Here is a 55,757-nt window from a genome sequence, read left to right on the forward strand (position 1 = left end):
TCGACCAACTCGGTCTGGAGCACCCGCAGGAGACGTGGACCTGGTCCGACTACGCGACCCTGGCCAACCAGATCCGGCTCAAGTCCGGCAAGAAGATCTACGGCGCGGAAGACCCCAGTGGGGACACGGCGTCGTTGCAGATCTTCCTGCGTGGCAAGGGCGAGGACCTGTACAAGGACGGCGCGCTCGCGTTCACCGACGCCTCGCTGACCGAGTGGTTCGAGTACTGGGCGGCGCTGCGAGCGACCGGCGGCACGATCCCGGCCGACATCGCGGCTCAGTCCAAGTACGGCGACTGGCCGACCAGCCCGTTGGTCAAGAAGCAGGCGGCGCTCGCGCACATCCAGACGCCCAACCTCAAGGGCGGTTTCCAGGACCTGACCAAGAACACCATCGACATCACCCTGCCGCCGCGGCACACGAAGGGCGGCAAGTGCGGGACTTTCCCGGCACCGAGCAGCTTCCTGTCGCTGAACGCCAAGAGCCAGCGACAGGACGACGCCGCCGCGTTCATCAACTGGTTCGCGAACGGCGCGGATGCCGCGAAGACGTTACGACTGATCAGTGGGCCGCCCGCCTCGGCCGCCGGCCGGGACGTGCTGTTGAAGGGCAGCGACCTGTCGGCGAGCGAGAAGCAGGTGCTGGCCTACACCGATCTGGCCTTGAAGAACTCCTCCGCCCCGCCGCAGGCCTCACCGGCCGCCTCGACCGCGGTCGGCGACCTGTTGCTCAAGGTCAGCCAGGACATCGCCTTCAACAAGATCTCGATCAAGCAGGCCGTGCCGAAGTTCATGGCCGACGCCGGCAAGACCCTCGACGGCAAGTGATTGGAGCCCTATGAATGAGCAGAACCCCGTCACCACCGGCCGCACCGCCACCTGGGCGATGGAGCAGCTCGTGCGCGCCCTGGCCGAGAAGGGCATCGCCGCCGGGAACCCACCGGTCCGGCTGGCCACCCCCGACGAGGTCCCCGCCGCGGACCTCCCAGCTGTGCCCGAGTCGTACGCCATACTCCGAGCCGCCGACGAGATCGTTGTCGTCAGCAACGACGAGATCGGCGTCCGCTGCGGCGTACTCGAACTCGCGGACCGAGTCGCCGCGGGTCAAGATCTCGCCGGTACGACGCCGTTCGCCGAGCAGCCCGCCGTACCCGTCCGGGGTGTGGTGCGCTCGTTCTCCAGCGTCGACGAGGACACATCCTGGTTCCACGACAAGCAGTTCTGGACCGAGTACCTGACCTGGCTGGCCGCATCCCGGTTCAACCGGTTCCACCTGGCGCTCGGCATGCAGTACAACTACGGCGCCGACCGTCGCGGCGCGACCGACAACTACCTGTGCTTCGCCTATCCGTTCCTGTTCGAGGTGGACGGCTACGACGTACAGGCCGAAGGGGTTGGCGCGGACGAGCAGAAGCGCAACCTGGACACTCTGCGCTTCATCGCTGCCGAGAGCAAACGTCGCGGGCTGAAGTTCCAGCTCGGGCTGTGGAACCACGCGTACGACTACGGCCGCGACTCGGTGCACCGGTACCCGATCACCGGGATCGGTCCGGACACTCATGCGGAGTACTGCAAGGCCGGTATCGCCAAGCTGCTCACAGAATGCCCCGACATCGACGGGCTGACGTTCCGGGTGCACTACGAGGGCGGCATCCCCGACCATCAGCACGAGATCTTCTGGCGGGCGGTGTTCGAGGGAGCGAACTCGGTCGGCCGACCACTGGAGATCGACATGCACGCCAAGGGCGTCGACCAGGCCCTGCTCGACGCCGTCGACCTGCCGAACCTGTCCCCGGTGCTGTCGGCGAAGTACTGGGCCGAGCACGTCGGGCTGCCGTACCACCAGGCCTCGATCCGGGCCAAGGAGACGGCCAAACCGATCCCGGCCGGCCACGAGATGAAGGGCATCACCGAGTTCTCCCGCCGCTTCACCCGCTACGGGTACGGCGACTTCCTGCGCGAGGACCGCTCCGTCGACCTGATGTTCCGGGTCTGGCCGGGAACCCAGAAGCTGCTGGCCTGGGGCGATCCCGCGATCGCGGCCGGGTACGGGCGGTTGTCGACGTTCGGTGGATCCCGTGGCGTCGATGTGTGTGAACCCCTGTACTTCAAGGGCCGCCACGGCAGCGGCGAGGTCGGTATGCGCGACCCGTACGTCCGCGAGGACCTCAAGCTGCCCGGCAACAGGGAGTGGACCAAGTACCGCTACGGCTACCTGTTGTGGGGCCGGCTGCTCTACAACCCGGATGCCGAACCCGAGACGTGGCGCCGCCACCTGCGGTCGACGTACGGCGAGGCGGCCGCGCACGTGGAGAACGCGCTGAGCCCGCTCAGCCGGATCCTCCCGCTGGTGACCGTGGTCCACGGCGTCGGCGGATCGAACAACGGCTACTGGCCCGAGGTCTACCTCAACCTCCCGATCTCGTCGCGGGTCGAGTCGCCTCACTACAAAGGGGACACCGATCCCCCAGCGAACTGGGGTGGCGTCAGCCCGTTCGACCCGACGACGTTCTACGGCATCGACGAGTACGTCGCGGCGCTGGCCGGCCGCAAGCTCTCGGCGAAGTACACGCCGCTGGAGGTGGCGTCGTGGATCGAGCGACTGGTCGCCGACGGACAGGAGGCCCTGGTCCGCGCCCAGGCGACCGCGGACCAGTCAGACCCGCAAGTCCGCCGGATGTTGATCGACCTGGAGATCCTGGTCCGGCTTGGCCGATTCTTCGCCGGCAAGTTCCGGGCCGCGGTCGACTACTCGATCTACCGGACCACCGAGGACGTCAGCTCGCTGGAGTCCGCGCTACGTCACTACCGGCCCGCACGGAACGCGTACGTCGAGATCCCCGCGATCGTCGACGGCGTCTACCAGCAGGACCTGCGGTTCGGAATCGAGGCGTCGGAACACGGTCACTGGGCAGACCGGGTCCCGGAGATCGACGTCGACCTGGCGGCGTTGGCCGCGGAACTCCAGGAGGCGTCGGGCACAGAACCGGCCGCGGCGTTGCTGGCGGCACCCGTCCGGCCGAGCACGCCCGGAGTGGAGCACACGGGGCCGGACGGCTTCGAGCGAGGCAAACCGGTCACGCTGTCGCTGGACGTCGTGGATCCGGACGTGATCGGCGCGACACTGCACTACCGGCACGTGGACCAGTCGAAGCCGTGGCAGCAGGTCCCGATGGAGCTGTCCGGGCAGACCCTGTCCGCCGCGATCGACGGTGACTACACGGCGTCGACGTACCCGCTGATGTACTTCTTCAGCGTGCGGCACCGGGCCGGTGGGCAGGCGCTCTACCCCGGTCTGGCGGCCGACCTGTCCAACCAGCCGTACGTCGTCCTGGGCTCGACGACCGTCAGCGGATGATCGCTGCGATCACGACGATCGCGACGAGCGCTGCCAGCACGACAGAGGTGATGAGTCGACGGCTCCGGGGGTCCACTCGCTCAGGCTAGTGGACCCCCGTCCGGGTCCTTCACACCAGTGGGTAGTTGCCGCCACGCCGGGGTGACCAACCTCACCGCGCGGCCGCAGGTGCCGGAGTGGTTCAGTGCAGGGTGACGAGCGGTTCGGGGCGGTGTACGCCGCGGGGGCGGTAGCCGAGGGCGTCGGAGAGGCCTAGGTAGTCGGACAGGAGCCAGATGATGGCCAGCCACATCTCGGTGCCTTGGAGGCCGGGGATCGCGCGGTCGTCGGTGCCGTCCGGCGCGAACGCGAATCCGGCGCCGTCAACCCAGCGGGGCAGGATCGCGCGCAGTTGCTCCTCGGCCCAGCGGCGACCTTCCTGCTCGCCGTACGTCGTCTGCTTGCGGGCCAGCCACAGCGGATGGATGACGTCCAGAATGTTGCAGGAGTTGTAGTTGTCACCGGTGAACATCCGCCGGTCGTTGCTGTGGGCAAGAACAGTGGCGACCGCCTGCTCCGGGTACGGCAGCGGAAGGCCGAACTGAGCATAAGTGCCGCGAGTGAGGCGGTAGAACCCGTTCACGACCTGCAGCCAGCCGTCGTCGGGATGCGGTTCGCTCCAGGCGCCGGTCTTCGGGTCTGCCCGGGTGAGCAGCCAACCCATCAAGGGCTCCAGCGGGCCGGATTCCTTGTGGTCATGGAGGTTTCGGGCGAGCGCCGTACCGAGGGCGTCGATGGCGGCACCGGCGGACCAGCCTCTCCTCGCCCAGGGCAAGTTGTCGAGCTCGTCGAGGGTGAAGTCGGTGGTGATCGGGTGCTCGAAGCTGCTGCCGAGGACCTGAAGCGCGTAGCCGACACAGAGGATGTGGTAGCTCGCCGGCCCTTCCAGGACAGCCAGTTTCGCGTCGGACGGCTTGTCCAGACCGTCGTCGGACAGGTCTCCCGGTGATACCAGTCCGGTGGCCGGATCCTGGCGGGCGCGCAGCCGGCGGACGAGGTCCTCGGCGGTGTGGCCGGCCGGAGTACGGCGTACCAGCAGGTCAGCGATCTCGATCGCGTCGCACCACGGCCGGATCTCGGGCTCACGGTCGAGACCGGGCCGGTCGACGAACCGGTCGCCGTCCCAGCATCGCTCCAGTACGTCGTCCACCTGCGAACAGGCCTTGGCGGCGAAGGCGGTCAATTGGGTGCTGAGGTCACCTGGCACGGGGGCTCCCGTTCGCGAGCGGAGGATGCGGGCCGGGTTGCCGGCCGCGACGGAGTTGGCGGGGATGTTCTTGGTGACGACCGCGCCGGCGCCGATGATGGTGTGCGGGCCGACCGTGACGCCGTCGAGGATCGTGACATTGGAGCCGATCCAGACGTCGTCGCCGATCGTGATGCCGAGGGCGGTGTGGGGTTGCTTGAAGATCGGCTGACCAGGAGCGGTGCCGTGGTTGAACGCGAGCAGCGACGTGTGCGCGCCGATCCGGACGCCGTCGCCGATCGTCACCTTGCCCCGAACGGCGGAGAACGGGTTGATCGTGGAGTCGGAGCCGAGCGTGATCTGCCCGGTCACGTAGGCATGCGCTGCGATGTACGAGCGCTCGCCCATCCGGAGCTCGTCGCAGTACACGGCGGCCGACTCCGCGACGTACACATCGGCGGCCAGCTCGACCGACCCGCCGAGCCGCGCCTGCCGTTCGGCCTGGCGATCGCGTTCGGCGTCGGAGGCCGTCCGCTTGTACTCCCAGGGCAGGAAATCGAGTCGCAACGGCTCAGTCGGCAGCATGGGAAAACGCTATCCAAAACACGGCGACCCCGCCAGTCCCGAAAAGCCGCTGCTAACCTCCCGTCTGTGCGGGGACCGACATGAACACTTTTCCGTCTGTGCGAGGTACCGGGCGATGACGAACGGATCCGTTCCGGACGGTGAGGCCGGCGACGGCCCGGCGAGCAGCACGCGCCGCAACCAGCGAGTCACGATCAGCGATCTCGCCCGCCGGTTGCACATCTCCAAGGCGTCGGTGTCCTACGCGCTGAACGGCCGGGCCGGCGTCAGCGAGGAGACCCGGCAGCGGGTGCTCAACCTGGCCGAGGAGCTCGGCTTCCACCCGAACTCGGCCGCGGTCGCGCTCTCGGCCAGCCGGACCCGGACGATCGGGATCGTGATCGCCCGCGACCCGGCGCTGATCTCGACCGAAGCGTTCTACATGCGCACGCTGGTCGGCATCGAGCAGTACCTGAACGAGGTCGACTCGTCGCTGCTGCTCCGGCTGACGGGCGAGCACGGCGAGGATCTCGACGTACTGCGGCGTTGGTCGCGGCAAGGTCGGGTCGACGGGTTCATCCTGTTCGACGAGCACGACGACGACCCGCGGATCCCGCTGCTGAAGGAGGCCGGGGTGCCCTGCGTGGTGGTGAGTTCGAACGCGCCGGACGACTCGGTCGGGCGGTTGATCAGCTCGCCGGAGGAGACCGTCACGCTGCTGCTCGACCACCTGGTCGAGCTTGGGCACCGCGACATCGCGCACATCAGCGGGCCGTTCACGTTCATCCACGAGCAGTTGCGGGTGCAGATCCTGCAGGAGCAGGCCGCGCTGCGTGGGATCGCCGTACGGCATGTCGAAGGCAGCTACCGGTACGACGACGGCGCCGAGCTCACCCGTCAACTGCTGGCCGATCCGAATCCGCCGACCGCGATCGTGCTCGGCAACGACCTGATGGCGGTCGCCGCGCTGCGGGTCGCGATGGACCTGGGTACGGCGGTGCCGGGCGAGGTCTCGATCGTCGCGTGGGACGACTCGCCGCTGTGCGAACTCGCCCGGCCCGGCATCACCGCGGTCGACCAGAAGACGATGGAACGCGGCCGGGCCGCCGCCGACCTCCTCCTCCGCATCGTCACCGGCGACGGAGAGCTGCACGAGGAGGCCCCCGCCGGCGAACTCCGCCCCCGCGCCTCCTCTGGCCCGGCAGCCTGAAAAGAAACCCGCTCCGGGCGCAGTTTGAAGACTGTGTGAAATCGGGTGGTTTCGGAGGGTGTTGGATTGCGTTTGCCGGGGTCACGGTAGAGGTTGGATGAGTCACGAGGTCGTAACGAAGACCCGTGAACTGAACCGGTTAGGGTTTCGAAACTTAACCGGTTAGGCCACTATGGGGCCGATCCGCTTCCGCAGGTCTGCGGAGGCTCGACGGGACGAGGGAGTCCGACGTGAGACTGCGTTCGCTTGTAGCCGCGGTGGCGGCGACCGCCATGGGAATCAGCCTCGCCGCCTGTGGTGGCGGCGACAAGAACGATTCCTCCGGCGGTGGTTCGGGTGGTGACCAGACGCTGACCTACTGGGCCAGCAACCAGGGCACCAGCCTGGACAACGACAAGGAGGTGCTGACCCCGGTCCTGCAGAAGTTCACCCAGGACACCGGGATCAAGGTGAACCTCGAGGTGATCGGCTGGAACGACCTGCAGACCAGGATCCAGACCGCGATCACCTCCGGGCAGGCGCCGGACGTGGTCAACATCGGTAACACCTGGGCGGCCTCGCTGCAGGCGACCGACGCGTTCCTGCCGTTCGACGGCGACGCGATGGGCGCGATCGGCGGGAAGGACAAGTTCGTGGCGACGGCCCTGGCGACCGGCGGCAAGGAAGGCACCGACCCGACCTCGGTTCCGCTCTACGGTCTGGCCTACGGCCTGTACTACAACAAGGCGATGTTCACCGCCGCCGGCCTGCAGCCGCCGAAGACCTGGGAAGAGATGGTCACGGACGCGCAGAAGCTGACCGTCCCGGCCAAGAAGCAGTGGGGCATGGCGATCGCCGCCGGCAGCTACACCGAGAACGTGCACTTCGCGTTCATCAACGCCGCGCAGAACAAGGCCGAGTGGTTCGACAAGGACGGCAAGCCGACCTTCACCGGTGACGGCAACGTGCAGGGCGTACTGCGGTACCTCGACCTGATGCAGAAGGACAAGGTCGCGAACCCGTCCAACGCGCAGTACGACAACGGCACCAAGTCGGTGAACGACTTCGCCACCAAGAAGGTCGCGATGGTCATCAACCAGAACAACGCCGACTCCTCGATCGTTGCCAACGGCATGAAGGCCGGCGAGTACGGCGTCGTGCCGTTCCCGGCGCCGGCCGGTGCCGAGCAGGTGGCCAGCCACGTCGCCGGTATCAACCTGTCGGTCTTCAAGAACACCAAGCACAAGGACGCGGCGCTGAAGTTCGTCAAGTACATGACGGACGCGACCACCCAGACCACGCTGGGCAAGCCGTTCTCCTCGCTGCCGGTGCTGAAGGACGCGAAGCCGGTGTTCACCACCGACGCGACCGAGGCGGCGACGTTCTCCGACATCTACAACACCAAGTCCAAGCCGCTGCCGCTGGTGCCGGCCGAGGACCAGTTCGAGAGCACCGTCGGCAAGGCGATGAACTCGATGTTCGCCAAGATCGCCACCGGCGGCACGGTCACGGCCGACGATGTGAAGGCGGCCCTGAAGACCGCCCAGGATCAGGTGGCCGCAGGTAGCTGACCCCGCGCTCAGTGGCCCGGACGACCTGTCCGGGCCACTGTCCGCGTCAGCCCCACCACCGATCCGACAGACAGGAGGCGACCAGTCGATGTCCGTCGCCACACAGGAAGCGACGCCGGCCGCCGCGAAGCCTGCGAAGAAGAAGACCAGGCGCGGCCCCGAACACCGGCCCGGCCTGAACCGGTGGCTGCCGTATCTGCTGCTGGCGCCGGCCGTGCTGGCCGAACTGCTGATCCACATCATCCCGATGGTGGTCGGCATCTGGATGAGCTTCATCAAGCTGACCAAGTTCTTCATCGCGAACTGGTCCGCCGCTCCGAGCGCCGGGCTCAACAACTACAAGGTCGCGCTGGACTTCAACAACGCGGTCGGTGAGGGCCTGCTGAAGTCGTTCGGCGTCACGGTCGTCTTCTCGCTGGTCACGGTCGCGCTGTCGTGGGTGCTCGGGATGGCCGCGGCGGTCGCGCTGCAGCCGCCGTTCCGCGGTCGCGGCATCATCCGGACCTTCTTCCTGGTGCCGTACGCGTTGCCGGCGTACGCCGGGATTCTGACCTGGAACTTCATGCTCCAGCGCGACACCGGTGCCGTGAACCACGTGCTGAACCAGCTGCATCTCAGCGACGGCCGGACGTTCTGGCTGATCGGCAGCAATGCGCTGGTCTCGCTGATCACGGTCGCGACGTGGAAGCTGTGGACGTTCGCGTTCCTCACGCTGATGGCCGGCCTGCAGAGCATCCCGGGCGATCTGTACGAGGCCGCGTCGGTGGACGGCGCCGGCAACATCCGGCAGTGGCGCAACATCACGCTCCCGTCGTTGCGGCCGGTCAACCTGGTGCTCGTACTCGTCCTGTTCCTGTGGACGTTCAGCGACTTCAACACGCCGTACGTGCTCTTCGGTACGGCGCAACCGCCGGCCGGTGACCTGATCACGTTCCACATCTACAACGCGTCGTTCCTGACCTGGAACTTCGGCACCGGGGCGGCGATGTCCGTGCTGCTGCTGATCTTCCTGATGATCGTCACCGGCGCGTATCTGCTCGTCACCGGAAGGAGGTCGCGTCGTGCGTGAGACCCAGGGGTTCAAGATCTACCGCGGTGTCGTGCTGATCGTTCTCGGCCTGTTCGTTTTCATCCCGCTGTACGTGATGATCACGTCGTCGCTGAAACCGCTGAAGGACGTGCAGGGCGCGTTCTCCTGGTGGCCGTCGAACCTGACGCTGGCGCCGTTCGTGGACATGTGGAAGACGGTGCCGCTGGCCCGGTACTTCGTGAACTCGACGATCGTGTCGGTGTCGGCGACGGTGTTCTCGGTCGCGATCGCGATCCTGGCCGCGTTCGCGGTGTCGCGGTTCCGGTTCCGCGGGCGGACCGCGTTCACGACGACGGTGTTGTCGACACAGATGTTCCCGGGCGTGCTGTTCCTGCTGCCGTTGTTCCTGATCTTCGTCAACATCAACAACTCGTTCGGCCTGCAACTGGTCGGGACGCGACTCGGGTTGATCATCACCTACCTGACGTTCAGCCTGCCGTTCTCGATCTGGATGCTGGCCGGGTACTTCGACAGCATCCCGCGCGAGCTGGACGAGGCGGCCCTGGTCGACGGCTGTGGTCCGATGGGCGCTCTGTGGCGCGTCGTACTCCCGGCAGCCCGGCCTGGCGTGATCGCAGTCGCGATCTACTCGTTCATGACTGCCTGGGGCGAGGTCCTGTTCGCCTCGGTGATGACAACCGAAGCCAACCGGACCCTGTCCGTCGGCCTACGCCAGTACTCCACCCAAACCAACATCTACTGGAACCAGATCATGGCCGCAGCCCTGGTCGTCAGCGTCCCCGTAGTAATCGGCTTCCTCCTGGCCCAACGCCACTTCGTAGCCGGCGTAACCGCAGGCGCCGTGAAGTAGTCAGACGAAGAGTTTTTCGCCCCAGTGCTCGCCGGGGGTTACTCCCGGCGGGCAGGCGAAGATGCCGGAGCCTACGTGGTGGATGTATTCGTTCATGGTGTCGCTCTTGGCGAGTTGGGTCTGGATCGGGATGAACTGCTTGCGCGGGTCTCGCTGGTAGGCGAGGAAGAACAGGCCGGCGTCCAGGCGGCCGAGGCCGTCCGAGCCGTCGACGAAGTTGTAGCCGCGGCGCAGCAGTTCGGCGCCCTTGTTGAAGTCGGGGTGCGCGAGCCGGACGTGTGAGTCGGCCGGGATCTTCGGGCGGCCGTCGCTCTGCTTGGCGGCGAAGTCGATCGTGTCGAACTCGTCGGCCTTGCCGAGCGGGGCGCCGGTGCCCTTGCCGCGGCCGATGATGCCTTCCTGCTCGCCGAGCGACGTACGGTCCCAGATCTCGATGTTCATCCGGATCCGCCGCGACACCAGGTACGAGCCGCCGACCATCCAGTCCGGGCCGTCCTCGGGCTGCACCCACACCTGCTGCTCGAGCTTGTCGGTGTCCTCGAGCTTGAGGTTGCGCGTCCCGTCCTTGAAGCCGAACAGGTTCCGCGGCGTCGTCTGCGCCCGCGACGTCGACGACGTACGGCCGAACCCGAGCTGCGAATACCGTACGGCGACCCGCCCGAACCCGATCCTGGCCAGGTTGCGAATCGCGTGTACTGCGACCTGCGGATCATCAGAACACGCCTGTACGGCGATGTCGCCGCCGGACCGCGTCGGGTCGAGGTCGTCGCCGATGAAGTGCGGCAGATCGACCAAAGCCTTCGGACGGTGAGCCGCGAGACCGAACCGTTTGTCGAACAACGACGGCCCGAACCCGACGGTCAGCGTCAACCGCGCCGGCGGCAGACCGACCGCCTCGCCGGTGTCTTCCGGCGGAGCCTCGTCCGGCCCGTTCACCGCGCCGTACTGACCGATGTCGCGTCCCGCCGTGAGCAATGCGGACGCGGCCGTCCACTCCTTCAGCAGCGCGATCAGGTCGTCCCGGCTGGTCGTGGTCACGTCGAACGCGGCGAAGTGCAACCGGTCCTGGACCGGAGTGATGATCCCGGCCTGCCGCGGACCGTGGAACTCGACCGGACCGTTGTTGTCCGCGGCCTGCGACGGCTCACTGGCCAGCGCCGAGTGAGCGGCGTACCCGGCGACACCGGTCGCGACTGCCGCTCCGGCCGCGCCGAACAGGCCGCGGCGAGAGATTCCTTTGCGTTCGGTCATTTCTTCGCAATCACTCCTGCGACCTTGCTGACCGGCTCGGCCAGCCCGTCGACCACGATGCTGAGCTGCTTCTCCGCGGCCGCGTTCAGGTTGTACAGCTGGAAGCCGTCACCCTGGCGGTACTTGCCGACCGCGGCGAAGACCGCCTTGAAGTTGGTGTCGAGCGTGCTGACCAGCGCCGCGTCGCGCTTCTGCAGCGCCGGGCGGAGCGCCTGCACCGCAGCCTGCGAACCCTCGACGTTGGCCTGGAAGTCCCACAGGTCGGTGTGCGAGTAGCGGTCCTCCTCGCCACCGATCTTGCCGGTCGCGACCTCGTCGAGCAGTTCCTTGGCGCCGTTGGCCAGCTGCAGCGGGGTCAGCTTCACGGTCTTGCTCTTCACCACCAGCGTCTTCACGTCGGTCAGCAGCTGGTCGGCGTACTTCTCCATGCCCTTGGTGGTGTTCCCGACCCAGAGCCCCTGCTCGATCCGGTGGAAACCGGTCCACTGGGCGCCCGGCTCGACGTCGTTCACGCGGGCGTCGATCTTCGGGTCGAGGTCGCCGAACGACTCCGCGACCGGCTCCATCCGCTCGTAGTACGTGCGGGCGACCGGGAACAGCGCCTTCGCCTTGGCGAGGTCGCCGCCCTTGACCGCGGTGACGAACTCGGTCGTCTTCTGCTCCAGCGCGACCGCCTGCGAGTTGATGTACCGCCCGTAGCTCTCGGTGGCCTGCTTCAGCAGGGTGTCCTCGTCGACCTGCGCGGGCGCGTCACCGGTAACGGTGAGGTCGCCGCGGATCCCGTCGCCGACCATGCCCGGCTTGCAGACCGCCTGGTACTTACCGGTCGGCAGCTCGACGATCAGGTCCCGCTTCAGGCCCGGTCCGATGTTCTCGACCTCGCCCATCACCCGGTCCCCGTCGGCGTACACGTAGAACTCGGTGATCTTGCTGCCGCCGTTCGACACCGAGAACGTGCTGGTGCCGGATTTCACGTCGCGGCGGCTCAGGTCACAGCCCGAGTCGGACGCCTGCACCGACACCGGGCCGGTGCCGTCGTCCTTCGCGGCGGGCGCGTCCTTCGCGCACGCGGTCAGCGCACCGAGACTGATGACGACGCCGAGGACGGCGGCCCGACGGGGCAATGAGCTGGACATGGTTCTCCTGAGCGGGGATGTGAGGTGGTGGATCAGGCCGCTTCGCCGGCGGTCTTGGCAACCGGTACGGCGGGCGGGCTGGAGCTCTTCACCGGACGGAAGTAGAGCACCATCACCGGGACGAGATAGACGACCCACGCGCTCGCCTCGAGCACGGTCGGGGTCGGGTTGAAGTTGAAGATGCCCTTGAGCAGTACGCCGTACCAGCTGTCCGGCGGGATCACGTGCGAGATGTCGAAGGCGACATGCTGCAGCCCGGGCAGGATGCCGGCCTCCTGCAGATCGTGGAAGCCGTAGGCGAAGATGCCGGCCGCGACCAGGATCAGCACCGCGCCGGTCCACTTGAAGAACACGGCCAGGTTGATCTTGACCGCGCCTTTGTAGATCGCGACCCCCAGCAGCACCGACGTCCCCAGGCCGAGCAGGACGCCGACGAGCGGTACGGCGGTGGTCGCGGTGGCGGCCGACGCGTACACGATGAACGCGGTCTCGATGCTCTCCCGGAACACCGCCAGGAACGCGAGGATCACGACCGCGCGGGAGCCGACCGCGAGGGCCTGGCCCATCCGCTCCCGCAGCTCTTTGGCGATGCTGCGGGACGCCTTCCGCATCCAGAAGATCATCCAGGTGACGAAGCCGACCGCGAGGATCGACATCACCCCGCCGACGGTCTCCTGGGTGGTGAACGACTTCGCGGTCAGCGCGGTGACGAACTGCAACAGGCCCCAGGCGACGGCCGCCACGGCGAGGGCCGAGACGACTCCGATCCAGACCAGTTTCAGCCGATCGCGATGCCCTGACTTGACCAGGAACGTGGCGAGGATGCTGACAACCAGCGAGGCCTCGAGTCCTTCACGGAGTCCGATCAGATAATTCGCGAGCATGGCGGAAGACTTCCCAGCATTAGGTACGGCTAACCTTGCTGAGGTTAGCCTAAGAACGCCCACTCGCCTACTGTGTCGTACGCCGCACTTTGTCCCGGACCCTCACCGAGCCGGGATTCGATCAGTTGCAGGCTGCCTGCGGTCCAGACCGGACCCTCGTAGGTATCGAAGATCCGCACCCACCGGGTGACGTCGATCGGCCGGCGCAGTCGCGCCAGCGTCAGGTGCGGCGTGAACTTGCGGCCGTCCACGGTAACGCCGGCCCGACTGGCTGCCGCACGGGTGGTCTGCGACAGGTGTTTGAGCGACTCGGTGTCGTCGCCGATCCGGGCGTACAACACCCGTGCTTCCGGTACGCCGGGGAACGCGCCGGCTCCGATCAACTGCACCTCGAACGGCTTCTGCCGCTTCGCGATCAGCTCGAGCCGCTCCTCGAGCTCCTCGGTCTTCCAGTCCGGCACCTCGCCGAGGAAGGCCAGCGTGATGTGCCAGTGCTGCTCGGCCGCCCACCGGATGTCCTCGTCCGGATGCTCCCGCCGCGGCTCGACGAACGCGCGCAGATCCTCCACAACTTCGCTGGGTGGCACCACGGCCACGAACAATCGCATCCCAAAATGCTATCGGTGGTGGAAACTGCTTTCTGTGGAACTCACGTTGCCGTCGCCCTGTGTGGTGATCCTGGTCGGTCCCGGAGCGTCGGGGAAGTCGACCTGGGCGGCCGAGCGGTTCGCGCCGGAGCTGATCGTTTCGAGCGATCGGCTGCGGGCGCTGGTCGGGGCCGGGGAGGACGACATCGCGGCGAGTGCTGATGCGTTCGCGTTGCTCGAAGAGGTGGTGCGGCAGCGGATCGGGCGAAAGCTGACGACGGTGATCGACACGCTCGGGCTCGATCGGGAACGGCGGCTGCGGTGGCTGGGACTGGCACGCGAGGCCGGAATGCCTTGTGTAGCAGTGGCTTTCGACACTCCGGCCGAGGAGTGCCGCCGACGGAACCGTTCCCGCTCGAAACGCATCCCCGCCGATGCGCTCACGTCGCAGCTGCGGTCGTGGTCGACGGTGAAGACGGAGTTGCCCGACGAGGGGTACGACGACGTACTGCAGCCGACTGCGCTGCGCGTCGTACCGGCGGCGTTTGTCGAGGCGAGTGCGGCTGCCGCACGGCAAGTCGAGACGCCGACCGGGTTGCGGTTCGGACTGCAGCTGAGCAGCTACACGCACAAGGCCGGTCGGACGGGGACGGCCGAGTGGATTCGTGACGTTGCCGGGCGGGCCGAGGCTGCTGGGTTCGACGCGATCTACGTGATGGATCACTTCCGGCAGATACCGCAGGTCGGCCGGGCGTGGGAGGACTTCCTGGAGAGCTGGACCACGCTCGGGTATCTCGCCGCCTGCACCACCCGAGTGCGTCTTGGCACGCTCGTCTCCGGCATCACCTACCGGAACGTTGCCCATCTAGGAAAGATCGCCGCGACACTCGACGTACTGAGTGGTGGACGGGCTGTGTGCGGAGTGGGGCTCGCGTGGTTCGAGGCCGAGCACAAGGCTTACGGGTGGCCGTTTCCGCCGGTCAGTGAACGCTACGCGTTGCTCGAGGATGCGTTACAGCTGCTGCCGGCGTTGTGGGGACCAGGCAACAAACCCTTCCACGGGAAGGTGCTCGACGTACCCGACACCACTTGTTACCCACGCCCGCTGCAGGACCATCTGCCCGTCCTCGTTGGTGGAAGCGGACCACGGACGCTGCGGCTTGCGGCGAGGTACGCCGATGCCGTCAACGTGTTCGGGGACGCCGCAGCGGTTCGCAAGGCTGCCGACTATCTCAAGGACCGGCCGGTCGAGCTGACGCACTTGTCCACAACGCTGGTGGGCAAGGACCACCGCGCTGTCGACGAGCTCGTGCAGAAGCTGCGGCCGCGGAACGTGAACCCGGCGAAGTACGCCGCGTCTGTCAACGCCGGCACGGTCGACGATCAGATCGGGCGGTTCCGCGAGCTGTCCGAGGCGGGCGTGGCCGAGGTGATGATCAGCCTGCCCGACCTCGAAACTCTCGATACCGTCGCCGAGGTGATCTCAGCCTTCCGGGTGTAGCTCCAGGTTCAGCAGGGCGTTCTCGAGCACCTCGGGCATCGCCGGGTGGATCCAGTACTGCTCGCGGGCCATCGAGTACGCGTCCAGGCCGAAGCTCATCGCCTGGATGACCGGCTGGATCACGGTCGGTGCCTGCGGGCCGATGATGTGGCAGCCGATGATCTGGCCGGTCTTCGGATCGGCGAGCACCTTCGCGAACCCGGTGGTGTCCTCCATCGCCCAGCCGTAGGCAATGTCGGCGTACCGCTCGACGCCTGCTACGTAAGGGATCCCGCGTTCCTTCGCCTGCTCCTCGGTGAGGCCGACGGAGGCGATCTGCGGCGAGCTGAAGACCGCGTGCGGTACGAAGCGGTGGTCGGACTCGACCCGGTCGTCCGGGTTGAGCAGGTTGTGCTTCACCACTCGGGCCTCGTGGTTCGCGACGTGCTTCAGCTGGTGCGGGGTGGTGATGTCGCCGAGCGCGTAGATGCCGTCGACGGTGGTCTGCTGGTACTCGTCCACGACGACTCGCGCCTCGCTGTCGACCTCGACGCCGGTGGCGTCCAGGTTCAGCAGGTCCGAGTTCGGCTCCCGGCCGACCGCGACCAGGAGCTCGTCGACGATCAGCTCGTCGAGACCGTCCGGGCTCAGCATCTTGACCAGGATCGAGCCGTCGTCACGCCGCTCCACCCTCACGGTCTCGTGACGCGTGCGTACGTCGTACCGCTGCCGGGCGATCTCGGTGAAGCGCTCGGCCACCTCGGCGTCCTCGTACCGGAGCAGGAGGTCGCCGCGGGCAACGATCGTCACCTCGACCCCGAACGACGCGAACACGTGCGCGAACTCGGCCGCGACGAACCCGCTGCCGATGATCGCCAGCCGGCGCGGCAGCTCCGGCAGTCGCATGATCGTGTTCGAGGTGTGGAACCCGACCTCCTCGAGCCCCGGGACCGGCGGGATGATCGGCCGACTGCCGCCCGCGAGCACGAACTGGTCGGCGCTGAACACGCTGGTCGACCCGTCCTTGTTGTCGACGGTCAGCTCCTTGAACCCGGTGAACCGGCCGGTCCCGTCGTACACAGTCACGTTCGCGTTGTCGGGGTTGTGGTGCCGGTACTCCGACCCGCCGGCCGCGATCGGATCGATCCGGCCGAAGATGCGGTCCCGGACATCGGTCCAGCGGACGTCGAGCAGCTGCTCGTCGACGCCGTACCGCGAGCTCCCCGACGGGGTCGCGGCCACGTCGGCGGCATGCACGAACATCTTGGTCGGGATGCAGCCGACGTTCAGGCAGGTGCCGCCGAACGTACCGCGCTCGACGATCGCCACCTTCCAGTCGGCGAACCGCTTGTTCACGATCGTGTTGCCGGATCCTGTCCCGATGACTACCAGGTCGTAATGCGTCACACCTCATTGTGGCGCTTACACGCAAGAACCTGCGTTGGACCCGCTCAGCAGGGAAGATGGCAGGGTGGGAAGTGGTGAGCTGACGAGCACGAACGGCACGGTCGTCTGGGACGGCATCGGCGTCCTCAGGATCCGGTACGACGGAACGCGGCCCGGACTGGATCCGTTGACCAGCTCATTACGGACCCGGCTCGGCGAACGGGTTCTGCCGGTCGAGGCACTGAAAGCGGTCGAGGTCAGCGAAGCGCGACTCAAGCTGGTCCTTCGCGACGGGGCCGACCCGCTGCGATCGGTGACCGGCACTGACGTCTTGATCGATCCCTACGAGTTCCCCGAGGTCGATCCTGCGCTCGCGGAGGAGGTCGCCCGCGGCATCCGGCGTACCCTCGTCCGCCGCGACGTACCGGCGACGGATGCGAACCGCTGGTTGCTTGCGCCGCCGGCCGCACCGGACCGGCTCGAGGGCCGGGACGCGACGCTGTCGGTAGCGAACGGGCGGCTCACGTTCACCTACAAGCGGTCCGCGGGCCGGAAGAAGAAGGCCCTCGGCAACCCTTGGCAGGTGCCGCTCGGCGACATCGTCGACGTCGAGTGGACGCCGGGCCGCGGCGGGCTCGGCGGCCGAGGCTTCCTCCGGATCACCACGGACGACGACACACCGGTCGAGCGCCCGAAGCCGAAGCACGACCCGGCGGCGATGGTGACCGAACGCGGTGCGGACGTCGACGCGTTGTTCTTCGCCGCCCGCCTGCTGACTCGCATCCGGCCTTAGGCCACTTGCGGGTCCTTCTTCGGGGTGGCGGCGGTCTCGATGACAGCCTTGTCAGCTAGCAGTTCGGTCTGCGGCAACACTTCGAGGTGCGGGCGCGGCAGCAGCCGCGGCCGGATCGCGAGACCGCGACGACGGGAGAAGTACAGCACCGATCCGATCGTGCCGAGCACGGTCAGCCCACCGCCGACGAGCAGTGAGTAGCGGGCTCCGAACGCTTGCCCGACCCAGCCGATCAGCGGCGACCCGATCGGCGTACCACCCATCAGGACGGTCATGTAGAGCGCCATCACCCGGCCGCGCATCGTCGGCTCGATGCTCAGCTGCATGGTCGCGTTCGCCGAAGTCAGCATGGTCAGCGAGGCGAGCCCGACCAACGGCAGCACCAGCGCGAACGTCAGGTACGTCGGCATCAGCGCACTCACGATCTCGAACGCACCGAAGGCGATGGCCGCGCCGATCACCAGGCGAGCGCGGATCCGGACCCGGCGGGCCGCCAGCAACGCACCGGCCAGCGAGCCGATCGCGAGCACCGAGCCGAGGATGCCGTACTCCCCCGCGCCCTTGTGGAACACACTCGTTGCCATCAGCGCCGAAGTCAGCTGGAAGTTCAGCCCGAAGGTGCCGGCGAAGAAGACCGCGACCAGCACCATCATCAGGTCCGGCCGGCGCCACAGGTAGCGCATGCCGTCGCGGATCATGCCCTTGTCGCGGGCCGCGACCGCCGGCGTGTGCAACTCGCTGACCCGCATCATCCGCAGGGACAGGATGACCGCGGAGTAGGTGAACGCGTTGATCAGGATCACCGGGCCGGTGCCGATCCAGCTGATCAGGAGACCGGCGAGCGCCGGGCCGAGCAGGCGGGCCGCGTTGAACGATGCCGAGTTCAGGCCGACGGCGTTGGAGAGCTCGTCGCGGCCGACCATCTCGACCACGAAGGACTGGCGGGCCGGCGCGTCGAAAGCGGTGCCCACACCGAACAGCAGAGCCAGCAGATACACGTGCCAGGTCTGGACCACACTGGCGATCGTGAGACCACCGAGGACCAAGGCGATGCTCGCCATCACGATCTGGGTGCAGGTCAGCACGAGCCGCTTCGGGAAGCGGTCAGCGACCAGTCCGGCGTACGGACCGAGCAGGAGGGCAGGGAGGAACTGGAGTCCGGTGACGATGCCGAGCGCCGTACCGGAGTGGGTCAGCTCCAGGACCAGCCAGTCCTGGGCGACACGCTGCATCCAGGTGCCGACGTTGGAGACGATCGCGCCGGTGGCGTAGAGCCGGAAGTTACGGACTTTGAACGCGCGGAAGGTGGGGCTCATCGAGCCGCCAGTCGTTCGAGAACAGGTGCTGCCTTGCGCAGGATGTCGCGCTCCTCGGGGGTCAGTTGCTTCAGTTTGGTCTGCAGCCACTCGTCGCGGCGGCGGCGGTTCGCCATGATCAGCTCGTCGGCGCGGTCCGTCAGCTCGACGACGATCTGGCGCTTGTCGGTCGGGTGCGGGCGGCGGACCACCAGGCCCGCCTCCTCCATGTTCGTCACGACCCGCGTCATCGACGGCGGCTTCACCTGCTCATGGGCGGCCAGCTCGCCGATCGTCATCGGGTCGTGCTTGGCCAGCGCGCCGAGCACGCTCAGCTGGTTCGCGGTCAGGTCGTGACCGGGCTCACGCTGCCGCCGGATCTGCCGGGACAGCCGTAGCGTCGACGACCGCAGGGCGCTCGCCAGCCCCACGTCACTCTTCACTTGCTGCGCTACGACTTCAGGCATGTCCTTACCTTAACTCATTACCTTTGCTAACTAAAACCAGCACAGCAGCGCTGGTATTCCCGGACCGCTAGAGTTCACCGCCATGGGGACTAGCGCCGAGCTGGAGCGGTACGAGCAGCGGTTCCGGCGGGCGGGGCTGCCACTGCTGATCGAGGACCTGTCGCCGACGCACGACATCTTCACCCGGGCGGCGCCGTTGCTCGTGCTGGTGTTCCTGGCCGAGATGATCGGCGCCACCTCGCTCGACTGGCACTGGTGGCAGAACCTGCTCGCCGCGCTCGGCGCGCTGATCCTGCTCGTCGCCAGCTTCGGCCTGCTGAACGGCTTCCGCGGGCGCAAGTTCTGGTCGTTGCCGACCCGCTTCGGCATCCCGGAGCTGGTGGTCTTCGTACTGCTGCCCGCTTTGTTGCCACTGGTCACCCAGGGCCAGGTCAAGCAGTTCTTCGGGATTGCCGTCGGCAACCTACTGCTGGTCGCCATCGTGTACGTCGTGGTCGGCTACGGACTGATCGCCACGGTGCTCTGGGGACTGCGCCGACTGGCCGGAGAGCTCGGCAACTCGATCGCCAGCTTCGTCCGCGCGCTGCCGCTGCTACTGGTCTTCTCGCTCGTGCTGTTCATGACCGCCGACATGTGGCAGGTCTTCGCCGGGATGCCGGTCGAGTTCATCATCTTCTCGATGATCGCCTTCACTGTGCTCAGCACTCTGTTCCTGCTGATCCGGCTGCCGCGCGAGGTGGACGCGATCGAGCGCGACGCCGGCTCCGGCCCGCCGCTGCGCCCGATCCAGCGCCTCAACGTCAGCATCAGCCTGGTGATCCGCCAATGGATGCAGGTGCTCGTGGTCAGCGCCGGCGTCGGCTTGTTCTTCATTGCCTTCGGCATGCTCGCGATCAGCGCCCACGTCTACGAGCTGTGGGGCATCACCAAGGGCAGCTGGTCGTACCAGCTCAACTGGCTGAACCACCCGATGGTGCTGAGCGCATCCCTGGTGAAGGTTGCCGTCGGCATCGCCAACTTCACCGGGCTGTACTACTCGATCGCGCTCCTGACCGACTCGACGTACCGCACCGACTTCCTCGACAACATCAGTTCCGAACTCCGTGACGTCTTCACCGCCCGCGCCGAGTACCTCGAGCTGCGCCGTACGACCTAGACGTTCGCGCCGAAGATTTCGTCGATGCGCTTGGCCCACTCCGGGTACATCTCCATCTTGCGGGCGGCGATGCCGTAAACGGCCTTGCCGAGGTCCGGATCACTGTCGTCGGTGAACCGGACGGCGCTCAGCTTCTCCAGCTTGTCCATGATCACGTCGTCGCCACTGAGGTGGACCGGGTCGTGCATGTACCTCTCGAGGGCCTCGAGATCCGGGAGCGCGGCCAGGTACGAGTGCGTGAAACCGTCCGCGGGGTTGCCGAAGTCCTTGCCGACGGCACCGAACGCGACCATCTCCAGCCCGGCGGTGCGCCGCATCACCGCCAGCACCTCCTCCTGCTCCTCGACACTCACGCCGTCCTTGAACCGGATCCGCAACAGATTGACGATCATGGTGTTGCCTCCTCTGATCTGCACTGGTCAGTGCATTCTACTGTACGCCGAAGTGCAGCAGGCTACCCTGACTAGGTGACGGTCACGCGCGGACGCATCGACAAACGGCAGGCGATCCTGGCTGCTGCCTTCACCGTCTTCGCGCGGGACGGTTACCGGCAGGCGAGCGTCGACACCGTCGCGGCCACGGCCGGTGTCGCGAAACACACCATCTACAACCACTTCGGCGACAAGCAGTCGCTGTTCCGGGAGGCGGTCGGCGCACTCGCCGACGACGCACTGGCCCGCAACCTCGCCGCGGTGGACCTGCTGCGGCCGGACCGCGAGCCCGCCGAGGCGCTCACCGAGGTCGGACTGCGGCTTGCCGAGTGCTACTGCGACGAGAAGTCGTGGGCGTTGCGTCGCCTGCTCGCCGCGGAGGCCGGCAGCATGCCGGAGTTGCTCGACATCGTCCGCGACCGCGCCACCGACAAGGTGAACGACGCCCTCGCGGACCGCTTCGCCCGCCTCGCCCTCGCCGGCCGGCTGAAGCTCACCGACCCGGCCGTAGCGGCCGAGCAGTTCGGCGCCCTACTGACCGGGCCCCTGGAGACACGCTCCCGCCTGGGCACGCGGACGTTGCCCCCGACCGAACTCGCCGAGGTCGCGGGCAACGCCGTACAAACGTTCCTGCGTGCTTTCGGGGCCTAGGTCAGCCAGTCGGTGAGCGGGCCGATGGCGAAGTAGACGACGAAGAGGGCGGCCACGACCCACATCAGCGGGTGGATCTGGCGGGCCTTGCCACGGGCCACCTTGAGGATCACGTACGCGACGAAGCCGGCGCCGATGCCGGCCGAGATCGAGTACGTGAACGGCATCAGAATGATGGTCAGGAACGCCGGGAACGCGACCTCGATGTCCTTGAAGTCGATGTCCTTGACCTGCGTCATCATCAGGAATCCGACCAGGATCAGGGCCGGCGTCGCCGCCTCGTACGGGACCAGCGTCACCAGCGGCGCGACCACCATCGAGATCAGGAAGCAGATTCCGGTCACGATGCTGGCCAGCCCGGTCCGCGCCCCTTCACCGACACCCGACGCCGACTCGATGTACGACGTGTTGCTGGAGACGGACGCGGCGCCGCCGGCCGCGGCCGCGACACTGTCCACGATCAGGATGCGCTGCGAGTTCGGCGGAATGCCGTCCTTGTCGTTCAGCCCCGCCTCGGCGCCGATGGCGGTCATCGTGCCCATCGTGTCGAAGAAGTCGGCCAGCATCAGCGTGAAAATCAGCAGCAGCGCCGTCACCACGCCGACCCGGTCGAACGCGCCGAACAGGTGGAACTCGCCGATCAGGTCCAGGTTCGGCTTCGTGAACCACTGGTCCGGCAGCTTCGGAACACTCAGACCCCAACCGCCCGGGTTGTCAGCGGTCCGGGCGCCAATGTTCCCGATCGCCTCGATGACGATCGCCAGCACGGTCGCGGCCAGGATGCCGATCAGGATCGCGCCCTTCACCTTCCGCGCGTACAGGATGGCGATCAGGATCAGTCCGAGGACGAACACCAGCACCGGCCAGCCACGGAGACTGCCGCCGACGCCCAGCTCGACGGGCGGTCCGGTCGGCGCGGCAGGACGCCGTACGAACCCTGCGTCGATCACGCCGATGAACGCGATGAACAGGCCGATGCCGACGCTGATCGCGACCTTCAGTTGCAACGGCACCGCCTCGAACACCGCTTTGCGGAACCCGGTCAGCACCAGGATCAGGATGATCAGGCCCTCCAGCACGACCAGACCCATCGCGTCGGCCCAGGTCATGTCGCTGGCCACCGAGAAGGCGATGAACGCGTTCAGGCCGAGCCCGGTGGCGAGCGCGAGCGGGAAGTTCGCGAACACGCCCATCAGGATCGTCACCACGCCGGCGACCAACGCGGTCGTCACCGCGACCTTCGCGATCGACACCCCCGGGTCGGTGCCGCCACCGATCAGGGAGCCGTCGCCGTCCTTGACGGTGCCGATGATCAGCGGGTTCAGCACGACGATGTACGCCATCGTGAAGAACGTGACCAGCCCGCCGCGAACCTCCCGGCCGAGCGTGGAACCACGTTGGCTGATCTTGAAGAACGAGTCGAGAAAACCGGAACCGGAGCGGGCCGTCGCGGCCTGGGGCGAGCTCATCCCCGCATCGTGCCAGTTCCTACCAGCCAGTTGCGAGCACCGACCCCAAACCGTTGCGGTTGGGCCTGTCTCCTGACGCCACGCCGTCGCGAGCAGGTGCTCGGTGCGGTGCAGTAGGCGTGGCGTCGGGAGATGCGCCCTATAAGGTGGAGGCGTGACTGAGGAGGAATCCCGGCGTACCGCCGAGACCGAGGCGGAGCAGGGCGGCTCGAAGAAGCGCAGCGACCCGACCAGCCAGCTGGCCCGGGGCGAACTCGTCCACGCCGAGGTGAAGCCGCTCGACCTGTCCGGCATCCCCAGCGTCATCACCGGCATCGCCCTCTGGGTGGTCGCCTTCGTCGTACTCCTGATCTTCCGCAGCCACCTCAAAGCCGACGGCCTCGACTGGTGGCTCTGGGTGCCGGTAGCCGGCTTCGGCCTAGGCCTCATCGGCCTCTGGTACTGCAAACGCCGCTGGACCGCCATCCAAGCCGGCCACCGCCCCGCCACCGAAGACTGACTTCGCGGGTTGGGAAGCCCCCGCGGGACTAGTCCTCTGGGCTCAGCTGGAGGGTGTCGTAGCCGGTGGTGTCGAAGGCGTGGTCTGGGATGGGGGCTTCGGCCAGGTCGATGGTGGCGTCGGAGTGGGCGCCGCAGCCGTAGTCGTAGGCGACGACGCGGGCTTCGCCGGGGGCCATTTCGTTGGCGCAGACTCCGAAGGCTTGGCCGAGGCTGTCGGCCAGGCGGATCCAGTAGCCGCAGGAGTGGCACTTGTACGGGACGGCCTGGGCGATCGGGGACGCCGGTCCGAAGTCTCCGGCGTACCAGCGTTCGGCGGCTTCCTCGCGACCGATCGGCGAGAGGACGCGCTCGCGGCCGAGGCCGAGCTCCTCGACGACGGTCAGGACGTCCTCGGGGGTGTCCCCGGTGTCGGTGAAGCCAGGCTCGAGGCGTGGGTCGTCGGGGAGCGTCGGGAACAGGTCGCCGGGGCGGAGGTCGCCGGGCTGGACGCGTTCGGACCACGGGACCCACTCGGGCGCGACGATCGCGACGTCGCCGGGCAGCATCACGACCTCGTTGACCGTGACGGTCTTCGCGCGGGATGCGCGGGTGACCGTGACCGCCCAGCGCCAGCCGCGGTACCCGGGATGGGTGGAGGCGAAGTAGTGCGTGACGAGGCGCTCGCCCTCGACCAGATGACCGAGGTGGTCCCCGACCTGCGCGGCGCCGGCCTCGGCGATCGCGGCCTCGCGGGCCGGCTCGACCGCCGCGACGGCAACGGCGTCGGGCTTGGCGCGTACCGATTCCGGAGTTCTGACGGGAGTCACAATCGGTCATTCTCGCACGCTTGCCGCAGTACGCCGAACCGCCGTCGCCGATCCGCAATCCACAGGATCTACGCGCGGTGACTGCGGTCTGTCCCCAGCAAGAGGCAGGATGGTTCTATGCACTCCCCCGACCCCGCCGACCCGAAGGCGACTCCCGGTGGAAACACCGCGGACAGTCCGCCGCGCGGTACTGCGGGTAACGGTCCGGACGGAGGGAGCCGGCCGGGCGCGGGGAGCGGGCCGGGCGCCGACAGCGCGAAGTCGAAGGGCGAGCGACTGAACGACGCCCGCGAGCGGGTCGGCAGCGCGGGCAAGAAGGTCGGACACGCCTCGAAGGTCGGCGCTGAAGGAGTCGCATCGGCTTCCAAGAAGGCGGCCGAGGTCAGCGGCAAGGTCGGACGCGCCACCGGGCGCAGGATCCGCGGGCTGACCGGAGCGCAGGGTGCGAGCGAGTCCGGCCTGTCGCGGCTGATCGAGCTGGGCGCGGTCAACGCCGCGGGCGATACCGCGTTCGCTGTCTCCCTGGCAGGGACGGTGTTCTTCACGGTGCCGAGCGACCAGGCGCGTGACCGGGTGGCATTGTTCCTGCTGCTGACGATGGCGCCGTTCGCGTTGATGGCGCCACTGATCGGGCCGATCCTCGACCGGTTCCGCCACGGCCGGCGTTGGGCGATCGGCGCGACACTCGGCGCCCGCGCGTTCCTCGTCTGGAGCCTGGCGTCCTCGATCTCCGGCCACGGATCAGCCTGGCTGTATCCGGCCGCCCTCGGCTGCCTCGTCGCTTCCAAGGCGTACGGCGTGACCCGCGCCTCCGCCGTACCGCGTCTACTCCCCAAACAAATCACACTCGTCACGGCCAACTCGCGGATCTCGCTGGCCGGTGTCGCCGGCGCGACCATCGGCGCCGGGATCGCGGGAGCGTTCGCCGCGATCGGGCCGCAGTGGTCGCTGCGCTGGGCCGCGCTGGTCTATATCGTCGGCCTGATCCTCGCGATCCGGCTGCCGACCGCGGTCGACTCCCCGGCCGACGAGGAAGTCACAGGTACGGCGGGACGCGAAGCGCGGCGGCGGGCGATCACGTCGGCGGTGGCGCGCGGGATCCGGTGCAACCTGGGACTGCGGTTCGTGTCCGGGTTCCTGACTATGTACTTGGCGTTCCTGCTACGCGATCAGCCGATCAGCGGGGTGAAGGGTGCGGTCGCGGCCGGTGCGGTGATCGCCGCGGCCGGGATCGGGAACAGCCTCGGCACCCTGGCCGGATCGTTGCTCAAGGCACGTAAACCGGAAGGTGTCGTGCTGGTAGTGCTGCTCGCGGACGCCATCGTGGCTGTCGCGGTGGCGATCCTGTACGGGCTGCCGATCCTGATCGCACTGGGGTTCGTCGCGGGCTTGTGCAGTTCGCTCGGGAAGTTGTCGCTGGATGCGATGATCCAGCGCGACGTTCCGGAATCCGTGCGTACGTCGGTGTTCGCGCGGTCGGAAACGGTGTTGCAGCTCGCCTGGGTGATCGGCGGCGGGTGCGGGATCGTGCTGCCGTTGATCCCGCGGGTCGGGTTCGGGTTCCTCGCGGTCGTGCTGGTGATCGTGGTTTTCCTGGTACTGCGGATGCGGCCGGCGCCGCGTCCGGCCGACGGGCCGCTGCGACCGGGCGGTCTCGGTGGGCCGAGGACCGGGCCGCCGCCGGCCGGGCACGGGCGTGATGGCGGGTCGAGTGGTAAGTCGCGTCCGGAGAGTACGACGCGGACGATCCTGACCACGAGTGTCGCGGAGCAGCGGGCGAACCGGGCGCGGCGCTCGGACTCGCACGACGAGCCGACAGTCGAGTGGCGGGGCCGCGATCAGAAGCCACCCGCCGGTCCCCCACCACCGAAAGATCCGCCGACCGGCCGCTGGTGGAGCGGCCAGCCCGACGAGGACGAAGACACCACCAAGAACCAGGCCCCCTGGGCCGAAGAACCAACAGTCGAACGCAACCGAGGCAATGGCCTCTTCAAACGCCGCCCCGGCGGAGACACCCCCCGCCGCCCACCCCGCTAGACACCAAGCGGCGACCGGACAAGCCGGCCGCCGCTGAGGGTTTGATGGGCTGAGGGGGTGCGCTGCCCCGGAGGTGCGCTGCCTAGCGCGGTCAGGCTGCTGGGGCTAAGTCGGCCTCCTCGGCGGCGGGCTCCGGGGTTTCCACTGGGGTTGCGTGGGTGGTGCCGCGGAGGGTGAGGGTGGCGGCTACTGCGGTGGTCAGGAGGAGGAGGGTGCCTACCAGGGCGACCACGTTCATGCTGTGGGTGAAGGCGTGGCGGGCGGTGGCCAGGACGGTGTCGGCTAGTTGAGCCGGGAGGTGCGCCGCGGCGGCAGTCGCAGCCGGCAGACCCTCGCGGACGGGAGCGGCAACACCGGCGGGCAGTGAGGACGGTACGTCGGCGCGGTAGGCCGCAGTACCGATCGAGCCGAGGATCGCGATCCCGAGCGCCCCGCCGAACTCCGAGCAGGTTTCCATCACCGCGGATGCCGAGCCGGCCCGCTCCGGGGCGACCGAGCCGACGACGCCCTCGGTGACCAGGGTCATCACCATCACCAGACCGGCGGCCAGCAGACCGGCGCCGGCCAGCGGCACGGCCAGCGACGAGTCGGTGTGCACCTGGGTCAGTACGCCGTACCCGGAAGCCGCGAGTACAAAGGCACCACCGATCACGTACGCCCGGTCCATCTTCCCGGCCAGCGCGGTGGCCAGCGGAGCCGCTCCACCGACCAGCACCGACGGAGCCAGCGACCACAGCGCCGCCTTCAACGGGCTGAGCCCCTGCACCAACTGCAGGTACTGAGTGAGGAACACCGCGTTGCCGACCAGCGCCAGAGTGCCGATGGTGTTGGCCGCCAGCGACCCGCTGAACGCCCGGTTCCGGAACATCGACAGGTCGACCATCGGGTGCGCCGCGGTCCGCTGCCGCTGCACGAACAGCACCCCGAACACCAGCCCGGCCACGATCGCGACCACCGGTAGTGCGGACACACCGTTCGCAGCGACCTCCTTGATCCCCCAGATCACCGGCAGTACGGCGGCCAGCGACAGCACCGAACCCATCAGGTCGAACCGCCCACCCGCAGGAGTCTTGAACTCAGGCAGCAGCATCGGCGCGAGCACCAGCAGCAGCACCATCGCCGGAGTGTTGATCAGGAACACCGAACCCCACCAGAAATGCTCCAGCAGGAACCCACCGAGCACCGGCCCGAGGGTGATCCCGCCCATCATCACCGCGCTCCAGAAGGCGATCGCCTTCGACCGCTGCTTCGGGTCGTGGAACATGTTCCGAATCAGTGCCAGGGTCGACGGCATCAGGGTCGCGCCGCCGATCCCGAGTAGGGCGCGGGCCGCGATCAACTGCTCCGGGCTCTGCGCGTACGCCGCCGCGATCGAGGCGAGGCCGAAACCGATCGCGCCGAAGATCAGCAGCTTGCGGCGCCCGATCCGGTCGCCGAGCGAGCCCATGGTGATCAGCAGGCCGGCCAGCACGAACCCGTAGATGTCGAAGATCCACAGCTGCTCGGTCGCGTTCACCCCGAGGTCCGCGCTGATGAACGGGACCGCGAAGTACAGCACCGACACGTCCATCGAGACCAGCAGCAGCGGGAGCGCGAGCACCCCGAGCGCGATCCACTCCTTGCGTCCCGCCCGTTCAGTCGAACTCATGACACCCCTCCGAAGATTTATCTGTCTACGCCGCACACTGTGTGCGCCATACACAGACCATACACAAGACTGTCTATGCTGTAAACAGATAGAGTGGGGCCATGGACGAGAGTGAGCTGCCGAGGGTGTTGCAACAGATGTGGGGTATCGAGGGGCGTAGCCGCCCCGGCCCCAAGCCGGCCTTTCACATCAGCGACATCGGCCGGGCCGCGATCAAGCTCGCCGACGCAGGCGGATTGGCCGCGGTCTCGATGAGCAAGGTGGCCGCCGAGCTCGGCTTCACCACGATGTCGCTCTACCGGTACGTCGACGCCAAGGACGACTTGTACGTCGTGATGCTCGAGCACGTCTTCAGCGAACCGCCCGAGCTCGACCCCAAGAAGCCCTGGCGGGACCGGATCACCACCTGGGCCGAGGCGTTCCACCAGGGACTGCGGCAGCACCCGTGGATCCTGCAGATCCCGATCGCCGAGCCGCCGCTGTCACCGAACCAGCTGACCTGGATGGAGTCCGGCCTGCAGGCGTTCGCAGGTACGCCGCTCACCCCACAGGACCGCCTGTCGGCGATGCTGCTGGTCAACATCTACGTCCGCGGTACGGCGCAACTCACCGCAACCATGGCGACCGACCCCGACGCGGTCGCCGAAACCGACCGCCTCTACACGCAGCGACTCACCATGCTCGCGACACCGGACCGCTTCCCCGGTATCGCGGCCACCCTCGAGCAGCCCCCGGACGAGGGGTACGCCGGCGACTTCGACAGCACCGAATTCGCGTTCGGACTGGGCACCGTGCTCGACGGTATCCAGTCCCTGATCAACCGCCGGAGCTGATCGGTCAGACGTCGAGTTTGTCAGCGACGCCGCGCAGTACCGTGGCCACCTGCTTGGCGGACTTGTTGTCGGGCTGGCGGCCGCGGCGGTAGTTCTCGCCGATCCGGTCGAGCATCTTGATCAGGTCCTCGATGACGACCTGCATCTCCTCAGGCTTCGGGCGCATCGCCTTCGCCACCGACGGCGGCGGGTCGATCAGCCGGACCTGCAGGGCCTGCTCGCCCTTGCGTCCCTCGACGACGCCGAACTCGACCTTCTGCCCCGGCTTGAGGTTCGTCACTCCCGCGGGCAGCGCCTCGGCGCGGACGTAGACGTCCCCGCCTTCCTCCTTGCTGAGGAAACCGAACCCCTTGTCGGAGTCGTACCACTTCACCTTGCCAACGGGCACGGGAACCTCTTCAGATCAATCGTCGGAAAACAGAGCGGGCAGGCGGCCCGATCGGGAACCCCAGCGTACGTGACCCGGAGCTACCGCGCCTCCGGGAAAATACCTGAACCAGCAGTCTCCCGCACCTCACAAACTCCGGTACTTCTCCGGATCCGGCAGCCGCTCGTTCATCGATCCGGACCGGAACCCGCGCTGGTCGACCTGCGCCGCCGGGAAGCCTTCCGCCACCACCGCATCAACCAGCGCCTGCTGGTCCACCTGATCGAGCAGCGCCGCGTCGATCTCGATCGACGCGCTGTCCCCGAGGTCGCGGACGCGAACGTTCTGCAAGCCGTACGACGCCAACTGCGAGCGGACCGCCTGCTCGGCCCGGTCGACCCGGGCGAGCAGGTTCGGCGTGATCCGGATGCCGTACGCGATCCGGCTGGACAGGCAGGCCGCGGCCGGCTTGTCCGAGGTCTCGAGTCCCCAGCTGCGTGACGCCGTACGAATCTGCGCCTTGGTCAGCCGCGCGTCCTTCAGCGGCGTCAGCGCACCCCGCTCGAACGCGGCCCGGATCCCCGGCCGGAACCCGGCGATCGCGTCGTCGGCGTTCGTCCCGGTCGCAATGGCGGTGATGCCGAACTGGTCCGCGATCGGCTGCAGCGTCTCGATCAGCTCTGCCTTGCAGAAGTAGCACCGCGCACCCGAGTTGGCCTGATACCCCTCGCGGTCCATCTCGTGCGTGTCCGGCGTGACATGCCGTACGCCGAGATTGTCCGCGAACCGTGCGGCCGGCTCGAGCTCCGCAGCCGGCAGACTCGACGACACCGCGGTCGCCGCGACCACGTTGGCCGGCCCGATCGCCCGGGCGGCCGCCGCGAGCAGGAACGCCGAGTCCGCGCCGCCGCTGAACGCGACCACGAGCTTGTCGTAGCCGGACAGCCGCCGCATCAACGCTTCCAGCCGCTGCTCGAGCACATACTCATCAAGCCAGGCCGGGAACTCGGTCAAGTCATTCAGTACGACGTCAGCGCCGTACGCCCGCAGCTCGTCCGCGGTGAACGGCCCGGTCGCGACCGAGACCGCAACAGCGCCGGCAGCGTGCGCACCGTCGATGTCGGCGGTGTGATCGCCGACGTAGATCGTGGCGTGGTGCTCGAGAAGCGCCGTACCCTTCTCGGCGCCGTGCAGGTCACCGACCGGCTCGTCGACGTCCAGCTCGAGATGCTCCAGGTGCAGCCGGACCGACGGGGTGTACTTCGCCGACACGACCATCGTCCGCCCGCGCAGCGCACGGATCGCGGCCAGCGACTCGGCCACGCCCGGCAGCGGCAGGCTGCCCGTGATCGCGTACGACGGGTAGTGCTCGCGGTAGCGCGCGACCATCGCGTCGACCTGCTCGGGCGGGAACCAGTTCGCCATCTCCCAGGTCAGCGGCGGCCCGAGCCGGCTCACCACCAGGTCGGTGTCGATCTCCACACCGGTCTCTTCGGCCAGCAGGTCCCAGACAGCCTGGATCCCCGGCCGGGAGTCGATCAACGTCATGTCCAGGTCGAAGCCGACCACCAGCTCCGGCAGATCGAACGAGGCGGCGGCGGGCTGGATCTCGGCGGTTGACACGTCCCCAACCCTACAAGGGCCCCCGGACCGCCACGCAGGCATAACCACATCCCGACCGCTCCCAACCCCCGGTTTGGGCGGGTTCTGCCTGCGTGGCGGTCCGCATCCCGAAACGCCCCCTAAGTCCAGTAATCCAGTAGGAAAATGGTTCTTAACCAACCCGAGGAGCGACATGACCGCACAACTCGAAGCACCGGAGATCACCGTCAGCAAGGCGGGCGGCGCGATCGGCGCCGTGATCGGCAACGTCCGGCTCGGCGGCGGCCTGGCCCCGGAGACGGTCGCCGCGATCCGGCAGGCGCTGCTCGACCACAAGGTGATCTTCTTCCGCGAGCAGCACGACCTGGACGACGCCGGCCAACTGGCGTTCGCCCAGCTATTGGGTACGCCGACCCTCGCGCACCCGACCTCGAAGAGCCTCGACGGCGCCGCGAACGTGCTGCCGATCGACTCCGACTACAGCAAGGCGAACAGCTGGCACACCGACGTCACGTTCGTCGACCGGATCCCCGCGATCAGCCTGCTCCGCGCGGTCACCCTGCCCGCGTACGGCGGCGCGACCACGTGGGCCAACACCGTCACGGCGTACGCGAATCTGCCCAAGCCGCTGAAGGCACTCGTCGACACGCTCTGGGCCGTGCACAGCAACGTGTACGACTACGCCGGCCATGCGGACGAGGGGCGGATCGGCGGCATCGACGTGAAGTTCGAGGAGCACCAGAAGCAGTTCGAGTCGAAGCTGTTCGAGACCGAGCACCCCGTGGTCCGCATTCACCCCGAGACCGGCGAGCGAGCGCTCGTACTCGGCCACTTCGTCCGCCGCTTCGTCGGGCTGAGCAGCACCGAGACGACCGCGTTGTTCCAGCTCCTGCAGAACCGGGTCACCAACCTCGACAACACCGTCCGCTGGCAGTGGCAGCCGGGCGACCTGGCCATCTGGGACAACCGCGCGACCCAGCACTACGGCGTCGCCGACTACGACGACCTGCCGCGCTGGCTGCACCGGATCACGCTGGCCGGCGACGTCCCGGTGAGCGTCGACGGAGTCCGCAGTACGCCGCGAACCGGCGACGCGTCGCACTACTCCAAGCTTGACAACTGAAGTCATCCTGTCCCGGTACTTGACACTGGAGCCGTTTTTGTAAACCCTCATCTCCATGGACTCGTTCACCGATCGGACCAAACGCCGACTGCGGGACGAGCTGCTGGACGCCGCCCAGGACGCGATCGAGACGGGCGGGTACGACGGACTCCGGATGGCTGACGTCGCCCGGCGGACCGGCGTGTCCCGGCAGACGGTCTACAACGAGTTCGGCGACAAGTGGAGCGTGCTGGAAGCCGTCGCCGCGCGCGAGACCGAGCGGTTCCTGCTGGATGTGAACACGGCGCTCGCCGAGGAGTCCAACCCGATCGACGGCCTCCGGGCCGCGGTCGAGCGGGCCCTCACGCTGGCCGGGGAGAACCCGCTGGTGAAGGCGGCGCTGGGCCAGCCGGGATCGGACCAAGCCAGTCAACTGCTGACGACACGGGGGCAGCAGGTGCTGGAGCTGGCCCACCTTCGGCTCGGTGCCCATGTCAGGGAGCACTGGCCGGAGGTTCCGGCAGAGGACGCGACCAGCTGCGTGGACGTCGCCTTGCGCGTCGTCATCAGCCACATCGTCACGCCGGGCCCTCCCCCGGCGGTGGTGGCCACGCAGCTGGCTCGCGTCCTCTCGCCCTTCTTGAAAGAACGCAGCCTGAGTGAATCCAGGAGGCAGCACGTATGAACGAACTGCACCGGCAAGGCTTCAGCACGCTCCGGTCCGGTGGGCTGAACTGGGACGCGATGCCACTGCGGCTGTTCGACAAGGGCAACCGCAAGTTCTGGAACCCGCGCGACATCGACTTCAGCCAGGACGCCAAGGACTGGCAGGAGCTGGGCGACGACGACAAGGACAACGCGTTGATGCTCTGCTCGCAGTTCATCGCGGGCGAGGAGGCGGTGACCGAGGACCTGCAGCCGTTCCTGCAGGCCATGGCCGCCGAGGGCCGGTTCGGCGACGAGATGTACCTGACCCAGTTCTGTTTCGAGGAGGCCAAGCACACCGCGGTCTTCCGGCTCTGGCTGGACGCGGTCGGCGTCACCGAGGACCTGCACCGGTACGTCGAGAACAATCCGGGCTACCGCGCGATCTTCTACGAAGCCCTGCCGGTCGCACTCAAATCACTGACCGACGACCCGTCGCCGGCCAATCAGGTCCGCGCGAGCGTGACCTACAACCACGTGGTGGAAGGGACTCTAGCCCTGACCGGCTACCACGCGTGGAACTTGCTCTGCACGTCACGCGGCGTACTGCCCGGCATGCAGGAACTGATCCGACGGATCGGCGACGACGAGCGGCGGCACATGGCCTGGGGCACGTTCACCTGCCGCCGGCACGTCGCCGCGGACGAGTCGAACTGGAAGGTCGTCACCAACACGATGGAGGAGCTCCTCCCGCACGCGCTGACGCAGATCCAGTGGGCGATGGACAACTCCCCCGCCCTTCCGCCGGAGATCAACCCGACCGCCCTGATGACGTACGCCGGCGATCGCGCCACCCGCCGCCTCGGCGCGATCGAGTCGGCCGTCGGCGCCGACGTGGCCGGGATCGACCTCGACTACTCCCCCGAGAAACTCGAGGATGACTTCGGCGACGAGGACTCAGCCGCGCTGGCCGCGGTTCGCTAACACGACCACGAGCGCCGCGGTCGCCAGGACCGCAGGAAGCCAGGTGACCGTCGTCGTACCGAGGTGGTCGACGACCTGGCCGCCGGTGAAGGCGCCCAGTGCGATCGATCCGTTGAAGACGCCGACCAAGACGGCGGACGATGCTTCGGGGGCGTTGGGTGCCGCGGCGTGCGCCCAGGCTTGCGTGCTGACGGTCGTTCCACCGTACGCGAGACCCCAGATCACCAACAAAACAAGGGATCCGGCCATCGTGGTGCCGACCAACGGCATTGTGACGGTGGCGATCGCGATGCCGGCAGAGATGACGATCAGGGCGCGGGTCGGGCGGAGAGCGCCGGTAAGGAAGTTGCCGATGACACCGGCCACGCCGTACGCAAGCAGGAGCGTGCCGATCAGCGCCGGACCGGTGTGTGGTTCGAGGAGTGGGCGGACATAGGTGTACGCCGCGAAGTGGCCGGTCACGATCAACGCGACGAGGACCAGGCCGACGCGAATCTCCTTGATTTGCAGGACTTCTCGTACGTCGCAGAGGCGAACGGGCCGCTCCGGGGCGAGGCTCGGGAGAAAGGTGCCCAGCGCAACGGCCAGACCGAGCGACAGTACTCCGAGCGCGGCGAACGCCCAGCGCCAGCCGAACAGCTCACCGACATACGCCCCGGCCGGAATGCCAAGCACAGAAGCGATTCCGATGCCACTGAAGATGAGTGAGGTCGCCGGTCCAGCGGCATGCTCGGGTACGACGCGCCGCGCGAGACCCATTGTAAACAGCCACACCCCGCCGATCGAGACACCCATCAGAACCCGGGCTAGCAGGAAGACCGTGAAGACCGGAGTGACCGCGGCAAGGAAGCCGGCTGCGGCCAGCAGGACGAGCAGACCGACGAGGACCGTACGGCGATCGAGTTTGCCCAGCAGCAGTGGGAGAACCGGCGAGGCCAGGGCCGACACGACGCCGGTGACGGTCAGGCTGAGGCCCGCCGTGCCCTCACTGACGTGAAGCGCGGCGGCCATCGGGGTGAGCAGGCCGACCGGCAGCATTTCGGCCGTCACCACGGTGAACACGGTTGCCGCCATCGTGACGGAGGCGGCCCATCCTCGGGTCACCACTTGGTCGGCGCAGATCGTCGTCATACCTCCAGTGAGCGGCAGCCCGGCGGTCCGGAACAACGGCGATCTGGTCATGCTTGTATTAGCTGAGCTAATCGATGAGGGTGGAGTGATGGCGGTCGAAATCCGGGAACTGGAGTGTTTCCTCGTGCTGGCCGACGAGCTGCACTTCGGCCGTACCGCGGAGCGGCTGTACCTGTCGCAGAGCCGGGTCAGCCAGCTCCTGCAGTCGCTGGAGCGGCGGATCGGCGGACCTCTCTTCGAGCGGACCAGCCGACGGGTCGCGCTGACACCCCTCGGCAAGGAGTTCCGGACCTCACTGCGACCGGCGTACGCGGCGCTGGAGCGGGTCGTCGAGAACGCCCGCGAATACGCCGCCTCGGTCAAAGGACAGCTCAAGATCGGCTTCCAGGGCGCCGCGAACGACACCGTCCTGAGCGCGGTGTCGGAGTTCCAGACGCGCAACCCGAACTGCCTGATCGGCGTCTGTGAACTCCCGCTCAACGATCCGTTCGGCGCGCTGCGGCGGGGCGAGGTCGACGCGGCCGTCGTCATGCTGCCGGTCGCCGAGGACGACCTCGTGCTCGGACCGGTCTTCTCCCGTCAGCAGCAAACGTTGACGGTCTGCAGCAGCCACCGGCTCGCCGCCCGGGAGTCCATCGACGCGGAAGAGCTGGCCGACGAGACCCTGATCGCGATCGACAGCCCCGCACCGAAGTACTGGCGTCAGGCGCAAGCGCCCACGCAGACACCAGGCGGCGGGCTGATCCACCGCGGTCCCGACGTACGCACGTTGCAAGAGGGCTTGTCACTGATCGCGGCCGGCCGCGGTGGCATGCTCGTCTGCCGCTCGACCGCCGAGAGCAACCGGCAGTGGCGCGGCATCGTCAGCGTCCCGATCAGCGGCCTCCCGGAGTCGGCACTCGGCCTCGTCTGGCGGCGTGGCGAGGACAGCCCGGCGCTGAACGCGTTCGCCGACCAGTTGCGCGACTAGGCGCGGCGGGGGCGAGTTGGGTGGGCTGGCAGTATGGGGCTCATGACAACGGTGATGAGCCGCGCCGAGCAACGGGGTGCGTCGTTCAGCACCTTGATGGCCGCGGTCGTCCGGCGGTTGCCGTGGGGGTTGTCCGGGGTTGTTCCGCCCAGCTTTCTCGGGTTCGTACTCATCAACGGGTTCACGTTCTGCGTCGACCTCGTGCTCTTGACCGTGCTGCGGTCCTGGGTCGGGTTGCCGATCTGGCTGGCGATCACGATCGCGTACTGCGCTGCCTTCGGACTGAGCTATGTCCTCAACCGCAAGCTCAACTTCCGCTCGCACGGCGAGGTCGGACCACAGGTCGCGCTGTACGTCGCCGTGGTGGCGGTCAACTACCTCGTCTGGATCCTCGGCGTCGGCGCCGGGCTGAGCGCTCTCGGCGTCGAGTATCACGTCAGCCGCGTGATCGCGGGCGCCTGCGAAGCCGTCTACATGTACTGCGCACTCCGTTGGCTCGTCTTCAGAACACGCGAGTAGAACTCCAGATGAGCCGCCGCCGCAACCGGCCACGAGTAGGTCGCCGCCAAGGCTGAGCCGTTGGTTCGAGGTGCTGCCAGCAGCAGTCGAGCAAGGTCGTCCGGACTGGTTGCGTACGACGCGGCGTCACCAAAGATCTCCCGGAAGACCGGGAGGTCGGACACGACCAACGGTACGCCGGCTGCCAGGGCCTCCATCGGCGCCAGGCCGAAGCCCTCCTTGATCGAGGGGAACGCGAAGACGTCAGCCGCCGCGACCAAGGACGGGAGCTCGGCGTCTGCGACGGGACCTAAGACGACGGGCGTGACGCCGAGCTCGGCCGCACGCTTCTCCCAGCGCGATCGGTAGTCGCGGTAGTCGAACAGGGTCTCGCCACCCGCGATCACCAGCTGCAGGTCCGTCGGACCCAACCGTGCGTACGCCTCGAGCAGCTCGAGCGAACCCTTCCGCGGTTCGATCCCGCCGACGGTGAGGATGTAGCGGCCGAGCCGGGCTCGCCACTTCTCCCGGGCCGCGGCCTGCCCGGGCGCTGCTGCCGCCGCGAAACGCTCGGCGTCCACACCGTTCGGGATGACTGTTGCCTCGAGCCCCCATCCGGCCCGGAGCTCGGCCGCGACCGCGGTGGACACGCAGATGTGGGCGTACGGTTCGACGATCGCTCGCTCGTGACAGGCAGCCAGTTCCGGAGTGGTGAACTGGTCGAGATGGTGCACGGTCCGGATGCAGCGGCCGGCCGCGTTCGCGCTGATGCAGTCCTGCGCATGCACCACGTCGTACTGCGATCCTTCGAAGGCATCCCGCAGTACGGCGATGGAACGCCGGATCCGCCCGCCGACATCCTCACCGGGCCGATCGGGAAACGGGACGAGCGAGACGCGCACCCTGGGATCCACTGGTCGGAAGAAACCCTCGTCGCCACCGCGAGCCAACGACCACACGGTCACGTCGGCGCCGGTCGCGGCCAGAGCCTCGGCCAGATAGAGCGTGTGCACGACGCCACCGCGTGGTTTGGTCGAGTAGCTGAGCAGCGCGATCCGCATCAGTAGACCTCCGGGCGGCGTTCGTCGAGGTGGTGCAGGACCCGGCGGGCGGTCTCGATGTCAGCGCGTACGTCGACCTCCGCGATCGCGATCCCCGCCTTCGACCAGGTCCGCGCGACGATGTCGCCACCCGGGCCGACCACCTTGGACTGACCGAGGAACCGCAGTCCGCCGATCGAGCCGGTCAGGTTGGACGAGACCAGCACGACCTGGTTCTCGGCCGCGCGGGACCGGTCGTAGAGGTCGAACAGCCGGGACTGGCGGTCCTCGTTCATCCGCGGTGCCCGGTTGGTGATGCTGGTCGGCCAGGCGGACAAGCACGCGATCACGTCCGCACCGTCGACGGCGAGTGTCCGGGCCGCCTCCGGGAACGTCTTGTCGTAGTCAATCATCATGCCGAGCCGGCCGACCGGGGTGTCGAAGGCGGCGAACTCGTTGCCGGCGGCATAGATCGCACGTTCGGCCGGCGGCTGGTGCACCTTGCGGTGCTTGCCGAGGATGCCATCACCAGTGACACACAGTGCGGTGTTGTAGCGGTGTGGGCCATCCGCCTCGCAGAAGCCGAAGCAGACCACCATCTCGCCGGCCATCGCGATCACCTTGGCGATCAGCGGATCGTCCAGCTCAAGCGCCGGCGGCAGATCGTCCTGCGACGGACTACTCAGATCGGTCAGGTATCCGCCCAGCGCCGCGTCCGGCAGCACCAGCAGCTGCACCTCCTCGCGGCGGCCGTGCCGGATCAGCGCCTCGACCCGGGACAGGTCGAACTCCAGGTCCCGGGTGAACCCGGCCGCGACGGCGCCGATCCTGAGCACGATCAGACCGTCGCGAGCTCAGGTGATCCGTACGTCTCCGGCCGCCGGTCGCGCAGGTGCCCCATCGACCGCCGGGCCAGTTCCAGCGCCTGCTCGACATCCAGCTCGGCGATCGCCATCCCCTCGGTCACGCCGGTGTCGGCGAGTACGTCGCCACCCGGGTCGACCACCTTGGCACTCGCCACGAACCGCAGCGAGCCGAACATCCCGGACTGGTTAGCCGACAGCCAGACCACCTGGTTCTCGAGCGCACGAGCCCGGTCGAACAGATCGAACCGCCGCTTCCAGCGATCCTTCGCCAGGTCCGGGTCCGGGTTCGTCCGCGCACCCGGCCAGGCCGACATGCAGACGATGATCTGAGCCCCGTCCAACGCGAGAGTCCGCGCCGCCTCCGGGAACGCCTTGTCGTAGCAAATCATCAGACCGAGCCGCCCGACCGGTGTATCGAACGCCTCGAACCGGTCGCCGGCCGCGTAGTGCTCGTCCTCCCGCAACGGCTGATGGACCTTGCGGTGATGCCCGAGTACGCCGTCCCCCGTGACACAGACCGCGCTGTTGTAGATCAGTCCGTTGTCCGCTTCGGCGTACCCGGCGGTGACGACGAGGTCGCCCGCGAGCTTCGCCAGCCGGGCGATCTCGGGTCCGTCGACGGTGAACGCCGGCGGCGGTTCCGCCGTACCGTCGAGGCTGAGCAGGTAGCCGCCGAGAGCGCCTTCGGGGAGGGCGAGCAGTTGGACTCCGGACGCGCGGGCCTGCTCGATCAGAGTCGCGACGCGGGCGAAGTCGGCCTCCAGGTCGCGGTCGAAGTTCGCGGCCACGGCCGCCATTTTGAGCGTCATGCTGCTCCCATCCCGGTCACGCCGGCGCTCAACGCCTCGGTGACATCGCCGTCCGGCCAGCGCAGTACGACGCCTTGCCCGGTGGTCAGTTCGCCGCACACGGCGCTCGCGGCCGGGCCGGCGTCGAGCTCTTGCGGACCGGCAGTGAGCATCGCGAAGCCAGGGAAGCAGGTCAGCCAGTCCCCCATTGACGCAGCTTCGGGCTTCGGTACGGCGGCGACGTCGAGGACGGCCGCGCAGCCGGAGGCTTCCGCGAGCATTCCGAGTGTGCCAACGACTCCCGCCATCGACACATCCTTGGCCGCTGACGGGCGCGCGTTGCCAACCGCGGCCAACATCCCGCGCAGCTCCTCCGGTCGCCGATGGCTGGTCGAATCCCACTGCCGTCCGGCGTAGCCGGGTCGCCAGCCGCCGGCGAGGTCGGCGGTCAGCCTGACCTGGTGGCCCGGTCGTCCGCCGCCGCCGGCGACTGGATGGGCGGTCCGGCCGAGGGCGGTCACACTCAGAGCTGCTGGCACGCCGAGCTGGGTATGCCCACCGAGGATCGGCAGTCCGTAGGCGTCCGCTGCCTTCCGAAGGCCGCTCAACACGCGGCTCGCGGCCGAGGCGTCCCGTGCGCCGAGGGCATCGAGCAAGCCGACCGGCGCGGCGCCCATCGCAGCCAGATCGTTGACGTTGACCAGCACCGAACACCAGCCGGCCCACTCTGGGTCCCGCTCGACCATCGATGGGAGAATCGCGTCGCAGGCGGCGATCAGCTCGCTGCCGGGGACTGGCGCGCCGTCGTCACCCACGAAGCCGGCGGGGCCGATCCCTTGTAGTAAAGGGCCTAGCTCGCTCTTGGTTGCCTCAGTCAACCGCGCGATCCGGTTGATCGGCCATCGCATCAACATGTGCGGCGACCCGGCAACAGTCGTCGGCCGGACGGTTTCCCAGCCAAGCCGCTGGAAGAACCGGTGGGTGCTGAGCTGCACAGTTGCGTCGAACCGCAGCACACCTTCCGCCTCCGCCCGGGCACAAGCCGCCCGCACCAGAGCCGCACCCACTCCCCTGGTCACAGCTGCGGTGACCAGGCGGCCGCCTTGCCACCAGCCTAGGTCTGGGCCGCTTGCGGCTGAGCCCAGGCGGACGCCGCCGATCACCTCGCCGCGGCTGTCGCGCGCTATCAGGACGATCGTGCGTGGATCCTCGTCGCGCTCATCGAGGTCGCTCCGATCGAACAAACCCTGCTGCTCGACGAACGCATGCCGCCTCAGCTCGTAGTACGCCCGCTTGGCCGCCGCGTCCGCCTCCTCGATCAGGAACGCCGGCGGCGGATCGCCAAGCAGCGCACGGACATCGGCTGCCCGCATCACGCCGGCCGTCTGCACCACCGTCGTACTCATGCGCCGGCCGCCGACAGCAAACTGCACGCACCGCACGCAGCACACCCCGCACCCTGATCCGTGCCACGCATGTTCGCCTCCGCCAGCAACGCGGCAACCCGAGCCGTCACGTCACGCACCACCGCAGGATCCGGCGCCATCACCCCGTCAGCCCGAGCGAGTGTCCCCAGCATCGGCCGCAGCGGTACGACGAACGGGTACACCCCACGCTCGATCAACCGCCCCGCCCCGGCGACCAACTCGTCGACGTCCTCCCCCAACCCGATCAGCAGGTACGTCGACACCCGATTCCGACCGAACACCCGGACAGCCTCATCCCAAGCCGACTCGTATTCGGCCAAGCTGACCGTCGACTTCCCCGGCATCCACTTCCGCCGTACGGCGTCGTCGAGCGACTCCACGTGGATGCCGATCGAGGTCGCCCCCGCATCACGGAGCTCCGTCAGCACGGACAGGTCACCGGGTGGCTCGATCTGGACCTGGATCGGCAGACCGGGCACAGCCGCGAGTACGGCTCGAACCGACCGCACCAGGTTGCGGGCACCGCGGTCGCGGCCGGTCGTCGTACCTGTCGTCATCACCATCTGGGTGACGCCGTCCAGCCGGACCGCCGCCTCGGCGACCTCGGCCAGCTGGGCCGGCGTCTTCGCGGCGATCGTCGCGCCGGCCCGGAGCGATTCTTCGATCGAGCAGAACCGGCATCGCGTCGATTCGTCGTACCGGATGCAGGTCTGGACCACGGTCGTCGCGAGAACGTCCTTGCCGTGCAGCAAGGCGATCTGCTGGTACGGGATGCCGTCGGCCGTGGTCAGGTCGTAGAACTTCGGCCGGCGGACCGGCTCGACCGACAGGCCCAGGTTCAGGCCGTTGCGGAAGACCGCGCCGTCCCGGACCTGATAGGGGCTGTCAGCAACGATCGGGAGGGTCGCGTTGGCACCGTCGACGACCAGGTGCCCGTCGTCGCTCGGCCCGGCGCCCTTGCTCCGACGGACGGGTGCGTCCACCTGAACGCCGTACACGGCCATCTCGGCCCGTGCCGCCAGGGCTTCTTCAGTGCCAACGCTCATGATCGGAACCCCCTCAGAACATGTACGTCGAGTTGATGATGGCGCCCTTGCGGGCGTAGTGGATCAGCGCGTCCTGCACGTCCAGCGGGTGGGTCGGGATGACGCCCTCGATCAGGTCCTCCTCGCGGGCGCCGTGCAGGGACAGGCCGAACCGGCAGCAGTAGACCTTGCCGCCCTCGGCGATGAACGTCTTCAGCGACTCGTTGATGTTGTGCTCGCCGGGGAAGGCCGAGTTGCCGGTGGTCGGGAAGCCGCGGGTGGCCAGGCAGTTGAGCGAACCCGGGCCGTAGAAGTAGATCGCGGACTCGAAACCCTTCCGCTGCGCGCGGGTCGCCTGCAGGATCGCGACGAAGCTCACCGAGGACTCGTGCGCGATGCCGTGCACGAGGGTGAAGTAGGTCTCGCCGTCCTCGGCCTGGTAGTCCGGGAACACCTTGGTGCCGCCGTAGATGCTGGAGCCCTGCGGCAGCGACGGGTGCGGGATCTCGCCCAGGCTCTTGGTCTCGAGGTCGGTCAGTTCGGCGGTTTCGGGCATTTCGTTGCTCCTTGTGGTGTCAGTCGTACAGGTGGGAGAAGGTGCGGTGGAAAACGTGGTCGCCGAGCTCGCCGTCACCCATCGCGGCGCGCATCCTGGCGAGTTCACCGGCGTGGTCGCCCCACGGCTGGTCGCTGGCGAACAGCACCCGGTCGTGGCCGATGCCCCGGCGTTCGATCTCGGCCGCCAACCAGCCCGGCGCGAATCCGATCGCCCAGGACAGGTCGGTGTAGACCTGCTTGCCGGCCTCGATCCAGTCGAAGAACCGGGAGCCGATCAGCTTGATGTGACCGCTCATCCCGCCACCGAAGTGGACCAGGTGCAGCGGTACGTCGTCGGCGTACGTCTCGACCAGGTGACCGACGTGGTCGATGTCGGACGCCGCGCCGGGCGAGGTGTGCACATGGACGACGAGCCCGTTGTCGCTTGCTGTCTTGAAGATCTCGTCCAACTGCGGCCGTACGGCGTCGTCGGTGGGATGACCGCCGAGCAGGAAGCTGAGCTTGAGCGCCCGTACGCCGGGCTCGGTCGCCAGCGTCAGCGCCTTCGCGGTGAGCTCGGCGTCCTGCGGTCGAGGCGAGACCCAGAGGCCGGCTCGAATCCGGTCGTCCTTTGCCGCCGCCTCGACCACGAGATCATTGAAGGCGAACGAGACCGCGACATCGGGTACGCCGTAGTTGGGGATCACCAGCGCCCGTTCGGTGCCTTCGGCATCGAGGTCAGCGAGCAGCTCGTCGATCGTCGCGCGGGCCGTGAGGTCAGGGTTGACCGGAGGCCCGCCGTAGAAGGGGTACGCGGGCAGTACGCCGAGATGGCGGTGGGCATCGGCTACGTGCATCTCAGGCCACCGTCCGATGCTTGCCGGCGATCCAGTGCACACCGGCTCGCTGCTCGGTGATCCGATCGACGACGTACCGCGCGTCATCGGCGACGCCACCGAAGCGGCCGGATCCCCAGGTGTGCTGCCAGGGCAGGCCGATGAAGTACAGACCGGGGACGCTCGTCACGCCGCGCCGATGGGTCGGGTACCCGCGGCCGTCGAACACCGGCACGTGGATCCAGCTGTCGTCCCTCCGGAACCCGGTGCTCCAGATCACCGCGCTGATTCCCTGCAGCGAAAGGGATTCCGGCGTCTGCGACGGTTGCCAGACGGGCTGATAGCGCGGTTCTGACGGGGCGTCGATCCCTTCGGCGGAGATGTAGGCGTCGATCGTGTCCTTGATGCCCTCGGAGACGGCGTCGGCGTGGTCCAGGTTCTGCGCGAGGTCGTCGGCAAAACGCAGTACCTGCTGGTCGGCGTCGATCAGGCGGCCGTAGAGCCGCATCCCTTCCAAGGCGAACTTCCGCAGGTCGATGTCGCGGCCGCCGTCCCGGCCGGTGACGTAGTGATTCACCCGGAACCGGACCGAGTCGACGTCGTCGAACTCGTCGATCCCCTTGCGGTAGTAGCCCATCCGCTCCAGCCAGGCCACGACGTCGAGTCCGCGATAGAACCGCGCCACCCTTGGAGCGCTGCCCGTCGCCAGGTGCACAGTGCGGCCGGCAAGGTGCAGGTCCTCGGCGATCTGGCAACCGGACTGACCGGTCCCGATCACGACGATCTCGCCCGGCGGCAACTGGTCAGGGTTCTTGTACTGCGAGGAATGCAGCTGGGGAACTGTGAGTCGTTCAGCGATCCGTGGGATCCGCGGTCGCTGGTACGGACCGGTCGCTACCACCACCTGGTCGGCGGTGATCGTTCCCGCGGTCGTCGCGATCCGAAACCCATGCTCGAGCCGGGTCGCCCGAACGCCTTCGATCAGCGGTACGTCGTACGAACGTTTGAACGCCTCGAGGTAGTCGACGATCTCGTCGCGGACCATGAAGCCGTCCGGGTCCGGGCCGTCGTACGGGAAGGCCGGCAGCCGGCATTGCCAGTTCGGCGTGACCAGGCAGAACGAGTCCCACCGCCGGTTGCGCCACTCACTGCCGACGCGATCCGCCTCTAGAACAAGGTGATCCAGGCCTTGCGCCATCAGGTGCCGGCTCGTCGCCAGCCCGGCCTGACCGCCGCCGACCACGACGACGGGGAGATGCGCTCCGTCGGTGAGATGCATGCCGGCTCCCGGGGTTCGGTCCGTTCTGGATGACATCCAGTGAAGGACCGCCCGATTGCCGCGCAATTGCCTCCGGAACAAACTCAGGTTTCCGAATCGGCCCCTTGCGTTTCGCGTGTGTAACCACGACCGCTCAGTCGAGCTTGCGGACCTCAGTCTCGGCGGGGGTGATCGGCCGGCCGTCGGCGGCGTGAATCTCCAACGGCCGCAGGGGTTTGCCGTCGCGGCGATCGAGCAGCTCGGAGTGCGGCTCGCCGGGCTCGAACGAGAAGGCCTCACCCCATTGGCGCAGCGCGACGATCACTCCGAAAAGCGCCTCGCCCTTCGGGGTCAGGACATAGTCGGAGTCGGTGTGCTCGAGGATGCCGTTCTCGGTCAGCGACCGGAGCCGCGCGCTGAGGATGTTCTTCGCGACGCCGAGGCTGCGCTGGAACTCGCCGAACCGGCGGCTGCCGTCGAAGGCGTCGCGGACGATCAGCAGCGACCACCAGTCGCCGACCGCGTCGACGGAGCGGGCGACCGGGCAGTCCGCCGTACCGAAGCTTGTTCGCTTGACCATGGTTGCAAAATGCTACCACTTCGCCTTACGGTTTCAACATGCAACCACAGCGTCTGTTCCTGGCCGTGGCCGCCGGCGTCGCGGTCGCCAACGTGTACTTCGCGCAGCCGCTACTGGTCACGATGGGCGCCGACCTCGGCATCTCAGCGGGCACGGTCGGCGCCTTCGTGACCGTCACCCAGCTCGGCTACGGCCTCGGTCTGTTCTTCCTCGTCCCGCTCGGCGATCTGCTCGACCGCCGCCGCCTGATCCGTGTGCAGTTCGTTCTGCTTGCGGTGGCTCTGCTGCTGGTCGGCGTCGCTCGCAACGCCGCGATGCTGCTCATCGGTCTGGCCGCAGTCGGCCTGCTGGCCGTTGTCACGCAGTCCCTGGTCGCCTTCGCCGCCTCATTGTCCGCGACGGCTGAACGAGGCCGGGCGGTGGGGACGGTCACCAGCGGGATCGTGATCGGCATCCTGCTCGCCCGTACGACGTCCGGCCTGCTGACCGATCTCGCGGGCTGGCGGTCTGTCTACCTGATCTCCGCCTGCCTCAGCCTGCTGATCGCGCTGACGCTCTTCGCCGCACCACCGCAGCCGCGGGCGAGGCTCTCGTACCCGGCGCTCCTGCGTTCGACGATCGGCCTGTGGCTTGACGAACCGGTCTTCCGGTCGCGTTCGGTGTTGGCGTTCTTCATCTTCGCGGCCTTCAGCACATTGTGGAGCTCGGTGGTGCTTCCGCTGACCGAGCGGTCGTTGTCGCACACGGAGATCGGTGCGTTCGGGTTGATCGCGGCAGCCGGTGCACTGGCCGCCGGCCCGGCCGGACGGCTCAACGACCGGGGTCATGGACAGCTGGTGACGATTGGGGCGTCCGCGCTACTGGCGGCCAGTTGGCTGGTGATCGTCTGGACGCCGCAGTCGCTGTGGGCGTTAGCGATCGGCGCGATCGCTCTCGACCTCGCCGTACAGGCCGTGCATGTCAGCAACCAGAGCCGGATCTACGCGCTGCGCCCGGACGCGGGCAGCCGGCTGATCGGCGGCTACATGATCTTCTACTCGATCGGTAGCGGTCTGGGCGCGATCGGGTCGACCGCGCTCTACGCCCGTTCCGGCTGGGTGGCGGTTTGTTTGCTCGGGGCAACCTTCAGTCTCGGCGCGGTGGTTACGTCAGTCCGAGCAGCTCGACAGACTTCTCGCGCATCTCGACCTTGCGGATCTTGCCCGTGACCGTCATCGGGAAGTCGTCGACGAGCAGCACGTACTTCGGGATCTTGAAATGCGCCAGCTTCCCGGTCGCGAAGGCTCGGACCGCCTCCGCGTCGAGCGGATCCGCGCCCGACTCGAGCTTGATCCAGGCGCAGAGCTCCTCTCCGTACCGCTCGTCCGGTACGCCGATGACCTGGACGTCGGCGATCGACGGGTGGGTGTAGAGGAACTCCTCGACCTCCCGCGGGTACACGTTCTCGCCGCCGCGGATGACCATGTCCTTGATCCGGCCGACGATGTTCACATACCCGTCCTCCCGCATCGTCGCGAGATCGCCGGTGTGCATCCAGCGTGCCTGGTCGATCGCCTCCGCGGTCTTCGCCGGCTCGTCCCAGTAGCCGAGCATCACGGAGTATCCACGGGTGCAGAGCTCCCCGGGCTCGCCTCTTTCCACGACCAGCCCGGTGGCCGGATCGACCAGCTTCACCTCGACGTGCGGCAGTACGCGGCCGACCGTCGACGTACGCCGGTCCAGATCGTCGTCGCGCCTGGTCTGCGTGGAGACCGGGGACGTCTCGGTCATCCCGTAGCAGATGGCAACCTCGGCCATGTGCATGTCCGCGACACAACGCTTCATCACCTCGACCGGGCACGGCGATCCGGCCATCACCCCTGTCCTCAGACTCGTGAGGTCGTAGTCCGCGAAGTCCGGCAGACCCAGCTCGGCGATGAACATCGTCGGTACGCCGTACAGCCCGGTGCAGCGCTCGTCCTGCACGGCCTGCAGCGTCGCGGCCGGGTCGAACGCGGGCGCCGGGATCACCATGCAGGCACCGTGAGTGGTACAGCCCAGATTGCCCATCACCATGCCGAAGCAGTGGTAGAACGGCACCGGGATGCAGAGGCGGTCGTCCGCGGTGAACGCGATCGTCTCGGTGACGAAGAAGCCGTTGTTCAGGATGTTGTGGTGGCTGAGGGTCGCTCCCTTCGGGAATCCCGTCGTACCGCTGGTGTACTGGATGTTGATCGGGTCGTCGAAGGACAGCTCGGCCTCGCGGGCGTGCAGCGCGTCGACGGTGATCCGGCTCGCGTCGTCGCGGAGCGCGTCCCAGTCGCCCGTGCCGAGGTAGATCGTCTCCTCCAGGGCAGCGAGGTTAGGCCTCACTTCCTCGACCATCGCCCGGTAATCGCTTGTTTTGAAGGCGGTCGCCGAGATCAGCAGCCGGACGCCGGACTGGTTCAGCGCGTAGGCCAGCTCATGCGTGCGGTACGCCGGGTTGATGTTCACCAGGATCGCGCCCATCAACGCGGTCGCGTACTGCGTGATCGTCCACTCGGCCTGGTTCGGCGCCCAGATCCCGACTCGATCACCCTTGTTGATCCCCCGCGCCAGCAGGCCGCGCGCGACCAGCTCCACCTCGGCGCCGAACTCGTCGTACGTCCAGCGCCTTCCGGTCTGGACCTCCACCAAGGCTTCGTGATCGCCGTACTCGCGGATCGTCCGTCTCAGGTTCGCCCCGATCGTTTCCCCCAGCAACGGAACCTCGGACACCCCGGACGCGTACGACGGAAGGCTCATCTCCACATCGTCACCTCGCCCAGATGCGTCGGCAAGCCCACGCGCGCCAGGAAACAGGGGGTCCTCCCCTCCCCCTCTTCTTCTTCCTTCCTTGAAGACGAGACACAGCTGCGGCGGGAAACAAGGGGTATACGGCAAGCAATGTCCTTCCCAACTCTCCGTCACAACGGTCGCGCAGCGTGGTTGGACCGTTACATTAGTTGCGAGAGGTGTGAGGCGATGGGCCGATCTGTCGAAGGTCACGCCCGCAGCGACCGTCCGCCCGGTCGAACCGCCGAGGCGGCCCAACGTACCGCTGCGGTACGGGAGCGCGTCCAGGTTCTGGGCAACATCCTGGCCGACGCTCTGGCTGTCGATGTCCACGGCATCGATCTGCAAACCCTGAAACGCGCACCCCGGCGAGCTCCGCCGACGGTCTCGCCGGCCGATCACCAAGCGCATCCCGGACCGATCTGGGATGCGTTCGTGCCCCACCCGCCGGGCACGTTCCGCTGGTGGGGCGCCGAACGCAGGTTCGCGCGTCGACTCGCCGATGCGGAGGACCGGTTCGCGGAGGCGATCGAGCGGCACCGGGCCGCCGAGGAGACCCGCCGCGAGCGGGTCGCCAAGGCGCAGCGGGAGCAGGTCGAGAACCAGCGCCGGCTCGACGAGGCGACCGCGGAACAGCACGCGCGCGTCGACGCGTACGAGCGTGCGGTCGAGAACCGTGACCGGGCGGCGGTGACGCGGTACTTCAGCAAAGCGCTGGACCAGGCGCTGGAGCCGCTCGACTTTCCACACCGGCGCAAGGTCGGGTACGTGCCCGAGTCGACGCTGCTCGCGGTCGAGTGGGATCTCCCGGACGTGAGCGTCGTACCGGCAGAGGCGTCGTACCGGTATGACCGGTCGGTCGACGCAGTGCTCGCCGTACCGCGTGATCCTCTCGAGTTGCGGCGGCTGTACCAGCAACTGGTGGCGCAGCTGGCGCTCCGGGCTCTGCACCTGGTCTTTGGCAGTGACAGGTACGGCGTGGTCGACACGGTCGTGTTCAACGGGATGGTCGAGTCGGTGGACCTCACCACCGGTCAGACGGTGCGGCCGTGCCTGATCACCTTGCGGGCAACGCGGGAGCAGTACCAGGCGCTGGTGCTGGACCAGCTCGACCCGGTGGCCTGCGTACGGCACTACTTCGCGGCGGAGGTGTCACGGCATCCGGAGGAGCTGCAGCCGGTCGAGCCGGTACTGGAGTTCGACCTGACCGATCCACGCATCGTCGACGCGGTCGACGTGATCAGCGAGATCGACTCCCGGCCGAACCTGCTGGACCTGAGTCCGGAGTCCTTCGAGCACCTGGTGCAGAACCTGCTGACCCGCATGGGCCTCGAGACCCGCCTGTTCCGCCGCGGGACCGACGGCGGGATCGACTGCGTGGCGTACGACCCCCGACCGATCACCGGCGGCAAGTTCGTCGTACAGGCCAAGCTCTGGACCCGCACCGTCCCACCCTCCGCGGTCCGCGACCTCTTCGGCACAGTCGTCGACGCCGGCGCCACCAAAGGCATCCTCATCACCACCTCCGGCTTCGGCCCCACCAGCTACCAGTTCGCCAACGGCAAACCCCTCCAACTCATCGACGGCACCGCCCTCCTCTCCCTCTGCCACCTCCACAACATCCCAGCCCGAATAATCCCCAGAGCCAGCTGACTACTACGCTCTTAAAAGTGGGCATATGCCTGATATAGTGGGCATAGGAGGTGGTCCCATGCAGTTCTCCGAGTCGGCGTCGAGTGTCGTCCCCGGGTTGCACGGCCGAGTTCTCGGCGTACTCGCGCGAACTGACCGGCCGCTGACCGGGCGTGCGGTTGCCGCGCTGCTGCGGACACCCGCCAGCCCCAGTGGAGTGCAGAAGGTCCTGGACGATCTGGTCGGCAACGGTGTGGTCATCGCGGAGCCTGCCGGGCGCGCTCGGCTCTACACAATCAACCGGGATCACGTTGCCTACAACGCGATCGAACAGCTCGCCGGCCTGCGGGAGCTCCTCCTCGAACGCATCAAGACCGAAGCCGACTCATGGGAGCTACCGGCGAAGGCGATCTGGCTGTTCGGCTCGACAGCCCGCGGACAAGGTGATGCTGACAGCGATCTCGACCTGCTGATCGTCCGGCCGGACGATGTAGACGATTCGGATCCTCGCTGGCTGGCTCAGCTCGACACGCTGTCCGCGCATGCAAGTCTCTGGTCCGGCAACTCCTGCGAGGTCGTCGAATACAGCGCCGCTGAGATTCGCGATCTAGTCAGGCACGGTGAGCGCCTGGTCACCGAACTACGCCAGGACGCCGTACCCATCACCGGCAGTTCCCCACGCCAGACCCTCAACCGAAAGGCCGGATAGTTGCCCGCACTCGACGAAGCCCGAGCTCACCTGGCGAAGGCCCGCGAGTTCCTCGAAGCCGCCGAGCTGACCAACGATGATCGGCCGGACACGCAAGTCCGATAACCACGCGGAGGCGCCAAGAGCATCGACTGGGCGGCGCGGCTAGTGGCAACCGCCGAGGCCGTCACACCTAGCTGAGTGCGGTTTCGTAGATCTGGAGTTCGGTGAGGTCGGGGGTTTGGCTGTCGTCGGGGGCTGTGAGGAGGCGGAGGTGAGTGGGGGTGGTTTCGAGGGCTACCGGGTTGCGGGTGGCGTTGTGGTTGGTGGTGGGGGAGAAGTGCGGGAAGGGGATCTCGTGGAGGATGCGGTTGGTGCGGAGGTCGAGGAGGACCAGGCCGCCGAGGTCGTACGACGTGTTGTTCGGGCCGGGCAGTGTGGTCACGCCGCCGCAGAGCTGCTTGCCGTGGGCGACGTAGCTGCAGTCCTGGTAGTCGAGCAGGTGTGACTCGTTGCCGACCTTGCCGAGCTGTTTGCCGGTAGGAGTCCAGTGGTAGAGGGTGCGGGAGCCCCAGCTCATCCCGTGCACCCGACCGGTCGTCCGGTCGCGCACTACTCCCCCGACGTGGTCCTTCACCCGGAACCGCTCGGTCACCGCGTAGGTCGTCGGGTCGACCGTGTAGACGATCGCCCGCGAGTTCGGCCGGTACTCCGCGGCCGGCACCCACAGGTCCTTCCCGTCGAAGTCCAGTCCGCCCGGGTGGTACGCCGTACCCTCACCGAGTCGGACGTCCCGCTCGAGGTTCCCCTGCCGGTCCATGACGAACAGATGCCCGTTCCCCTTCCCCGGAGTCCGGTCGTAGCCGTCCACCGGCACCGGGTACGTCACCGGCGCCTCCAGCACCTCCACGCTGCTCATGAAGATCAGGCCACCCACCAGCGCGAATCCCTGCGGGTGGTACGCCGGGAACTTCAACGGCACCCGCTCCACCAGCGTCCACGCCGTACTGCGGTCTGTGGCCCGGAAGGCCCGTGTCACGTCCGAGTCCCGTGCGGTGGTCAGACCGGTCAGAAGGCGTGTGTACATCAGAGTCTCCTCAGATCGAACGTCAATGCTGCAGTGTGGAACGCCCAGGCGTGGCTTGCCGGTGATGCCAGACTGACGGTCATGGACACAGGGGTGAATGTTGTCGGGTCAGGGCAGGTCAGTGGCACGCCGGATGTGCTGCGGGTGTCATTGGGAGTTGAGCATGCCGCTCCGGACGTGGCGTCGGCTGTTGCCCGCGTCGGGGAGCGTACGGATGCGGTGATGGCGGCGTTGCGCGGGCTGGGAATCGAGGAGTCGCGGCTGGGGACCAGTGCGGTGAATGTGTACCAGGACTACCGGGAGCCTGACTCGGCTCCGGCGTACCGGGCGTCGCACACGATCTCCATCGAGACCGGCGACCTGACCGGGTTCGGTGAACTGCTCAACGCGGCGGTCGATGCCGCAGGCAACAGCCTGACGCTGCACGGGCTGCAGTTCGACATCGAGGACAAGTCCGCGCTGCTGGTCCAGGCGCGTGAGCTCGCGTTCCAGCAGGCGAAGGAGAAGGCGACGCACCTGGCAACTCTGGCCGGGTTCTCGCTCGGCGCGGTGTCCGCGATCTCGGAGACCCAAGGCCACTTCCCGATCCGCGCCGAAGCCATGGCCGGCAAGGCGGCCGCCTACGATTCAGCGCTCAACATCACTCCCGGCGACCACACGGTCAGTGTCTCGCTCGAGGTTCACTTCGCCTGGGGCGCGTAACTCGCGTCTCAAAATCAGCACAAGGGTTGCGTTGTCGGCGGCGTCGTACAGACTGCTCTCATGTACGCACCGGCGCCGCTCCGACGGCAACTGAGCCGGTCCGGGCTGTTACTGCTCGGGCCGGCCTTTGTTGCGGCCGTTGCGTACGTCGACCCCGGCAACTTCGCGACCAACATCGCCGCCGGCGCGAAGTACGGCTACTTACTGTGCTGGGTGGTCGTCGGCGCGAACCTGATGGCCGTCCTGGTGCAGTACCTCGCGGCCAAGGCCAGCATCGCGACCGGGCGGACGCTGCCGCAGCTGTGTCGCGACCACTTCAAGCGGTCGACATCGACCGGGTTGTGGGCGCAGGCCGAGGTGGTGGCGGTCGCGACCGACCTGGCCGAAGTGGTCGGCGGTGCCATCGCGCTGAACCTGCTGTTCAAGATTCCCCTGCTCCTCGGCGGCGTGATCACCGGCGTGGTCTCGTTCGCATTGCTGATCTATCAGTCGAAGCGTGGCCAACGCCCGTTCGAGGCCGCGATCATCGGGCTGCTCGCCGTCGTACTGATCGGCTTCGTGGTGTCGACGGCGAAGTCAGACCCCTCCGCGAGCGGTGTGGTCGGCGGTCTGGTGCCACGGCTCGACGGGACGCAGTCACTGGTGCTTGCGGCCGGCATGCTCGGCGCGACCGTGATGCCGCACGCGATCTGGCTGCACGGCGCCCTCGTCACCGATCGGCACTGGAAGGCGATCCACTCCGACGGCGGTAAGTCCCGTGTACTGCGGGCCACCCGAGTGGACGTAGCCGTCGCGATGGCCCTGGCCGGCGCGGTCAACCTGGCGATGGTCGTCCTGGCCGCGGCCGCCCTCAAGGGCACCGGAGCCGACTCACTCGACGCCGCGCACCTCGCGATCGGCGAGCGTCTCGGCCACCTGCCGGCCCTGCTGTTCGCGCTCGCCCTGCTGGCCAGCGGGTTCGCGTCCTCCTCGGTCGGGACGTACGCCGGATCGGTCATCCTGGACGGCTTCTGGCAGCGCCGGGTCCCACTCGCGGCCCGTCGCCTGGTCACCCTGATTCCCGCCCTGATCGTCCTTGCGATCGGCATCGACCCGAGCCGCGCCCTGGTGGTTTCCCAGGTCGTGCTGAGCTTCGGCATCCCGTGCGCGCTCTGGCCTTTGGTGAGATTGACCGCTTCCCGGCGCGTCATGGGTGACCTCGTCAACCGCCGGGCGACTACTCTCGCGGCATGCCTGGTAGCGACCGCCGTCACGGCCCTCAACCTCGTACTGATCGTGCTGACCATTCGGGGATGACATGACCCGGGTGTACGCCGTGAGCGACATCCACGGCCACCTGGAGAAACTGACCCCCGCCCTGCACGACGCCGGCCTCACCGATGCCGACGGCAACTGGGCCGGCCAGGACGCCCGGCTGTGGTTCCTCGGCGACTTCTTCGACCGCGGTCCGGACGGCATCGGCGTACTGCGTTATGTCCGCAAGCTGATCGATCAGGCACCGGACGGCGCGATCCGGATGCTGCTCGGCAACCACGAGATCCTCGCCCTCGGGACGCACAAGTTCGGCGACACGTTCGTACCGCACGACGGCATCACCCTGCGCAGCTTCGAGCGTTCCTGGGTCCTGAACGGCGGCCAGGACCGCGACCAGGAGCTGCTCACCGACGACGACACGGACTGGCTGCTCGACCAGCCGATGCTCGGTCTGGACGCCGGTCACCTGCTGATGCACTCCGACACCGCGGAGTACGTCGAATGGGGCGACACGATCGACGCGATCAACGCGGCGGCCCGGGCCGAGCTGCACTCCGACGACATCGAGGTGTGGTGGGAGATCTGGCGCCGGACCACGTCGCGGTACGCGTTCCGCGGCGCGAGCGGACCCGACATCGCCCGCGTCCTGCTCCAGCACCTCGGCGGTGACCGGATCGTCCACGGTCACAGCATCGTCGCCGACCAGCTCGGCATCGACCCGCAGTTCCTCACCGGACCGCACCTGTACGCCGACGGTCTCGCGCTCGGCATCGACGGCGGCGCGTTCGACGGCGGGCCGTGCCTAGTCGTCGAGCTCGAAGAGCCCACCGCGGAGTGAGTCGACGACAGCGTCGAAGCAGGACCGGAAGGACGACTTCATACCACCATCGATCCAGCGGCTGAAGGCGTTCTGGAACACGGCTGCCCCGATCTGAGCCACCAGAGCAGCATCCTCGGCCGGCACCCCACGTTCCTCGAGCCCATCGCGGATCGCGGCGGTGACAGAGGCCAGCTTGGTCCGCTCCCGCTCCTGCAACTCCGGAGTGGCCGCGATGACAGCACGCCGTACGTCGGAATTCTCGGCGAACTCGGCCAGTAGCTCACCGACCTCCGCGGCCGCCTGGAGCACGGTCGGCCACGGCCCGACGGCCGGATCGACGGCCCGGATCGCCTCGATGACGGCGGCCGGCAGCCGTTCCGAGCCGGCGAACAGGACCTCGCGCTTGTCCGGGAAGTAGCGGAAGTACGAGCGCCGGGTCAGGCCGGCGTGCTCGGCGATCTGGTTGACGGTCACGGCGTCGTACCCGTGCGCGGCGTACAGCTCGAGCGCGGCCTTGCGCAGCCGCTGCTCCGCCCCGGGGTCCCATCGCGCCATGGTCCTGAGCTTAGTGATGTCTCAGGGTGTCATCAAACCTGCTATGGTCGAAAGTGATGACACCCTGAGACATGGAGAGTTCTGATGGCTGGAGAAATCTGGGTTCTGGGCGCGACCGGGCGGACCGGGCGCGAGATCGCGGCTCGCGTCGCCCAACGTGGCGGTATGCCGGTATTGGTCGGACGCAACGCGGATCGACTGCACAAAACCGCCGCAGACCTCGGTCTCGGCGATGCCGAGGTGGTCGTGACCGACGACCTGCCCGGCGAGATCACACGACGGCGGCCGGCGGTAGTGGTCAACACGATCGGCTCATACGCCGAGACCGCCGTACCGATCGCTCGGGCCTGCCTGCCTGGTGGGCATTACGTTGACCTGGCCAACGATCTGGTCGCGATGCCGCGGCTGCTGGCGTTGCACGACGAGGCGGTTGCCGCGGGGAGCACGTTCGTCACGGGTGCTGGGTTCGGCGTACTGGCGACGGAGGCCGTTGTCGCTCGCCTGTGTGCCGATCGGCCGACGCCGAGCCAGGTACGAGTGGACGCGATGGCTTCGGTCACGCTCGACGGCGGGCCGCTGGGCGAGGCGCTTGCCCAGTCGATCGTGTCTGGGCTGACTACCGGCGGGCTCCGGTACGAGCACGGCCAGATGGTTCGGACGCGGCTGGCCGCAGATCCGCGGGAGCACGCGTTGCCGGACGGTCAGACGGCGAAGTCCGCCGGCGGTCCTACCGGCGAGCTGTTAGCGGCGCAGGTGGCCAGCGGTGCGCCGGACGTCGTCGCGACGTCCGGTCTGATGCCAACGGCACCTGTCGTGCGGGCGTTGCTGCCGTTGGCCGGTGCGTTGCTGAAGGTCCCGGCCCTGCGACGCTTCGCCGTACGCCGGATGGCGGCGATTGAGCTGAAGCCGACGCCACGACCGCGCGACCACTCGTGGGGTCATGCGGTCGTCACCTGGGCCGACGGCACGGTGCGGGAGGAGTGGCTGCGGGCCGGAGAGGCGATGGAGTTCACCTCGGGCGCGGCCGCGGAGACCGCCGTACGACTGGCTCGTGGCGAGGGCCGGGCTGGTGCGTACACACCGGCCCGCGCCCTCGGACCTGAACTCGCGGAAGCCGCCAGCGGAACCTTCGTTACTTGTCAGCCGTGAGGGTGCCGCCGACGGCCCAGCTCTCCGGCGGGGTCTCCTGGATCCAGACCTGAACACTGTCGGCGGGTACGCCGAGGCTGTCGACGAAGGCGTCGGTCACCTTCTGGACCAGTTCGCGCTTGAGCTCCGGGGTCCGCGGGCCTTGCAGGACGGTGACGATGGGCATCGGATTGCCTTTCTCTGTTGGGTTCTGAGCCCATTCCAGTCGCCGCAGCCGCTGGGAACGAGACGCAGTTCCGATGTCCTCTCATCACTCGAACTGATCGGACGCCTTCCGGCACGCCTCCAGCAGTACGGCGAGGTCGCCGCCGACCGTGGTCCCGGCCGGGACGGCCAGGCTGGTGGTCAGGGCCAGCCGCGGGCGCGCTCGCCGGAACACCACTCGCCCTTCCCGCAGCAGGCGGGCGTGCGACTCGTAGATGACCGTCCAGCTCGGGATACCCGCGCCGATCGCGGCGTGCGTGTCCTGCAGGCTGCTGGAACGCGGACCGATCACCGGTTCGAAGCCTTCGGCGGCGCAGGCCGACATCACCAGGTCGACGAGTGGTGGATTGGTACGGCGCTCGGTGATCCGTAGCGGCAGCTCACGCAGGTCTTTCAACGCGATCTCGTCGTCCGGAGCAGCCGACGAGGGCAGTGCGACCAACAGGGCGTCCTCCCAGACGGGGACGAACTCCAGGCCGGCAGCCTCCTCCAGACCGCGTACGAACGCTGCGTCGAGCTGGCCGCCCCGGACCCGGTCCAGCCTGGCGCGTGTCGACGTACTGACCAGCTCGACGTGCAGGCCCTCAGAGGCGAGC

General features: G+C 67.8%; 54 protein-coding genes (2 of these 54 running past the window's edge). 25 read left to right on the forward strand and 29 right to left on the reverse strand.

The window, feature by feature from the left end:
- Both EV650_RS36650 and EV650_RS36655 read left to right on the forward strand, forming a co-directional pair.
- A protein-coding gene (locus EV650_RS36650) for an ABC transporter substrate-binding protein (protein WP_134123725.1) crosses the window boundary here: on the forward strand, positions 1–827 show its 3' portion. Its footprint begins 484 nt before the window's first position; the window shows 827 of its 1,311 coding nt (coding positions 485–1,311); its start codon lies off the left edge, out of view; the stop codon is at positions 825–827.
- Positions 828–837: 10 nt separating this feature from the next.
- Complete coding sequence (locus tag EV650_RS36655; protein WP_134123726.1) at positions 838–3,357, forward strand: hypothetical protein; 2,520 nt, start codon at positions 838–840, stop codon at positions 3,355–3,357.
- Positions 3,358–3,538: 181 nt separating this feature from the next.
- On the opposite strand, the gene EV650_RS36660 is transcribed toward EV650_RS36655, so the two are convergent.
- Entirely contained in the window at positions 3,539–5,167 is a 1,629-nt protein-coding gene (locus EV650_RS36660) for an acyltransferase (protein WP_134123727.1), read from the reverse strand.
- A 115-nt stretch (positions 5,168–5,282) separates the two neighbouring features.
- Between EV650_RS36660 and EV650_RS36665 the strand changes: the two genes are divergently transcribed.
- From EV650_RS36665 to EV650_RS36680, 4 genes are all read left to right on the forward strand, one after another.
- A complete protein-coding gene (locus tag EV650_RS36665; RefSeq protein ID WP_134123728.1) occupies positions 5,283–6,356 on the forward strand; it encodes a LacI family DNA-binding transcriptional regulator in 1,074 nt (357 codons plus the stop codon).
- Positions 6,357–6,586: 230 nt separating this feature from the next.
- Complete coding sequence (locus tag EV650_RS36670) at positions 6,587–7,906, forward strand: ABC transporter substrate-binding protein (RefSeq protein ID WP_202875224.1); 1,320 nt, start codon at positions 6,587–6,589, stop codon at positions 7,904–7,906.
- A gap of 88 nt (positions 7,907–7,994) precedes the next feature.
- The gene (locus EV650_RS36675) at positions 7,995–8,975 is read left to right on the forward strand and encodes a carbohydrate ABC transporter permease (RefSeq protein ID WP_134123729.1); all 981 of its coding nucleotides are present in this window, start codon (positions 7,995–7,997) and stop codon (positions 8,973–8,975) included.
- Entirely contained in the window at positions 8,968–9,807 is an 840-nt protein-coding gene (locus EV650_RS36680) for a carbohydrate ABC transporter permease (RefSeq protein ID WP_134123730.1), read from the forward strand. Before EV650_RS36675 ends, EV650_RS36680 begins: the two co-directional genes overlap by 8 nt.
- On the opposite strand, the gene efeB is transcribed toward EV650_RS36680, so the two are convergent.
- From efeB to thpR, 4 genes are read right to left on the reverse strand one after another with little or no spacing between them, the layout of a single operon-like run.
- Positions 9,808–11,058 carry an iron uptake transporter deferrochelatase/peroxidase subunit gene (gene efeB / locus EV650_RS36685; protein ID WP_134123731.1) on the reverse strand — a complete coding sequence of 417 codons (1,251 nt, stop codon included), beginning with the start codon at positions 11,056–11,058 and terminating at the stop codon, positions 9,808–9,810. It abuts the gene before it with no gap.
- Positions 11,055–12,194: an iron uptake system protein EfeO gene (efeO, locus tag EV650_RS36690; RefSeq protein ID WP_134123732.1), complete on the reverse strand. Its 1,140-nt coding sequence runs from the start codon at positions 12,192–12,194 to the stop codon at positions 11,055–11,057. Before efeO ends, efeB begins: the two co-directional genes overlap by 4 nt.
- A 32-nt stretch (positions 12,195–12,226) precedes the next feature.
- Positions 12,227–13,078 (reverse strand): iron uptake transporter permease EfeU, encoded by an 852-nt coding sequence (efeU, locus tag EV650_RS36695; protein WP_134123733.1) that lies wholly within the window; start codon positions 13,076–13,078, stop codon positions 12,227–12,229.
- Positions 13,079–13,122: 44 nt separating this feature from the next.
- The gene (gene thpR, locus EV650_RS36700; RefSeq protein WP_134123734.1) at positions 13,123–13,686 is read right to left on the reverse strand and encodes an RNA 2',3'-cyclic phosphodiesterase; all 564 of its coding nucleotides are present in this window, start codon (positions 13,684–13,686) and stop codon (positions 13,123–13,125) included.
- Positions 13,687–13,720: 34 nt separating this feature from the next.
- Between thpR and EV650_RS36705 the strand changes: the two genes are divergently transcribed.
- Positions 13,721–15,166 carry an LLM class flavin-dependent oxidoreductase gene (locus EV650_RS36705; protein WP_238174715.1) on the forward strand — a complete coding sequence of 482 codons (1,446 nt, stop codon included), beginning with the start codon at positions 13,721–13,723 and terminating at the stop codon, positions 15,164–15,166.
- Here the strand turns inward: EV650_RS36705 and EV650_RS36710 are convergent.
- On the reverse strand, positions 15,149–16,552 hold the full coding sequence (locus tag EV650_RS36710) for a mycothione reductase (RefSeq protein WP_134123735.1): 1,404 nt from the start codon (positions 16,550–16,552) through the stop codon (positions 15,149–15,151). The genes EV650_RS36705 and EV650_RS36710 overlap by 18 nt on opposite strands.
- 64 nt (positions 16,553–16,616) lie before the next feature.
- Here EV650_RS36710 and EV650_RS36715 point away from each other — a divergent pair, with 64 nt between their 5' ends.
- Complete coding sequence (locus tag EV650_RS36715; protein ID WP_166678397.1) at positions 16,617–17,324, forward strand: DUF4429 domain-containing protein; 708 nt, start codon at positions 16,617–16,619, stop codon at positions 17,322–17,324.
- Here the strand turns inward: EV650_RS36715 and EV650_RS36720 are convergent.
- Positions 17,321–18,640, reverse strand: coding sequence for an MFS transporter (locus EV650_RS36720; protein ID WP_134123737.1), 1,320 nt, complete (start codon positions 18,638–18,640; stop codon positions 17,321–17,323). The two genes, EV650_RS36715 and EV650_RS36720, sit on opposite strands and share 4 nt — an antisense overlap.
- Positions 18,637–19,086, reverse strand: coding sequence for a MarR family winged helix-turn-helix transcriptional regulator (locus tag EV650_RS36725; protein ID WP_134123738.1), 450 nt, complete (start codon positions 19,084–19,086; stop codon positions 18,637–18,639). The genes EV650_RS36720 and EV650_RS36725 overlap by 4 nt, the downstream gene beginning before the upstream one ends.
- 82 nt (positions 19,087–19,168) lie before the next feature.
- Here EV650_RS36725 and EV650_RS36730 point away from each other — a divergent pair, with 82 nt between their 5' ends.
- Complete coding sequence (locus tag EV650_RS36730; RefSeq protein WP_134123739.1) at positions 19,169–20,242, forward strand: hypothetical protein; 1,074 nt, start codon at positions 19,169–19,171, stop codon at positions 20,240–20,242.
- Here EV650_RS36730 and EV650_RS36735 read toward each other — a convergent pair.
- Positions 20,239–20,634, reverse strand: coding sequence for a Dabb family protein (locus EV650_RS36735; protein ID WP_134123740.1), 396 nt, complete (start codon positions 20,632–20,634; stop codon positions 20,239–20,241). The two genes, EV650_RS36730 and EV650_RS36735, sit on opposite strands and share 4 nt — an antisense overlap.
- A gap of 75 nt (positions 20,635–20,709) precedes the next feature.
- On the opposite strand from EV650_RS36735, the gene EV650_RS36740 reads away from it, so the two are divergent.
- Positions 20,710–21,324: a TetR/AcrR family transcriptional regulator gene (locus tag EV650_RS36740; protein WP_134123741.1), complete on the forward strand. Its 615-nt coding sequence runs from the start codon at positions 20,710–20,712 to the stop codon at positions 21,322–21,324.
- Here the strand turns inward: EV650_RS36740 and EV650_RS36745 are convergent.
- The gene (locus tag EV650_RS36745) at positions 21,321–22,793 is read right to left on the reverse strand and encodes an NCS2 family permease (protein ID WP_134123742.1); all 1,473 of its coding nucleotides are present in this window, start codon (positions 22,791–22,793) and stop codon (positions 21,321–21,323) included. The genes EV650_RS36740 and EV650_RS36745 overlap by 4 nt on opposite strands.
- A gap of 154 nt (positions 22,794–22,947) precedes the next feature.
- On the opposite strand from EV650_RS36745, the gene EV650_RS36750 reads away from it, so the two are divergent.
- Positions 22,948–23,292, forward strand: coding sequence for a DUF2530 domain-containing protein (locus EV650_RS36750; protein WP_238174716.1), 345 nt, complete (start codon positions 22,948–22,950; stop codon positions 23,290–23,292).
- A gap of 28 nt (positions 23,293–23,320) precedes the next feature.
- Here the strand turns inward: EV650_RS36750 and EV650_RS36755 are convergent, their stop codons facing one another.
- A complete protein-coding gene (locus EV650_RS36755) occupies positions 23,321–24,100 on the reverse strand; it encodes a DUF3027 domain-containing protein (RefSeq protein WP_134123743.1) in 780 nt (259 codons plus the stop codon).
- 117 nt (positions 24,101–24,217) lie between these two features.
- On the opposite strand from EV650_RS36755, the gene EV650_RS36760 reads away from it, so the two are divergent.
- Positions 24,218–26,137: an MFS transporter gene (locus EV650_RS36760; protein ID WP_134123744.1), complete on the forward strand. Its 1,920-nt coding sequence runs from the start codon at positions 24,218–24,220 to the stop codon at positions 26,135–26,137.
- Positions 26,138–26,228: 91 nt separating this feature from the next.
- On the opposite strand, the gene EV650_RS36765 is transcribed toward EV650_RS36760, so the two are convergent.
- Complete coding sequence (locus EV650_RS36765) at positions 26,229–27,785, reverse strand: MFS transporter (RefSeq protein ID WP_134123745.1); 1,557 nt, start codon at positions 27,783–27,785, stop codon at positions 26,229–26,231.
- 101 nt (positions 27,786–27,886) lie between these two features.
- On the opposite strand from EV650_RS36765, the gene EV650_RS36770 reads away from it, so the two are divergent.
- A complete protein-coding gene (locus EV650_RS36770) occupies positions 27,887–28,618 on the forward strand; it encodes a TetR/AcrR family transcriptional regulator (protein WP_134123746.1) in 732 nt (243 codons plus the stop codon).
- Between the two features lie 4 nt (positions 28,619–28,622).
- On the opposite strand, the gene EV650_RS36775 is transcribed toward EV650_RS36770, so the two are convergent.
- Positions 28,623–29,006, reverse strand: coding sequence for a cold-shock protein (locus EV650_RS36775; protein WP_134123747.1), 384 nt, complete (start codon positions 29,004–29,006; stop codon positions 28,623–28,625).
- Positions 29,007–29,132: 126 nt separating this feature from the next.
- Positions 29,133–30,608 (reverse strand): ATP-dependent sacrificial sulfur transferase LarE, encoded by a 1,476-nt coding sequence (gene larE / locus EV650_RS36780; protein WP_134123748.1) that lies wholly within the window; start codon positions 30,606–30,608, stop codon positions 29,133–29,135.
- Between the two features lie 172 nt (positions 30,609–30,780).
- Here larE and EV650_RS36785 point away from each other — a divergent pair, with 172 nt between their 5' ends.
- Genes EV650_RS36785 through EV650_RS36795 form a run of 3 tightly spaced genes read left to right on the forward strand, consistent with a single transcriptional unit; the run spans position 30,781 to position 33,318 of the window.
- Positions 30,781–31,710: a TauD/TfdA dioxygenase family protein gene (locus EV650_RS36785; protein WP_134123749.1), complete on the forward strand. Its 930-nt coding sequence runs from the start codon at positions 30,781–30,783 to the stop codon at positions 31,708–31,710.
- 55 nt (positions 31,711–31,765) lie between these two features.
- Positions 31,766–32,374 carry a TetR/AcrR family transcriptional regulator gene (locus EV650_RS36790; RefSeq protein WP_134123750.1) on the forward strand — a complete coding sequence of 203 codons (609 nt, stop codon included), beginning with the start codon at positions 31,766–31,768 and terminating at the stop codon, positions 32,372–32,374.
- On the forward strand, positions 32,371–33,318 hold the full coding sequence (locus EV650_RS36795) for a R2-like ligand-binding oxidase (protein ID WP_134123751.1): 948 nt from the start codon (positions 32,371–32,373) through the stop codon (positions 33,316–33,318). The genes EV650_RS36790 and EV650_RS36795 overlap by 4 nt, the downstream gene beginning before the upstream one ends.
- Here EV650_RS36795 and EV650_RS36800 read toward each other — a convergent pair.
- On the reverse strand, positions 33,292–34,500 hold the full coding sequence (locus tag EV650_RS36800) for an MFS transporter (protein WP_238174717.1): 1,209 nt from the start codon (positions 34,498–34,500) through the stop codon (positions 33,292–33,294). The two genes, EV650_RS36795 and EV650_RS36800, sit on opposite strands and share 27 nt — an antisense overlap.
- Positions 34,501–34,537: 37 nt before the next feature.
- On the opposite strand from EV650_RS36800, the gene EV650_RS36805 reads away from it, so the two are divergent.
- Both EV650_RS36805 and EV650_RS36810 read left to right on the forward strand, forming a co-directional pair.
- On the forward strand, positions 34,538–35,419 hold the full coding sequence (locus EV650_RS36805; protein ID WP_202875225.1) for a LysR family transcriptional regulator: 882 nt from the start codon (positions 34,538–34,540) through the stop codon (positions 35,417–35,419).
- Positions 35,420–35,461: 42 nt separating this feature from the next.
- Entirely contained in the window at positions 35,462–35,938 is a 477-nt protein-coding gene (locus tag EV650_RS36810) for a GtrA family protein (RefSeq protein WP_134123753.1), read from the forward strand.
- Here the strand turns inward: EV650_RS36810 and EV650_RS36815 are convergent.
- From EV650_RS36815 to EV650_RS36855, 9 genes are all read right to left on the reverse strand, one after another.
- Positions 35,890–36,978 carry an MSMEG_0565 family glycosyltransferase gene (locus EV650_RS36815; protein ID WP_134123754.1) on the reverse strand — a complete coding sequence of 363 codons (1,089 nt, stop codon included), beginning with the start codon at positions 36,976–36,978 and terminating at the stop codon, positions 35,890–35,892. The genes EV650_RS36810 and EV650_RS36815 overlap by 49 nt on opposite strands.
- A complete protein-coding gene (locus tag EV650_RS36820; protein WP_238174718.1) occupies positions 36,978–37,793 on the reverse strand; it encodes a carbon-nitrogen hydrolase family protein in 816 nt (271 codons plus the stop codon). Before EV650_RS36820 ends, EV650_RS36815 begins: the two co-directional genes overlap by 1 nt.
- Positions 37,794–37,795: 2 nt before the next feature.
- Positions 37,796–38,632 carry a carbon-nitrogen hydrolase family protein gene (locus tag EV650_RS36825; RefSeq protein WP_202875227.1) on the reverse strand — a complete coding sequence of 279 codons (837 nt, stop codon included), beginning with the start codon at positions 38,630–38,632 and terminating at the stop codon, positions 37,796–37,798.
- On the reverse strand, positions 38,629–40,017 hold the full coding sequence (locus EV650_RS36830) for an MSMEG_0567/sll0787 family protein (protein WP_238174719.1): 1,389 nt from the start codon (positions 40,015–40,017) through the stop codon (positions 38,629–38,631). The genes EV650_RS36825 and EV650_RS36830 overlap by 4 nt, the downstream gene beginning before the upstream one ends.
- Positions 40,014–41,084, reverse strand: coding sequence for an MSMEG_0568 family radical SAM protein (locus EV650_RS36835; protein WP_134123756.1), 1,071 nt, complete (start codon positions 41,082–41,084; stop codon positions 40,014–40,016). Before EV650_RS36835 ends, EV650_RS36830 begins: the two co-directional genes overlap by 4 nt.
- Before the next feature lie 13 nt (positions 41,085–41,097).
- On the reverse strand, positions 41,098–41,619 hold the full coding sequence (locus tag EV650_RS36840) for an MSMEG_0572/Sll0783 family nitrogen starvation response protein (protein ID WP_130441080.1): 522 nt from the start codon (positions 41,617–41,619) through the stop codon (positions 41,098–41,100).
- A gap of 19 nt (positions 41,620–41,638) precedes the next feature.
- A complete protein-coding gene (locus EV650_RS36845; protein WP_134123757.1) occupies positions 41,639–42,457 on the reverse strand; it encodes an amidohydrolase family protein in 819 nt (272 codons plus the stop codon).
- A 1-nt stretch (position 42,458) separates the two neighbouring features.
- On the reverse strand, positions 42,459–43,715 hold the full coding sequence (locus tag EV650_RS36850) for an MSMEG_0569 family flavin-dependent oxidoreductase (RefSeq protein WP_134123758.1): 1,257 nt from the start codon (positions 43,713–43,715) through the stop codon (positions 42,459–42,461).
- Positions 43,716–43,848: 133 nt separating this feature from the next.
- Positions 43,849–44,274: a winged helix-turn-helix transcriptional regulator gene (locus EV650_RS36855; RefSeq protein ID WP_134123759.1), complete on the reverse strand. Its 426-nt coding sequence runs from the start codon at positions 44,272–44,274 to the stop codon at positions 43,849–43,851.
- 38 nt (positions 44,275–44,312) lie between these two features.
- Between EV650_RS36855 and EV650_RS36860 the strand changes: the two genes are divergently transcribed.
- Positions 44,313–45,482: an MFS transporter gene (locus EV650_RS36860; RefSeq protein WP_134123760.1), complete on the forward strand. Its 1,170-nt coding sequence runs from the start codon at positions 44,313–44,315 to the stop codon at positions 45,480–45,482.
- Here EV650_RS36860 and EV650_RS36865 read toward each other — a convergent pair.
- The gene (locus tag EV650_RS36865; RefSeq protein WP_134123761.1) at positions 45,418–47,040 is read right to left on the reverse strand and encodes an AMP-binding protein; all 1,623 of its coding nucleotides are present in this window, start codon (positions 47,038–47,040) and stop codon (positions 45,418–45,420) included. The genes EV650_RS36860 and EV650_RS36865 overlap by 65 nt on opposite strands.
- A gap of 219 nt (positions 47,041–47,259) precedes the next feature.
- Here EV650_RS36865 and EV650_RS36870 point away from each other — a divergent pair, with 219 nt between their 5' ends.
- Together EV650_RS36870 and EV650_RS36875 are read left to right on the forward strand one after the other, a co-directional pair.
- On the forward strand, positions 47,260–48,723 hold the full coding sequence (locus EV650_RS36870; RefSeq protein WP_134123762.1) for a restriction endonuclease: 1,464 nt from the start codon (positions 47,260–47,262) through the stop codon (positions 48,721–48,723).
- Between the two features lie 58 nt (positions 48,724–48,781).
- The gene (locus EV650_RS36875; RefSeq protein ID WP_166678399.1) at positions 48,782–49,411 is read left to right on the forward strand and encodes a nucleotidyltransferase domain-containing protein; all 630 of its coding nucleotides are present in this window, start codon (positions 48,782–48,784) and stop codon (positions 49,409–49,411) included.
- A gap of 172 nt (positions 49,412–49,583) precedes the next feature.
- Here the strand turns inward: EV650_RS36875 and EV650_RS36880 are convergent, their stop codons facing one another.
- Positions 49,584–50,477: a DUF6454 family protein gene (locus tag EV650_RS36880; RefSeq protein ID WP_134123764.1), complete on the reverse strand. Its 894-nt coding sequence runs from the start codon at positions 50,475–50,477 to the stop codon at positions 49,584–49,586.
- An 81-nt stretch (positions 50,478–50,558) separates the two neighbouring features.
- Between EV650_RS36880 and EV650_RS36885 the strand changes: the two genes are divergently transcribed.
- The 3 genes from EV650_RS36885 to EV650_RS36895 are packed head-to-tail and all read left to right on the forward strand — an operon-like array spanning position 50,559 to position 53,271.
- Positions 50,559–51,179 (forward strand): SIMPL domain-containing protein, encoded by a 621-nt coding sequence (locus EV650_RS36885; RefSeq protein WP_134123765.1) that lies wholly within the window; start codon positions 50,559–50,561, stop codon positions 51,177–51,179.
- Between the two features lie 60 nt (positions 51,180–51,239).
- Positions 51,240–52,475, forward strand: a complete 1,236-nt coding sequence (locus EV650_RS36890; protein ID WP_134123766.1) for an Nramp family divalent metal transporter — start codon at positions 51,240–51,242, stop codon at positions 52,473–52,475.
- A 19-nt stretch (positions 52,476–52,494) separates the two neighbouring features.
- Complete coding sequence (locus EV650_RS36895) at positions 52,495–53,271, forward strand: metallophosphoesterase (RefSeq protein ID WP_238174720.1); 777 nt, start codon at positions 52,495–52,497, stop codon at positions 53,269–53,271.
- Here EV650_RS36895 and EV650_RS36900 read toward each other — a convergent pair.
- Positions 53,236–53,808, reverse strand: a complete 573-nt coding sequence (locus EV650_RS36900) for a TetR/AcrR family transcriptional regulator (protein ID WP_134123768.1) — start codon at positions 53,806–53,808, stop codon at positions 53,236–53,238. The genes EV650_RS36895 and EV650_RS36900 overlap by 36 nt on opposite strands.
- Before the next feature lie 84 nt (positions 53,809–53,892).
- Between EV650_RS36900 and EV650_RS36905 the strand changes: the two genes are divergently transcribed.
- Positions 53,893–54,957, forward strand: a complete 1,065-nt coding sequence (locus EV650_RS36905) for a saccharopine dehydrogenase NADP-binding domain-containing protein (protein ID WP_134123769.1) — start codon at positions 53,893–53,895, stop codon at positions 54,955–54,957.
- Here the strand turns inward: EV650_RS36905 and dmpI are convergent.
- Positions 54,941–55,123: a 4-oxalocrotonate tautomerase DmpI gene (dmpI, locus tag EV650_RS36910; protein WP_134123770.1), complete on the reverse strand. Its 183-nt coding sequence runs from the start codon at positions 55,121–55,123 to the stop codon at positions 54,941–54,943. The genes EV650_RS36905 and dmpI overlap by 17 nt on opposite strands.
- 84 nt (positions 55,124–55,207) lie before the next feature.
- Positions 55,208–55,757, reverse strand: the 3' portion of a protein-coding gene (locus EV650_RS36915; RefSeq protein ID WP_202875229.1) for a LysR family transcriptional regulator. 332 nt of this gene lie beyond the right edge of the window; only the last 550 of its 882 coding nucleotides appear in the window; its start codon lies off the right edge, out of view; it ends in the stop codon at positions 55,208–55,210.

Source organism: Kribbella kalugense (genome assembly GCF_004365875.1).
GTDB lineage: Bacteria > Actinomycetota > Actinomycetes > Propionibacteriales > Kribbellaceae > Kribbella > Kribbella kalugense.

Bases quoted from the DNA above. Each gene is read 5' to 3' on its own strand.
- EV650_RS36655 (WP_134123726.1), top strand. From the start codon at position 838: ATGAATGAGCAGAACCCCGTCACCACCGGCCGCACCGCCACCTGGGCG.
- EV650_RS36660 (WP_134123727.1), bottom strand. From the start codon at position 5,167: ATGCTGCCGACTGAGCCGTTGCGACTCGATTTCCTGCCCTGGGAGTAC.
- EV650_RS36665 (WP_134123728.1), top strand. From the start codon at position 5,283: ATGACGAACGGATCCGTTCCGGACGGTGAGGCCGGCGACGGCCCGGCG.
- EV650_RS36675 (WP_134123729.1), top strand. From the start codon at position 7,995: ATGTCCGTCGCCACACAGGAAGCGACGCCGGCCGCCGCGAAGCCTGCG.
- efeB (WP_134123731.1), bottom strand. From the start codon at position 11,058: ATGACCGAACGCAAAGGAATCTCTCGCCGCGGCCTGTTCGGCGCGGCC.
- efeO (WP_134123732.1), bottom strand. From the start codon at position 12,194: ATGTCCAGCTCATTGCCCCGTCGGGCCGCCGTCCTCGGCGTCGTCATC.
- efeU (WP_134123733.1), bottom strand. From the start codon at position 13,078: ATGCTCGCGAATTATCTGATCGGACTCCGTGAAGGACTCGAGGCCTCG.
- thpR (WP_134123734.1), bottom strand. From the start codon at position 13,686: ATGCGATTGTTCGTGGCCGTGGTGCCACCCAGCGAAGTTGTGGAGGAT.
- EV650_RS36720 (WP_134123737.1), bottom strand. From the start codon at position 18,640: ATGAGCCCCACCTTCCGCGCGTTCAAAGTCCGTAACTTCCGGCTCTAC.
- EV650_RS36725 (WP_134123738.1), bottom strand. From the start codon at position 19,086: ATGCCTGAAGTCGTAGCGCAGCAAGTGAAGAGTGACGTGGGGCTGGCG.
- EV650_RS36730 (WP_134123739.1), top strand. From the start codon at position 19,169: ATGGGGACTAGCGCCGAGCTGGAGCGGTACGAGCAGCGGTTCCGGCGG.
- EV650_RS36735 (WP_134123740.1), bottom strand. From the start codon at position 20,634: ATGATCGTCAATCTGTTGCGGATCCGGTTCAAGGACGGCGTGAGTGTC.
- EV650_RS36745 (WP_134123742.1), bottom strand. From the start codon at position 22,793: ATGAGCTCGCCCCAGGCCGCGACGGCCCGCTCCGGTTCCGGTTTTCTC.
- EV650_RS36760 (WP_134123744.1), top strand. From the start codon at position 24,218: ATGCACTCCCCCGACCCCGCCGACCCGAAGGCGACTCCCGGTGGAAAC.
- EV650_RS36765 (WP_134123745.1), bottom strand. From the start codon at position 27,785: ATGAGTTCGACTGAACGGGCGGGACGCAAGGAGTGGATCGCGCTCGGG.
- EV650_RS36770 (WP_134123746.1), top strand. From the start codon at position 27,887: ATGGACGAGAGTGAGCTGCCGAGGGTGTTGCAACAGATGTGGGGTATC.
- EV650_RS36785 (WP_134123749.1), top strand. From the start codon at position 30,781: ATGACCGCACAACTCGAAGCACCGGAGATCACCGTCAGCAAGGCGGGC.
- EV650_RS36790 (WP_134123750.1), top strand. From the start codon at position 31,766: ATGGACTCGTTCACCGATCGGACCAAACGCCGACTGCGGGACGAGCTG.
- EV650_RS36795 (WP_134123751.1), top strand. From the start codon at position 32,371: ATGAACGAACTGCACCGGCAAGGCTTCAGCACGCTCCGGTCCGGTGGG.
- EV650_RS36800 (WP_238174717.1), bottom strand. From the start codon at position 34,500: ATGACCAGATCGCCGTTGTTCCGGACCGCCGGGCTGCCGCTCACTGGA.
- EV650_RS36805 (WP_202875225.1), top strand. From the start codon at position 34,538: ATGGCGGTCGAAATCCGGGAACTGGAGTGTTTCCTCGTGCTGGCCGAC.
- EV650_RS36810 (WP_134123753.1), top strand. From the start codon at position 35,462: ATGACAACGGTGATGAGCCGCGCCGAGCAACGGGGTGCGTCGTTCAGC.
- EV650_RS36815 (WP_134123754.1), bottom strand. From the start codon at position 36,978: ATGCGGATCGCGCTGCTCAGCTACTCGACCAAACCACGCGGTGGCGTC.
- EV650_RS36825 (WP_202875227.1), bottom strand. From the start codon at position 38,632: ATGACGCTCAAAATGGCGGCCGTGGCCGCGAACTTCGACCGCGACCTG.
- EV650_RS36830 (WP_238174719.1), bottom strand. From the start codon at position 40,017: ATGAGTACGACGGTGGTGCAGACGGCCGGCGTGATGCGGGCAGCCGAT.
- EV650_RS36835 (WP_134123756.1), bottom strand. From the start codon at position 41,084: ATGAGCGTTGGCACTGAAGAAGCCCTGGCGGCACGGGCCGAGATGGCC.
- EV650_RS36840 (WP_130441080.1), bottom strand. From the start codon at position 41,619: ATGCCCGAAACCGCCGAACTGACCGACCTCGAGACCAAGAGCCTGGGC.
- EV650_RS36845 (WP_134123757.1), bottom strand. From the start codon at position 42,457: ATGCACGTAGCCGATGCCCACCGCCATCTCGGCGTACTGCCCGCGTAC.
- EV650_RS36850 (WP_134123758.1), bottom strand. From the start codon at position 43,715: ATGCATCTCACCGACGGAGCGCATCTCCCCGTCGTCGTGGTCGGCGGC.
- EV650_RS36855 (WP_134123759.1), bottom strand. From the start codon at position 44,274: ATGGTCAAGCGAACAAGCTTCGGTACGGCGGACTGCCCGGTCGCCCGC.
- EV650_RS36860 (WP_134123760.1), top strand. From the start codon at position 44,313: ATGCAACCACAGCGTCTGTTCCTGGCCGTGGCCGCCGGCGTCGCGGTC.
- EV650_RS36865 (WP_134123761.1), bottom strand. From the start codon at position 47,040: ATGAGCCTTCCGTCGTACGCGTCCGGGGTGTCCGAGGTTCCGTTGCTG.
- EV650_RS36870 (WP_134123762.1), top strand. From the start codon at position 47,260: ATGGGCCGATCTGTCGAAGGTCACGCCCGCAGCGACCGTCCGCCCGGT.
- EV650_RS36875 (WP_166678399.1), top strand. From the start codon at position 48,782: ATGCAGTTCTCCGAGTCGGCGTCGAGTGTCGTCCCCGGGTTGCACGGC.
- EV650_RS36880 (WP_134123764.1), bottom strand. From the start codon at position 50,477: ATGTACACACGCCTTCTGACCGGTCTGACCACCGCACGGGACTCGGAC.
- EV650_RS36885 (WP_134123765.1), top strand. From the start codon at position 50,559: ATGGACACAGGGGTGAATGTTGTCGGGTCAGGGCAGGTCAGTGGCACG.
- EV650_RS36890 (WP_134123766.1), top strand. From the start codon at position 51,240: ATGTACGCACCGGCGCCGCTCCGACGGCAACTGAGCCGGTCCGGGCTG.
- EV650_RS36900 (WP_134123768.1), bottom strand. From the start codon at position 53,808: ATGGCGCGATGGGACCCCGGGGCGGAGCAGCGGCTGCGCAAGGCCGCG.
- EV650_RS36905 (WP_134123769.1), top strand. From the start codon at position 53,893: ATGGCTGGAGAAATCTGGGTTCTGGGCGCGACCGGGCGGACCGGGCGC.
- dmpI (WP_134123770.1), bottom strand. From the start codon at position 55,123: ATGCCCATCGTCACCGTCCTGCAAGGCCCGCGGACCCCGGAGCTCAAG.